This window comes from Psychrobacillus sp. MER TA 171 (assembly GCF_023713305.1).
In the GTDB taxonomy this organism is placed as follows: Bacteria; Bacillota; Bacilli; order Bacillales_A; family Planococcaceae; genus Psychrobacillus.
Window position 1 is genome coordinate 403701 of the sequence record NZ_JAMAWN010000001.1, and the last position, 57671, is coordinate 461371.

The following is a 57671-nucleotide window of genomic DNA, read 5'->3' on the forward strand; positions in this document are numbered from 1 at the left end:
ATACACATAAATGGGCATTATTTTACCAATCAAAAGGTATAGATGTGAAGGTTTTTACATTTAAGGACCATTATTCTGAAGACAATGCAAATCAAGTACCTACGGAAATATTACCAAAAGTGTTACCTGGTAAAGCATCTTATATTGCAGCAGCGCCTGCTTTAAAGAAAATGCTAAAAGAGTGGAATCCAGACATTTTGCATTCTCATTTTATCTCCAGCTATGGATTGCTAGGTGCGATTGTGGATTATAAAGTACATTTTGTTTCCGTATGGGGCAAGGATATCTTTGATTTTCCAAAGAAGAACAAGCTAAATGAGAAGCTTGTGAGATTTACGTTAAGTAAAGCAACGGCTATCTGTTCAACAAGTCATATCATGGCTAAGGAAACGAATCTTTATACGAATCGTCCTGTGTATGTGACACCGTTTGGAGTGGATTTGGAGAAATTTTATCCGATAGAAACGAATGAAAGTAATGACAAAATCATTGTTGGAACGGTAAAAGCATTAGAGGACAAGTATGGAATCGCTGATTTGGTAAAAGGCTTCGCTAAGTTTCATAAAGAGTATCCAAATTCAGAGCTACTCATTACTGGGGATGGCCCTCAAAGAAAAGAATATGAAGAGTTAGCAGTACAGCTAGGTGTTTCTAATGTCACTACATTTACCGGAAAGGTTCCGAATACTGAGGTTCCTGCTATTATTCGTAGCATGTCTATTTTTGCAGTTCCTTCCACGGAGGATAGCGAAAGCTTTGGAGTAGCTGCAGTAGAAGCGATGGCTTGTGGCGTGCCGGTTGTCGTGTCGAATATTGGAGGATTACCGGAAGTAGTTGTAAAGGACGTTACTGGGATTGTCACTGATAAGGAAAGCCCAGATCAGCTGGCAGCTGCGTTTATCAAACTAGCTCAAAACAATGATTTGCGAATGGGTATGGGAAAAGCAGGAGTAGCTCATGTGAAAGAGAATTACAGCTGGGTTGATAACGCCAACTACATGCTATCATTGTACGAAAAATATACAGAGGCTTAAAAGTTTAAATTGCCTCTAATAGAAGAAAAGGTGAATTATATGATTAAGAAAGCAGTCATTCCTGCAGCGGGCTTTGGTACACGGTTTTTACCAGCTACAAAAGCATTGCCAAAAGAAATGCTTCCTATTGTAGACAAACCAAATTTACAATATATAATCGAAGAGGCTATTGCTTCTGGTATTGAGGATATAATTATCGTCACTGGACGAAACAAAAAATCTATGGAAGACCATTTTGATAAATCTATTGAGTTGGAGCTATTGCTTAAAAATACAGGCAAGCTTGAGTTATTAGAACAAGTAGAAAACATCTCTAACTTAGTGGATATTCATTACATGAGACAAAAAGAGCCACTTGGACTAGGACATGCGATTCTTTGTACTAAAAAGTTTATTGGTAACGAGCCATTCGCAGTATTGCTTCCAGATGACATCATCGACTCAGAAGTTCCAGCGCTTCAACAAATGATTGCCAAGTATGAGGAAGTACATAGCAGTATTTTAGGCGTAAATGAAGTTCCAAGTGAAGATGTAAACAAATATGGAATTGTCGATTATAGTGCAGCGGAAAACAACTTATACTCAGTTAAACGACTAGTAGAGAAGCCTGCTGTTGAAGATGCTCCTTCCAATCAGGCTATAGTTGGTCGCTATATCTTAACTCCTGGCATATTTGAAGAACTTGAAAAAGTACAGCCGGATGCAAAAGGTGAAATTCAGCTTACAGATGCTATTGATGCCTTACTGAAAAAAGAATCCATCTATTCTTATATGTTCGAAGGCAAGCGTTACGATGTTGGAGACAAGTTTGGATTTTTGCAAGCAACATTTGACTTTGCATTAAAGCGTGACGATTTAAAAGAACCATTACTTGCTTACTTGAAGAATAAATTGAAAGATTAAACGGTGATTGCGATGCGTATTGTATATTTATGTCAACATTTTCCACCAGAAACAGGTGCACCTCAAATTCGTGTGTATGAAGTAAGTAAGGAATTACTTGCTCAAGGACATGATATTCAGGTAGTAACCGCGTTTCCTCATCATCCACATGGAATTATTCCAGATGAATACAAAGGGAAAAAATATGAATTTGAAAAGTGGGATGACATCCCGGTTCACCGAACTTGGATTTATCCATCTAAAAAGGGCTCGTTTTGGAAACGCCTTATTTCCTATTTTTCATTTACCTTTAGTTCGTTCTTTGGGTTAATGAAAACAGGTAAAGTGGACGTTATTATTGTCAATTCTCCTCCGATCTTTCTAGGATTGACTGGGTTAATTGGGGCAAAACTAAAAGGAGCCAAGTTCGTTTTCAACGTAGCGGATGTTTGGCCAGAGTCGGCTGTTAAGCTTGGGCTTGTAAAAAATAAAATGTTTATTAAGCTTGCAGAAATTCTTGAATCCTTTCTTTATAAGCATTCCTGGAAAATCGCAACTGCCACGGATGGTATTAAATCGTACATCATTAACCACTCTCAGCCAGAGGAAAAAGTATTTGTATTACCTAATGGGGTTAATACAAAATTTTTCTATCCTCAGGAAAAGAATGAAGAGTATGTAGAAAAGTTTGGCCTACAGGGTAAGTTTGTTTTTGCCTACGGAGGAAACCTTGGATACGCTCAAGGGCTTGAGTTTATTTTGTATGCAGCGAAAAAAATGCAGGAAACTGTTCCACATGCTCACTTTCTTATTGCAGGAGCAGGACCAGAAGAAGAAAAGCTTCATAAGCTAAAAGAGGAGCTTGGTTTACAAAACACTACATTTTTAGGACATCTTCCTTTGAAGGAAATGCCAAAACTATTTTCAGTAACAGATGTAAGTATAGTTCCACTTCGTGACATACAATTATTTGAGGGCGCACGTCCATCGAAAATTTTCCCTGCAGCAGCATCTGGAGTACCAGTGCTATATTGTGGTAAAGGGGAAAGTGCAAAAATCATTACTGAAAATAATATAGGATTAGTAGCTCAACCAGAAAATGTTGACTCAATGTCTGAAAAAATGTTTGAATTTGTAGAAATGAAGGTAAATGATAGAAAAGCTATGGAAGAAAACGGTAGACGATTAGCAGAAGACGAATATAGCTGGACTACAATTGTAAATGACTTGTTACAAAATATTACTCAAAAGTAATATTCTTTACGATATACACCATCCGTTAAATTATGTATAATTGGTAAGATAAAATTTAAAAGTAAAGTAGGGAATTATTATGACTACTTCACGTCAAAACAAGAGAAAAAACAAGACGAGAAGAAAAATTTTATATACTGTACTGATCGTTGCGATGGTGTTATTGTCTGGAGTTATCGTATTTGCTACTAATTTGTCGTTTCAGACAAAGAACGCTGTTAACAAAATCTATGAGCCACTAGATCGTGAAAAGGAAGAACAAAACGAGGCAATAGAGAAGTTCGACAATGCGAAGGCAGAAGATTCAGCGTTTACTATTTTATTGGCCGGTATTGAGAATGAAGAAAAAGCTAAATACGGCCGTTCAGATGTGCTTTTAGTTGCAACAGTAAATCCTAAGACAAATAAGATATCCATGGTAAGTATTCCACGTGATACAAGAGTTTATATTCCTGACCTAGGGTATAACGATAAGATTAACCATTCCTACGCGAATGGTGGTATTAACTATACGATCAATACAATTGAAGAAATGTTAGATATTCCGATAGATTACTATGTTTCCACAGACTTCCAAGGCTTTGAAGATATCGTTGATACGGTAGGCGGAATCGATGTAGAGGTACCGTTTACATTTAAAGCACAGTTAACAGGTAGCTTAAAGTGGAAAACATACACAGAAGGTCCTATGGAACTTAACGGTAACGAAGCTCTTGCTTATGTACGTATGAGAAAAAGTGATCCGCAAGGTGACATTGGTCGTAATAATAGACAAAAGCAAGTAATTAAAGAAATAATTGATAAAGGCACGAGCATATCAAACATTACTAAAATAGATGATATGATTGAAGATATAGGAAATAACGTGAAAACGAATATTCCTTCTTCCGAATATCTTGGTCTAATTAAGACATACCAAAAGATTAAGTCTTCACCAATCGAGCAGCTTCAGCTTAAAGGGGTAGATGATACACGTAGAGGCGTCTATTATTTCATTCCAGATGAAGAAGGTTTAGAGGAACTTAGTGAGCAACTAAAACTAAACTTAAAAGATTTCGGTAATAATGCCCAAACTGATTCCAAAAAATCAACTAAAGTAACTGATTTAACAATTGGAGAGTAAAATGAGGAGTCCATATGGACTCCTCATTTTACTCTTTTTTCTATTCCCAGAGGAAATTTCACATCTATTAATACATTTGTTGGATTGTTTTCTATCATTTTCTGGATTAAAATGTAGAAAATACACGTTTTCAGGGAGGAAAAAATGAAAAAAGTAATCGCATCATCTGTTTTAGCAACTTCTGTCCTTTTGCCCATTAATCTTCTGACAAGTGATACAGTTCATACGTATGCTGCCTCGAACACAGCAATTGCGTCTACTCAACAATCTACGAAAGCTTTAATTACAAACAACAACGTCAATATAAGAAAAGGTGCTACAACTAGCTACAATAGCATTGGAAAAGTCCAAAATGGACAGCTAGTTACTATAATTGACCGCTTTACAAATGCTAGCGGTGAATTATGGTATAAAGTGAAAGCCGATTCTATGACCGGTTGGGTTATTAGTGATTATGTAAAAGAGGTTTCAAGTGCAGTAGGGGGGAATTCGACTGTTAATGGAAATTCTTATGTCGGTTCTTCACAAAAAATAGGGAAATCCGCAGCTAATATGAGAAGTGGAGCCACTACTTCCTATAAACTATTATCTACTATTCCAACTGGTACTTCTTTGAAAATTTTGGGCAGCTTTACAAATGCTCAAAAAGAGGTTTGGTTTAACGTAGAATATCAAGGGAAAAAGGGCTGGGTTCTTTCGGAATTATTTTTACTTAGTGCCACTAACGGAGAAACTGGTACCTCTATGAAGGTAGTAAATCAATCGACAGTCCATAAAGGGGCAACTAAAAGCTATGCCACAGTTGCTACTGTCAAAGCAGGCACTACATTAACTGTTCATCAAGAGTTTACAAATGCCGCCAAAGAAAAATGGATGCAAGTAACTTATGCAACAGGGAAAAAAGGGTGGATCCAAGCTACTGCTTTTGAAGAAGCAACAAGTGACTCTAAGACAGTTGTGAAAGCTTCTACTGTACATTCAGGGGCAACTAAAAGTTATAAAGTTGTGGCAACTATTAACGTAGGAACAAAGCTAGCAGTCCATCAGGAATTTACAAATGCTGCAAAAGAAAAATGGTATCAAGTAACTTATGCAACGGGCAAAAAAGGCTGGATATCTGGGGCAGCATTCGATAGTGTTTCTACTTCACCAGAAGCACCACCAACTGAAACACCGGGCAATGGACAAGTTATAGAACAAAATACGAATCTAGTAGTTTCTGTTTCTGTAGCGAATATGCGTTCAGGCCCTAATATGTCTTATGACGTTGTTACTCAATCTAGATTAAACGACTCTTTTATCTCTACCCATTATGCATTAGATACAAACAATGAAAAGTGGTACAAGGTTGGCACAACTAGTGGGGAAGCTTGGCTTCATGAATCTGTAGTAAACGTTGTAGATAGCACGATAGAGCCCCCAGTAGTCACTCCTGGCAATGGAGAAACTGGAACTATTAAACGATTTAATGCTTTAGTTTATGCAGACAGTAAGTTCAATTCCGCCGTATTAAAGGGGCTCCCTATAAATACAGCTTTTACTGTGCTAAATAAAGTGAACGGTACAGATGGGACTAATTGGTTACATATTAAAGCAGGAGCAGTAGAGGGTTGGATTCCTGACTTTGAGGTAAGTGATAATATTCCTACAAAATACGCAACAAAAGCGTCTACTGTATTCAGCAGTGCAAGTGCAACGTCTAAAAAGGTAGAGTCTGTCACAGCAAGCTCGCCTTTAAGAATTTTACGTTCTTTAAATAGCTGGTTGAACGTTGAAACACAAAGTGGTAAACGTGGTTGGATTCAAGCATCTTTAGTATCCGATGCATCACCAGTATCCCTTATTAATGGAAGAACTGAAGTACGTAACGGACAAAATTATTTAGTATGGACTAAACCTACTAATTTTAAGATAACTTATACAATGCCATCTGCAAATGTATTAAAAATTAACGGTAATCTATCTAGTATTAATACAATTGCTTCCGGATTAAAGGGAGTAAAAAGTATGAAGGTAGATCAAGTATCTGGCGGTACCTCTGTATTAACTGTTACCTTTGATCCTAACTATACTTATACAATAAGAGATTACGATAAAGAGTTAACGATTAAGGTAGTTGCAAAGGGCTTAGCTGGGAAGAAAATAATTATTGATGCTGGTCACGGAGCGAAAGACCCGGGAGCAGTGGGTCCTAAAGGTACTCGCGAGAAGGATGTTAACCTTGGTACAGCTAAATTCTTGAAGGCAGAGCTAGAGGCTGCTGGAGCAATAGTAACTTTAACACGTAGTACGGATGTATTTTTAGAGCTAAAAGAAAGAACTGATATTGCTAATGCTTCAGATTATGATGCATTTATCAGTATCCATTCGGATTCATTCTCATCTACATCTAAAGGAACTACTACTTATTACAATACGTCAGTTAACTTTAACGGTCCAAAGAGTTTTACACTAGCGAAGAGCGTCCAAGCAAATCTAGTGAAAGAAGTTGGAACATATAATCGAGGCGTGAAGCAGCAAACATTCTATGTTAACCGAATGAATGAGATTCCTTCCGTGTTAGTGGAGCTAGCTTTTATCTCTAACCCTTCTGAAGAGGCATTATTAGCTTCCGATGCTTTCCGTAAAAAAGCAGCAGTAGGTATTCGTAAAGGATTACAAGACTTCTTTAATCAATAATTGTTAAGTAATAGGGAATTATGCCGATAAATATCCTAGGAGTGATTCCTAGGACATATCGGCCATTTTTTTGGATAAATTCTTTGTCGAAATATTGGGTCATTAGTCATTAGTCATTTCTAGCGATAAAACAATAAAAGATAGGAAGGAAGAAAAAAATGAAAAAGAAAATACTAACAACGATTGGTGTTGTATTAGGCTTAAGCTTTCTAATTGCAATTAATACACCAGCCTCTACAAAGGCAAATTCTAATCTACTATTAGCTTCGGTTGATTGGGTGCAATCTCAATTGAATCCGTTAAATTCAAAAGTAACAACTTTAGAAAAGAAGGTTGCTGAACAGGACGCTATGATTAAGCAACTGCAAAAAGCAGTTTCAGAGGGTGGCACAGTAATTCCGCCAATTCCATCAACGCCTGACACACCTACACCTGGGACATTACCTTCAGTTGTATATACAAATACTGGCAGCGTGAAGGTTCATAGCGGAGCTACACGTAACTACAAGGTGCTTGCAACATTTACAGCTAACAAATCATTAAATGTAATTGATCAGCATGGTACAGGCGCAAATCTTTGGTACCGAGTAGAAGTATCTTCAACTGTAAAAGGGTGGGTACATTCTGGAGACGTTACAACAACAAAGCCAAGTAATGTAACACCAAGCGCTGTCATTGCAAAAGAAGCAGTAAACATTCGTAAAGGCGCTACAACTAGCTATGCTTCTATCGAACTAGTAGTAAAAGGAACTTCTTTAAAATACATAAGTTCTTTTAAAAATGCAAAAGGTGAAACGTGGTACAATGTTCAATCCCCAAAAGGAAACAAAGGTTGGGTACTAAGTACGTTAACTGAGGTGAGATAATTGAATAAAAAATTTGTAGCAGTATTAGCGGCTGTTTCTTTGAGCTTTGCGTCAGCTAATACAGCACTTGCATACAAGCAAGAGACCTATTCGAAGCAAATCCAGGTCGAGGTACACAATACCTTTACAACTTCTTTGACTTTAAATGGTGTATATAAGTTAGAAAATCTTACAACTAAAGAAATGTTCTTTGCAATGCCCAATACACCTATAACATTTTCCCAAGTCAATGGAGAGGTTTCCATTTATCAAATGGGGGCAACTATGTACTCCTCCCAAGGCTATGCCTTACATGCTGTGACAGGAAATGAAAAAATAGTTGTTTTTAGAGCTCCTGTTGAAGGCAGAAAGGGTGCAACGGCTGATTATGCGGTTGTAAAATCCTATCAACCGTTCCAAGGGGCAAAATATGTAACGGAGTTTACTAATGGGAATGGAGAGCTTTGGTACTCCATTACGGACGAACAAGGGGTATCCTCTTGGGTCCCTGCTAAAGATGCAACTTTATCATCTGTTGTCTCTCAGCCACTTGGTAAGACACCAAACGGCACGCAATATAGAGGAAGCTTCAATGTAGTGAAATCCGGATCCAATGTACAAATTGTGAATAGACTGGATTTAGAAAACTACTTAAAGGGAGTTATTCCAAATGAGTCTCCTGCCTCGTGGCATTTAGAAGCGCTAAAAGCTCAAACGGTAGCAGCTCGTAGCTACACGCTAAGCAAAGCTGGTATCTTAAGTAGCACGACGAAGGATCAAATGTATAAAGGCTATTCATCCGAGCACAAAAACTCAAATGCAGCAGTAGATGCTACGAGTGATTTAGTAGTTAAATATAAAGGTAAACTTGTACAGGCTTACTATTATTCTACTAGTGGTGGAAGAACAGCGAATATTGGTGATGTCTGGAATTCTACACAGGTACCACAATTTGTATCAGTCGATGATTCGATTGAACAATCTCCTTACAAAAACTGGTCTGTACAAATTCCAGTATCTAATATTTTGACGAAGTTTGGTTTTAGACCGACTGATCAGCTATTGGATATTAAGCTGACAAAAGGTGGAGCAAATGGTGAAGTAACAGCCGTAACAGCTGTAACCTCGGCAGGAGAGAAAACTATTACAGGAAATGAAACAGTAATGCGTAATGTTTTCTTAGATGCAAGCAACAAATCCTTGAAGTCAAGCTGGTTTGACGTTGCATTTACAAAACCAACTGGTGGGGGAGTAAATGATATTACTGTTCAACAGGCTAATGGTACAGTTCCTGTGGATTCACTAACTGGTGTTTCGGTTCAAACAGCTAACGGTATTGTAACGATTCCAGAAGGATCAGTAAGCATCCAAACTAGCAGCGGTACTGTGAACACAGATACTGTACAAACGGGCATTCAATCGGTGACAGTCAACGGGAAAGGCTACGGACATCGTATCGGTATGAGTCAATATGGTGCCAAAGCACGAGCAGAGGCTGGCTGGACATACGATCGCATACTCAAGCATTACTATCAGGGCGTAACGATTGAAAAATATTAAAAACGAAAAAAGCAAGAACGTAGAGGAATCAACGTTCTTGCTTTTTTATTTCAAAATGAATAAGAATGAGACTATGCAACGCTTAGGGGTTGATTAAACTTCAATGTGGGGGACAATACTATGCTAATTTGCCATATTATATAGAGTTTACCCCTGATATGACAACTTTAGATTTTGTAATCTCTAACATAAAAGTATTATTATCTTTAAGAATTTACTTATTCTTCGATTGTAGCGGCAGGCGGCGACTCCAACGGGATGAGTGAGACAGATAAGACATCACAACCACGCGCGTTAGCGATGGGTGATGGCTTATCGCTCACCCCGTGGAAAGCGTCCGCCTAAAGCGAAAATCGGCTATTTCTAATTTGTGATTCTATAAATTATCCTACTGTTTCGGACAAGAAATATGATAAGAGTTCTACTAGTCTTCGCTTACATCCTTTTTATCCCACAAGCTAAACAATAAATATATTGCAGCTGTAGCAATAGCGAAAATTACAGCTCCCGTTACGGGCAAGTAGATGGAATCTAGGAAAAACGAAACGGCCATAATGAGTATAAATGATACAATCGTATAACTAAAAAATTTATGGAACTTCTGATGATTTTCAGATTTACCTTCAATCAAAGCATCCACAAACATAATTATGACGAACTCAATAACTCCATATATGATAATCAACCAAATTAGATTCGACCAATGATCATATTGAATGCCAACTAGCAATAGGACTCCAATTTCTGCTGCCATAGAGACAATAAGTGTGCCAAGAACACCAACTATTACTATTAATATACCAAATGCGGTTCCTAAATTTTTTTTCATATAATTTCCCTCGTTATTCGTGATGTCATTTAAAAAGAGTGTAGACAAAGCCAAAATACGAGACTTTGTCTACACTCTACTAGCTATTAAGGCTTTATAAAATTTTGAGTGTAATAAGGAATGGAGCCATGTGTCCATTTCACAAAGTAGACACCCACTCCTACATGGGTGTAGGCAGTGTTTATTACATTTTTTCGATGACCTAGTGAATTCATTAATGCTTCATGAGCAAAATATGGATCCGTGTATCCCATCGCAATATTTTCTCCGGCATTTCTAAATTGTACGCCGCCTTTTTCTAAACGGTCAAAAGGTGACTCACCTTTAAGATTATTATGATTAAAATAATCGTTCTTGCCCATATCCGCACTATGCTTGCGCGCTACATCTGCTGCCTTTGGAGCCGATTGTAAAACTTGAACGCCATGAGCTTTTCTTTCTGCATTGATTAAATCAAATAAAAGATTCTCGTAGCCTGTTTCTAGTGTTGTAGACTTTTTGGGATATAAATTTGGATTATTGTTTATTAGTTGGTAGTCTACTAAGTAAATAGCTGAGATTTTATTGTCGTTATGGACGTCTATGAAGAAGTTTGCTTCATATTTTGGTGTAGAGTAAGTAATAATCTCTACTGGGTACGTATTTCCACTTGTTTCATAGCTTTTACCAAATTTATTCTCGAGCTGACTGATTGTATTGGAAACGGAAATTCCGTTAACTTGAAAGCTTTTATCCTTTGTATATAAAGAAGATATTTTATTGCTAAGTGTACTGATCGCATAAAATTTGTCGTAATTGTTATGGTATATCCCAGTAATTGCTCCAAATTCGTTAGCGACAGTTTTCTTCGCAGCACCGAGCTTATTAGTGACTGTTGAAATGGAATCGCCAATCATAAAAGAAGTGGTCGGAGCAGGTGTGCAATTTAATTGACTAAGTTTAGATTTAGATGGTGTTTGATAAATAATCGATGCATCGTCCTTAATCACTAATCCGCCACCAAGGTGATAATATGTTGACTTGTTAGCATAGACTCGATAATTATCTCCAGGCTTTACTGTTCGGAATGGTTCAAAGTTGCCATTATTGTTTTTATAAATCGTTGTCGGCTGTTGGATAAGCACTCTACCAATCTGTCCTTTTTTCAGCTCAACGCCATCCCAAGTGACTTTATCTGGACAATCAGCTGCAAAAGTAATTGCAGGAGCAATACTTAAGCCGAATAGTAACACGAGTAAAATTGAAAATTTTTTCATCTTTTTCCATCACTCCTCTACCTAATTATAAATCAAACGACATCAAACTCCAAAAATACTTTTTCGACAATGTCGATTTTTGCTTGGCCGTTTGTTATTTCTGTTACCCACTCTAAAAATTTTAACTCATCTTCGGCTTTGGTGTATACATATATTTCCACTAAATCTGCGTAAGCAATATCCTTTAGAGGATAGGCTGAGTTTCTAATTTCATTTTCAACTTTTCCTAGCCATGTATAATCTATAGAAATTTTCATTAAATGATGGAGCTGACATTCTACTTCTCCCGCTGCCTCGATGCCTTCCGTAGTCGCTTTACTATATGCCCGAATTAGCCCGCCACCCCCAAGCTTAATGCCTCCAAAGTACCGTGTAACTACTACGACAGTATCTTTAAGTGCTCTTTTCTTAAGGACTTCAAGCATCGGAACCCCAGCAGTACCACTTGGTTCGCCATCATCATTCGCTTTTTGAATGTGATCATGCTCGCCAATTATGTATGCAGAACAGTTATGATTAGCATCTTTATGCTTTTGTTTGATACTATTAATAAAATCTTGTGCTTCTTCTTCTGTCTCAGCTCGTTGTATATAAGTTATAAATCGGGACTTTTGAATAATAATTTCACTTTGTGCGTATCCCTTAATTGTTTGATAATTGTTTCTCATAATAAATTTCCCTCCTAAATGCTTTGAAACATACTTGTAAACTAATTTTAATTTAATTTTAGTTAATTAGTGCTATAATAGAATTTGTCAGTAAAAATGAATGAAGACTCATGTTAAATGTCTAAAGGAGAAAAAACAGATGACGAACAAGAATCTTGAATTGCAATCGTTAGATGTTATTTTCGATCGAATGGTCGAAGTAATGGATCATTCGAAAAAGGATATATTTATTATAAGCGAACAAAGTCGTCAAAGCTTCGAGGAAATGAAAGTTGAGTTAGAAATAATTCGCGGAAGCATTGAGGCTGTCATTCTGGAAGGAGACTCGCTTGAGGCAAAGTCGAGACTTGCTCGTAATAGATTAGCAGAGGTTTCGAAGAATTTTAACTCATACGATGAACCGCAAGTACGTAGCGCTTACGAAAATGCAAATGAGCTTCAAATTAATCTTTTAATCAAACGTAATGAAGAAAAACAACTGAGACAGCGTAGAGATGAACTAGAAAGAAGGTTGCAAGGACTATTAGAAATGATAGAACGTGCAGACCAGCTTGTCAATCAAGTCAACATTGTCATCAACTATCTTACTTCAGATTTAAAGGAAGTGGGAGAAGCACTTGAAAACGCAAAAATTAAACAGGATTTTACACTGAAAATTATTGAAGCACAAGAAGAAGAAAGAAAACGCCTTTCACGAGAAATCCATGATGGTCCTGCCCAAATGCTAGCAAACGTGTTACTAAGAACTGATTTAATCAATCTTACGTATCAGCAGCGTGGTGGAGAAGAGGCCATGAAGGAAATTATCGAATTGAAGAGCACTGTGCGCGAAGCACTTTCGGAGGTACGTCGCATTATTTATGACTTACGCCCAATGGCCCTAGATGACCTAGGTTTAATCCCGACGCTCCGAAAATACATTGCCACTACGGGAGAATACAATCCCACAAAGAAAATACATTTTCAAACATATGGAGAAGAAATACGAATTCAGCCTAAATTTGAAGTAGCCATTTTCCGTTTAATCCAAGAATGTCTGACGAACGGACTAAAACACGGTCAGTTTTCCGAAGCATGGGTGAAGGTAGAATGGGTGAAACATAAGATGAACATTATCGTAAAGGATAATGGAATCGGTTTTGATCCAAAAGTGGTAAAAGAAAAATCATTCGGCTTGATCGGTATGCAAGAGAGAGTCGATTTACTAGAGGGTTCGATGAAAATTTTATCGACCCCAGGAAATGGAACTACTATTTTGTTTAGTATTCCAATAAATGAGGAATAGAAACTATAGCTGTTTTTTTAATAGGAGGAAATGACCAATGACAAAAATTATCATTATAGATGATCACCAACTTTTCCGTGAGGGAGTAAAGAGAATACTAGACTTTGAAGATTCATTTGAAGTAGTAGCAGAAGGTAGCGACGGCAACGACGTTCTACGCTTATATGAGCAAAACTTACCAGACGTAGTGTTAATGGACATCAACATGCCAACCAAAAACGGCGTAGACGCTACAGAAGAACTAATCGAAAAATTCCCTGAAGCAAAAGTAATCATGCTTTCTATCCATGATGATGAATCTTACGTATCTCACGCATTGAAAACTGGTGCATTAGGCTATATGTTAAAAGAAATGGATGCTGTGGCAATCGTTTCAGCGATTAAAGTAGTAGCTAAAGGCGGCTCTTACTTACATCCAAAAGTAACTCGTAATCTAGTATCAGAATTCCGTCGTCTAAGTGAACGCGAAAACAAAGGAAACTTCCACCAAACGGAAATCCGTCGCCCATTCCACTTATTAACGAAGCGCGAATGCGAAGTACTACAATTACTAACTGACGGACAAAGCAACCGTACAATTGGAGAAACACTATTCATCTCCGAAAAAACAGTTAAAAACCATGTATCCAGCATTCTTCAAAAAATGAACGTAAACGACCGTACCCAAGCCGTAGTAACCGGCATTAAAAACGGTTGGGTTGAAGTTCGATAATACTATAATAGATTAATATAGTGTGTAATATGTATGCCCCTCCAGTTATTTTTTGGAGGGGTTTTTGGTTTTGGGGAAACAGAATTTATAGGGCACAGGTAAGAACCTTGCGGAAACGGGAGACAACCTTGCAGAGATGAGTGAGAACCTTGCGGAGATGAGTGAGAACCTTGCAGAGATGGAGTCAAACCTTGCAGAGACGAGCACAAACCTTGCACAAACGAAAAAACCTTGCGAAGACGGGTTAGAACCTTGCGGAGATGAGTGGGAACCTTGCAGAGATGACGCCAAACCTTGCAGAGACAAGTACAAACCTTGCACAAACACAAAACCTAGGTGATGCCCTAATAATTGCTCGCTCCCCATCTTATTCTTTCCAAACAAAATATCTTTTCCGACCATTTTCATGGCCTTCTATATTTGTAAAACTATTTAATAACCTCGATGCTGTATAGGGAGAGTTTACTAAACAAAAATGTTGGAAATCTTTAACGGTCATTCTGGATTTCACTAGTAAAAAGTATTCTCTAATTGCAGCCTTATGAGCCCCTCGATCAGTCTTCCCACACTTCCCACATTTCCAGGTAGAGTATTGTCGCTGCATCCCCAAAACCCCACACCTTGGACACTCGACTCCACGCACCAAATCTCCCGGATCAATTCGATAATATTCGCATAACGGAGGCATGACATATGGTGATAGACTTCTCTCGATTAAAGAAACAATCTCATTAAACTTACCCAGTTTAATTGGCTCGCTCAAGCCGTTGCTATGCATTTGATAGATTCTCTCGATCATGCTTTCTAGTTTGAAAATTGGATAGTTGGAGGGCTTTTCGCGGATGCGACTGGACTTGGCGGTCATGATGATGGCGCCGGTCACTTTCATGGTGGGACACACATTTCGTAGAAATTCTTTTAGGAAGCGGATATTACGCGTTAATTGAAAATAGGGATTGGGGAAGGGAGTTTCAATTCCATCTACTTCTTTATAAAACTCTTCGTCTTTAAAATACAAATTGCCGTTCATGTTTTTGGATTCAATCACCATACAACAGCGGTCGCTCACTATTAAGCAATCAATCTGTATTTTCCATTCATCCAACAGTAAACCAACATTCGAAAATACATGATAGTTCCCGATTAATCTTAATTCCTCGAGCTTACCAAGTAACCGATCTTCACCGCGCTCACCGGCTTCACTTCGTCTTATATCTTCGGTGACGAACATAAATTGCTCATGCTCAAATGACAATCTTTTTAATAAAATCTTCTGTGTTGGGTACAATAAACTTATTCACCTCCATTCTACATATATCTTACTTCAAACGTCTGAAAATTTCATTATTTTGAATATCGAAACTTATTCGTTGAGTTTTCGTCCTAACTATGACAAAATAACCAACAGCAGGAGGGAAACAGATGAGACTTATAATACAAGGACTTACTCTTGCGGCACTTACACTAGTACTTGCTGCATGTAACGATAAAGAAGAAGTAAATTCAGAGGCGGGATCTGTAAATGATGGTGCTCCATCACAGTCAGAATCAGCACTAGATCATGGTGTTAAGGACAAATCAGACGTAGGCTTCGAAATGTCTTCTGACGGCAATGTGGAAGAAGCAACGAATGTCCCTGAAAAGGAAAAAACTGCAGTATTAAATGCATTCAACGAATATATAGAAGCATTTAACGAAGAGGATATCGACCGTTATTTGAGTGTAATCTCTAAAAAACCAGAGGGCTTCAACTATGAGGACGATAAAAAGATGGTAATCGAAACCTTCGAAAATTATGATACGGTGCGTACAGCCGAAGATGTGACGATTATCGAATATAATGATAAAGAAGCGCAGGTTTACTCTAATCTTCATATTGCCCTTCATGAGCCAGGGTCAGGCGCAAAGCTTGATCGAAATGGTCGCCAGGTGACTGTTTTTGCGAAGGAAGAAGGCAAATGGTTGGTAACAAGTGTCTATTTCATAGGCGAAACATCTGAATAATGAACTACTTCCCCAACGTATATGATAAATATCATGGTTGGGGTCTTTTTATGCTTTCTTTTCCTATCCAGATTAAGTAAACTAGAGTTAGGAGAGTGATTTCTTATATGACGAAAACGGTAGTAGTAACGGATAGCACAGCGTATATCCCTGAAGAAATACGAGCAAGCTTGAATATTCAAATGGTTCCTCTTAGTGTCGTAATTGGAAACGAGACTTATAGAGAAGAAATAGATATTAATACAACCGAATTTTACGATAAAATCAGAAATGAAAAAGCACTTCCAAAAACCTCACAACCGTCTCTAGGAAACTTCGTAACCACGTTCGAAAATTTGGAGAAAGATTATGACTCCATCATTTCGGTTCATCTATCTAGTGGTATCAGCGGGACATTAGCTGGAGCAGAACAAGCGGGTGGAATGGTAGAAGGAATCGATGTCCACACATTCGATACAGAGATTTCCTGTATGGTACAAGGCTTCTACGTAATACGTGCTGCCGAAATGGCACAGGCAGGAGAAACGCCTGAAGCAATTCTTCAAGAGCTGAACAAAATGAAGCAATCCATGCGTGCGTATTTCATGGTAGATAACCTGGATCATCTTCACCGCGGAGGTCGTCTAAATGGCTTTGAGCGTGTTATTGGTTCAGTTCTTCAAGTGAAACCAATCCTTCATTTTGAAAATAAAGTCATCGTTCCTTTTGAAAAAGTTCGTACGCGCAAAAAAGCGATGAAGCGAATTGCAGACATGCTAGAAGAAGACGCTAAAAAATACGATAAAATAAAGGCAACTATCATTCATGCAAACAACGAAGAAGAGGCTAATGCATGGAAGATACTTCTCGAGGCAATCATGCCAAACGTTGAATTTACGATTAGCTACTTTGGACCGGTTATCGGTACGCACCTTGGAGAAGGATCCATGGGGCTAGGCTGGTACCACATCGAGTCGTAATGATGAACGAGCAATTACAACAATTTCTCACTGGACGAATTTGGCTTCGCGCACACACACCATTTCCGCGCGAGGTCATTGACGACCATATCCGCGCCGGTCATATTCACCTCAAGCCAGGAATAGAAACAGTACAATCCCACTCAATTTTCCAATCAAACAAGCACATCTGCAATCGATGCCACAACACAAACCCATCCCTATTTTATTCATTTCCATGTTCCCGTTGTAATCAAATCTGTACCTATTGTCGCCATTGCATCCGCATGGGACGAGTTAGTAGCTGTTCTGAGCTAATGACGTGGGCAAAAGAGCCAGCAATCCGAACAACTAAAGACATTTTTAATTGGAATGGTCAGCTGACACCACTCCAGCAAAAGGCGAGCGAGGAACTTCTACGCAGTGTCCAAAACAACCAATCTCACCTATTGCACGCGGTATGCGGAGCAGGAAAAACAGAGCTACTCTTCCCATCGATCTATGCCTCTCTACAGGCTGGTAAACGCGTATGTGTTGCTGCGCCAAGAACAGATGTCATTTTAGAGCTGTTCCCCCGATTTCAAAAGGTATTCCCTAAAACAATTATTCATGCCCTTTATGGAGGAGCACCAGACCAGGAAGGCTTTGCCACATTAATTTTAGCAACAACTCATCAGCTATATCGCTTCGAGCGGGCCTTTGACGTAGTTTTTGTAGATGAAGCGGATGCCTTTCCTTACTACGCAGACAAAACGCTTCAGCAGGCCGTTGTTAAAGCAGCAAAGCCAGAAGCCACTATACATTATGTGACAGCCACACCCACAGATTCCCTACAAACAACCAATCAATCCATTCTTTCCAGACGATATCATGGTCATCCTTTACCAGTTCCGCGATTCGACAGCCTTTGGGGCTACACGAGACAATTAAAAAAAGGAATCGTACCAAAAAAACTGCAGCAATGGATGGATGATAAAATACAAAACAACATCCCATTTCTCGTATTCCTACCGACAATAGAAATGCTCGATCATTTCCCTGGCGATCTACCTCGCGTACATGCTGAGCATCCTGAGCGAAAGGAACGGGTCATGCAGCTTCGGGAAAAGAAAGTGCCGGGTCTATTAACAACGACGATTCTAGAAAGAGGAATCACGATAGAAAATGTTCATGTTGCGGTAGTGGGAGCAGAACAGACCATTTTCACTGCTAGCGCACTAATTCAAATAAGCGGAAGAGTAGGGCGTTCTAGCTCCTATCCTGACGGGGACATTGTCTTCTTTCATCACGGGATTAGTCACGCAATGGATGAGGCAAAAGAAGAGATTGAGAGGTGGAATGAGCTATCATTTGTTTAATTTGTGGCAGTAAGTTTACGGTTCCTACCACTTGGAGAAGGTTATTCCTCTATGAAACGGAGAGTGCTTGCTGTGATCGATGCCAGCGAAAATTTGAAAAAGCCGATACTGTATTTGATTTCTCCGATTTTATTGGAACGAAGTACGAGGGAGCCCTCGATCAAGTCAAATCACTTTACACGTACAATGAAGCGATGAAAGACTTTCTTCACCAGTATAAGTTTTTACAGGACGTTGCACTTGCGAACGTATTTGCGGGTGAATTAAAAACACTGCCATTACAGGGGGTAGTTGTCCCGATTCCAATGCACCCAGAGAAATTAAAAATCAGAACCTTTTCTCAAGTGGAGGAGTTATTAAATCATGCAGAAATACCATTCCAAAATCTCCTTACGAAAGTTAATTCCAGTGAGCAAGGAAAAAAATCTAAGAAGGAACGCTTGGAGGCTGAGACTTTATTCGAACTAATCCACGAGGTAGAAGCCACACACTATATTTTATTCGATGATATATACACGACTGGTGCAACGGTCCACCAGGCAGCCAAGTTATTGAAAGATGCTGGTGCAACGAGTGTGGAGGCTATCACTTTAATAAAAGGCTAATCTGCCGATATAATACATAACGAGCAGAAATAGTGGAGGTATGGTCATGGGAGAGCTAAAGAATTGCCCGACATGTGGCGAGTTTTTTAACTATACTGGGTTAAGAGAAGTATGTAATCCTTGTGCAATGAATGAAGAAAAGCAATACGAAATCGTCTATCGATTTTTAAGAAAACGAGAAAATCGTGCAGCTACCGTGGAACGAATCGTAGAAGCAACCGGAGTGGAGGAGTCGCTTTTACATAAATGGGTTCGTAAAGGGAGACTACAGCCAGCGATGTTCCCGAATCTTGGGTATCCATGTGATAGCTGTGGTAAATTGACTCAAGTAGGGAAGCTCTGTGGGAAATGCACAGAGGAGCTAAAGTCAGGTTTACGCCAGTTTGATGCTGCAAAAGAATTCCGAGATAAAGTAAATAACCAAGAAGCAGTCTATTATAAGGACCAGAAATAACTCTCACCTTGTGTGGGAGTTTTATGTTTAGGTCAAATTACTCAGTTAATAAATCTAAGTGTCTTATAATAAGGCACATTTACTATTCCAATCATTTCCTTCAAAAGAACTCTAAACACTCGCGAAAATAAACCGAAATAAACAATAGACAATTTTATGAACGAAAGGGGAATGTATATGAAAATCACCAACCATGGTGTTAATCAAATCAATCCATACCAACGTAATCAAATGCAAGTAGGGAAAACTCAAAATACGATCAAGCAAGCCGCTGACCAACTTGAAATCTCATCCGCAGCAAAAAGCATGCAGACGAAATCACCGATAGAGGTGAATCAAGCAGAGCGCGTTGCAGCTCTTAAAGCAGATATTGAAGCAGGCACTTACAAAGTGGATGCGAAGCAGCTAGCGACAAATATTTTAAAATATTATCAAATCTAAAGGAGACCGAGCATGTCCATCGAAAATATTCTGCACTCTCTAATGAACTTAAATATGCTTCACAAAAGTTTGTTAGAAATTGCATACAAAAAAACAGAAGCCATCAAAACGGGGGACATGGACAGTCTTAACCAACTGCTCAAGGACGAGCAGGCGCACGTAGCCGGTATTTCTCAGCTAGAGCAACAGCGTCAATTAGGGGTAACGGATTACCTTCGAGCAAAAGGAATTGCTCCGATCGACAACCCAACTGTAGCCCATGTCTTAGAAAACACCAACACCGAGAAAGAAAAGGAGCAGCTAAGCGCTGCACGCAACCAGCTTCTTCTCACATTAGGAACACTTAAAGACCAAAACGACCTAAACCAAAAGCTAACATTCCAATCACTGCAATTCGTCAACATAACATTAGATATGCTACGACCAAAACCAGACCAAATAAACTACTCGAAGAACGTTGTAAAAGGTCCCTCAAAAGACAAAACATACTTCGACTCACAAGCATAGGAGGCTGACCAATGGGCTCTACATTTATGGGACTAGAAACAAGCAAGCGCGGGCTACACACACAACAATCCGCTTTATATACAACAGGACATAATATCTCAAACGCCAACACGCTCGGCTATTCTCGCCAACGAGTGAATATGGAAGCTACTATAGGCTATCCAGGAACAGGCTTAAATGCACCAAAAATACCTGGTCACCTTGGGACAGGTGTTCAAGCGCAATCGGTTCAAAGAATAAGAGACGGCTTTATCGATACGCAATATCGCCAAGAAGCAAACAAATTAGGCTACTGGGAATCGAGATCATCGGCCATTACACAATTGGAAGATGTATTAAATGAACCTTCGGATTACGGTTTAGCAAAATCAATGGACGAGTTCTGGAGATCCCTACAAGATTTAAGCGTAAATCCAGAAAACGGTGGAGCACGTGCAGTGGTAGTTCAACGAGGAATAGCAGTAGCTGACTCCTTTAATTACATGCACAAATCAATCACACAAATTAAAGAAAATGCTGGTAAAGAAATAGGAATATCCCTAAAGGATGTAAACTCTATTTTGCAGCAAGTAGCAAGTCTAAATGAGCAAATCAAAGCTATTGAACCAAACGGTTATATGCCTAATGATTTGTATGACGCTCGGGACACTCTTTTAGATGAGTTGTCCACATATCTCCCTATTGAAACTAGTAATACTAAATCAGGTGGGAATGCCTTAGCGATAGCGGAAGGTTCAGTTAATGTTTTTTTGAAATTAAAAGACGGTACCTCCTTAAAATTGGTTGATGGAAAAGATTCTGCTGAACTGCGTACTTTTGGACCGAATAAAGAAACTGATGGAATTACTCCAACCGGTACCATAGAAGGCTTTTATATTGTTAAAGTGGATGCTAATGGGAATGATATTAATCTAGCAAATGAATGGACAGATCCAACACCAGTTAATCCGGTACAACAAACAATTACTAACTTCAGTGACCTTGGGAAACTGAAGTCGTTGGTCAACTCTTATGGATACGCTACAGGGGATGTGACTAAACCAGAAAAAGGTCTATATCCTGAAATGATTACAAAGTTAAATGATATGGCAAAAGCATTCGCAAAGGAGTTTAATAAGCTACATGCAGAAGGAACTGATTTAACAGGTGATCAAGGTGGTAACTTTTTCGTCCAAAAAGATATTTTAAATGGAACAGACATCACAGCCGAAAATATTTATGTTTCGAAAAATTTAATAGATGACCCTAATTTATTGGCTGCCTCAAATTCTGCAATAGGTGAAGGGGAACCTGGAAACGGGAAACAAGCCTTAGCCTTAGCAAACATGAAGTTCGCTAGCCTTGATGATCTAGGTAAAGTCAGTGCTCAAACCTACTTCGAAGGTCTTATCGGACAATTGGGTGTAGACGGTCAGCAAGCTGCACGTCTAGAGTTCAATTCAGCAACACTTCAGCAAGCAGTAACAGAACGTCGTGCATCCGTTAGTTCTGTATCACTTGATGAAGAAATGACAAACATGATTATTTTCCAACAAGCATACAATGCATCCGCACGTATGATTACAGTTGTAGACGAAACATTAGACAAAATTATCAACGGCATGGGCCGTGTAGGATTATAATAGGGGGTACTAAACATGCGCGTAACCCAGTCAATGCTATCAAACAATATGCTACGTAACTTATCGAATAGCTATAATAAAATGGGAAAAGTACAAAATCAAATAGAAACAGGCAAAAAAGTAACTCGTCCTTCTGATGATCCCGTAGTAGCAATGAAAGGAATTGGCTACCGAACTGCATTAGACAAGGTAGAGCAATTCCAGCGGAACATCGGAGAAGTAAACAACTGGTTAGATAGCTCAGATGATGCTTTTGATAAAGTTGGTTCAGCGTTACAAAGAGCTAACGAATTAGCAGTTAAGGCTGCAAATGGAACGACAACAGTAGACGACCAAGAAAAGATTAAAAGTGAACTAGATCAGCTAAGACAACATATTCAAAACATAGCGAACACAAAAGTAGGGGACAAATACATTTTTAGTGGCACGAAAACAACTACAGCGCCATTTGATACTTCTGCTAATCCACCTGCTTATGTAGAACTTAACGATGCTGCTGGAAATCCAATAAACCAAGGTTTTATAAAGGATGTTGAAATCGAAGTATTTGATGGGATAAATCTTAAAGTTAATACAAACGCAATAGATGTATTTAAAAATATTGATCAAATGTTCCAGGATATAAAAGATGGAACAGTTGAATTTTCAGAAGCAATTGGAAAAATTGATAAGCAAATGAATGATATTTTAACTACACGTGCAGACATTGGCGCAAGACAAAACCGCGTAGAACTCATGGATGATCGTTTACAATCCCAAGAAGTAATAGCTACTAAACAAATGTCGGAAAATGAAGACGTTGATATGGAAAAAGCGATTACTGAAATGATTACCCAAGAATCGATTCACCGAGCAGCACTATCTGTAGGCGCGCGAATTATTCAACCAAGCTTAGTAGACTTTTTACGATAATGTAAATTAAACAATAACAAAAGCGTTTGGACAACTTGTTCCAAGCGCTTTCTTTAGAGGGGGAGAATAAGTGAACATCCCAAAGCTTCAAGTACAGTCAACAAAAGCAATAATTGGCTTAACTACTCAAAAACCTGTACAACAAATTGAGCAGCCAGTAGCCAACCTAGATATCCAACAACCAAAAGCTATACAAACAATGAAAACAACCAAACCACAGCTTACAATTGACACGGAGCAAGCTCGTGCAGATATAGACTTAAAAAGTGTTAAAAGAAGAATAGAAGAGTTTGCTGCTGAAGGTAAACAAGGTGTTTCAGAAGGAATCGCCAGGCGTGCCCAACAAGGAAACGAGCTGATGAAGATTGAAAACGGTGGAAATCCAATACAAGCACAAGCTAAACAATCAGGCAGACAACCATATACTTCACTAGGTATTAAATTTGTACCGTCTTACGGTAGTGTAAAAGTAAATTTTGAGCCAGGTAGCGTAGACATACAAACTGAACCACAAAAAGTTATAAATAATACGACAATTAATAAACCAATTCATAACTACACACCAGGAAAAGTAAAAATAGAAATGTTTCAACATGCATCATTAACAATCGATTGGCTTGTATAATCGATAGAAGGAGTAAATAAATGAAAATAAACACTGCTTATATGGGTGAAATAGAAATTGAACAATCTAGTCTTATGACATTTGAACACGGTATCCCAGGTTTTGAAAACGAAAGAGAGTTTGCTTTAATTGCAATTGAAGACAATGATGCATTTCAAGTGTTGCAATCCATTCAGACCGAAGCATTAGCATTCATTGTAACTAATCCATATACAATTACCACTAACTATAACTTTGAACTAGACGAAGCAACCGTCAACGCTCTACAAATAAAAGACGAAAAAGATGTGGCAGTCTTTGCAATTGTTTCCTTAAAAGAAACACTTGCACAATCTACGCTTAATCTAAAAGCACCTATCGTTTTAAATACAACAAACAAAAAAGCTAAGCAAGTGATTTTAAACAACGAAGAATACGCTATTCGTCACCTTATTTCTTCAGAAAGTCAAAAGGGGTGAGCAAATGCTAGTATTATCTCGAAAAGTAGGAGAAACAATCTGGATTGGCGAAGATGTAGAACTTGTGATCTCGGAAATAAAAGGAGAGCAAGTGAAAATCGGTATACGAGCCCCTAGAAGTATTGAAGTCATACGAGGGGAGTTAAGACAAGATGTATCAGAGTCTAATACAGAGGCCGTAATCATTAATTTAGACCTTTTAAAAAGACTTAATGACTAATTAGAAATTTATTCAAAAAATAAATTTAAAAACTATTAAACATTATCTCTCGATTCCGATATTATCTATGTAAGCAAGAAAAACGGGGTCCGGCCGGCTCGGTTCTCTTGCCCACATACTAAAAACTGCTCACAAGGAAGTGAGCAACACATTCCAAGGAGGAACTTATAATGATTATCAATCACAATATCGCAGCACTTAACACACACCGTCAATTAGGTAGTGCAACAAATGCACAATCTAAATCAATGGAAAAATTAGCTTCAGGAATGCGTATTAATAAAGCTGGAGATGATGCAGCAGGTCTAGCGATTTCCGAAAAAATGCGTGGTCAAATCCGTGGATTAGATCAAGCTTCTCGTAACTCTCAAGACGCTATTTCTTTAATACAAACTGCTGAAGGTGCGTTAAATGAAACTCATGACATTCTTCAACGTATGCGTGAATTAGCTACTCAATCAGCTAATGATACTAATACAACAAGTGATCGTGGCGAAATACAAAAAGAAATCAACTCTTTAACTTCTGAAATTAACAGAATTGGTAATACAACAGAGTTTAATACTCAAAAACTTCTTAATGGCGGAAAAGACTCTAATAAAGCAGCTGTTGCTGCAGGACAAGTTACAGTTGGTGGATTAACATTTGATACTACTGGAGGAGCTCTTGAAGGATATACTTTTAAATTAGGTACTGTAGCAGCTGCAACTCCTGAAGCGGCAGTAATCGATACTGCAAATAAAACAGTCACTATTAATGGAGATTTTTCTGGAACCCCTGCAGTGACTAATGCTGATCTTGCAACTGCTATAAATGATGCGCTAGAAGCAGAAGGTATTACACAAACTGTTCAAGTAGCTGGTACTGCTGTAACTACAACAACTGGCGCTACTTCAGCAGCCGTTGCTGGTGGTGCTGATGCAGGTGCTGGTCTACAATTCCAAATTGGTGCTAATGAAAAGCAAAGCCTAACACTTGAAATTGGTGATATGCGTGCATCGAGCTTAGGAATTACAGGAACAGCTGATACTGCTGGTTTTACAAAAGCAGATTCAGTAACAAATGGTACTGATTCAGCTGTAACAGAAGCGGCTCTTGACGTTTCAACACATGAAAATGCAGCTTCAGCAGTGACTAAGATTCAAACGGCAATTGATAAAGTTTCTGCCGAACGTTCTAAACTTGGTGCAAACCAAAACCGTTTAGAGCATACAATTAACAATTTGAGCACATCTTCTGAAAACTTAACTGCTGCGGAATCTCGTATCCGTGACGTAGACATGGCGAAAGAAATGATGGAGCAAACTAAAAATTCTATTTTATCTCAAGCAGCACAAGCTATGTTGGCTCAAGCTAACCAACAACCACAAGGCGTACTTCAATTACTTCGTTAATCTTCGCCCCACGGCTTAGATTAGCTAAAAAGAAAGAGACTCTAGGGATATTCGATATTCCTAGGGTCTCTATTTATTATGCACACTCATTCTTTAATAGAGGCTGTCTGTATGGAGTTTTATCCTTCAGAATACTAAATACTACGTTTACTAACCTTCTTTCTACTTAGACAAGGTTTGTTTCTTCTTCCTTCTCTCCGCTCCCTCTTTGATTTTACTATGATAGTATTCATATATGATCGTGTTCTTATTTTTTCTTATTTGTTAAAGGAAAGAGAGTAGGTGGCTTGTTACCTAATTTATTTGAGTACTTTCTTTGCGTACCGAACTTTGTTCAAGTAGAGCTATTTCCCCCAATTTAGCTATTTTATTTACATTAGGAAACCTATTAACATTTCCTTTAAAACATTTATATTTATGGTCAGTTTTCAAGAGCTCCAGGTGCACAAAATCAATAGAGATACCAGTTGCCCTAAAGACGTTGAAAAAGTTCTATTAAGCACTAGAAAAGCTAGTAAAGTTTCCCCTTTAATTTAATGAGTCCCCTTTATATAAAATCTCCCAGACCGATATAATATATAAGAGATATAAATATATACAGAGGGGGCAAGAACCAAGTGGTCAATCGAATTTCTGATTCTGTTATAAATGTTCCTTATTCGTCCAATAAAACAACTGAGGTAGAACCAGTTGTAGCCGTGTCTACTAATGACGTTCCTCTTTCAATAGGGATGGGTAATTTAGAACAATTACCGGCGGAAAAAGCAAAAAAAATGACAGATAGTATGAATAAATTTTTAGAATCAACCAATACCGAACTACGGTTCAAATATCACGATGAGTTGGAAATGTATTATGTGACATTAGTAAATTCCAAGACAGATGAAGTTGTGAGAGAGATTCCTTCTAAGAAATTGATGGATATGTATGCGGCTATGTGTGAATTTGTTGGAATTTTCGTGGACAAGAAAATATAAAAGGTTGGTGGTTTCATGCGTATTACAGGATTAGCAAGCGGTATGGATACTGAGTCGATCATTAAAGATTTAATGAAGGCGCAACGTATTCCTTTAGATAAAATTATGCAAAAGAAACAATACATGGAATGGCAACGAGATGATTATCGTTCAGCTAATAAAAAATTATTTGATTTTCGTACATTAACAAGTGACACGATGATACGTCAATCTACGTATATTCAAAAAACGGTAACTAGTTCGGCACCAGACGATATAAGTGTTAAAAATGTAAATTCGACTAGTGACTTTACAGGAAAGATTAACGTAAAACAATTAGCTGAAGCTGCTACAATGCAAAGTACAGAACGAGTTTTAGCATCTGATGCTGACTTGACAAAAAAACTAAAAGATTTAAATGTTACCGTGCCTACTTCTTTTACTATTAAAACAATCAAAGCAGATGGAACCTTAGATAAAGATGGTTACATTGTAAAATTAGATGAAAATTCAACAATGCAGAGTGTATTGGATGATATTAATAAAAACTCAGGAGTCAACGCTTTCTATGATTCTTTTACAGGAAAGATGGCATTTACAGCAAAGAATAGTGGGGAACTAGCTAAAACGATTGCTGCTGATGGAACCATTACAAATAATAATCCATCCGAGATTATTATCGAAGGAGATACTAATAACTTCTTAAAACTTGAAGATGCAGTAGCAACAGATGGTAAGAATGCTATTTTTATATATAACGGTCTAGAAACACAACGCCAATCAAACACATTCCAAATCAACGGATTTGAAGTTTCTCTAAAAAAAGCCAGTAATACAGACATCACATTCAGTTCTGCACCAGACACCGACAAAATTCTAGCATCGGTAACTAAATTTGTAGATGAATATAACAAACTGATCGAAAACTTAAACAGTGAGATTCGTGAGAAAAAATATAGAGATTTCCACCCGCTGTCTACAGAACAAAAAGCGGATATGAAGGAAAAAGAAATAGAACTATGGGAAGAAAAAGCGAAAAGTGGTACACTTCGAAATGATAGTGTCTTATCCAATGCTTTAGGCCAACTGCGCTCCGCTTTAAACTCAGCAGTTAGTGGAGTCGCTGGTGCTGACCGTTTGAGCGAAATTGGTATCTCCACATCTAGCAATTACATGGAAAATGGTAAACTGGTCATTGATGAAACGAAATTACGTAAAGCAATTTCAGATGATCCTAACCAAGTATATGAACTTTTTGCTGCTGATGGCGCTACAGATTCAGAAAAAGGGTTAGCTAGAAGGTTAGTAGCAACTTTAGACGAAACCCGTAAGAAAGTAATCGAAAAAGCTGGTACGGATAGTGCTGTTAATACCACTTTCTCACTTGGACGTACATTAAAGGGCTATGATGACCAGATTAGTCGATTTGAACTTCGTTTGCAAAATATTGAAACTCGTTACTTTAAACAATTCTCAGCCATGGAATCAGTAATACTCCGCGCAAATAACCAATCTTCATACTTAATGAATGCATTTGGTGGCGGACAATAATAAATCTGTTAAAAGCTTTACGGAAAAAGGAGTGTTAGTATGGCTGTGAATAATCCATATCAAGCCTATCAGCAAAATAGTGTTACCCAATCGTCACCCGGTGAATTGACGCTTATGCTATATAATGGCTGTATAAAGTTTTTAAATCAAGCGAAAAAAGGTATTGAAAATAAAGATATCGAATTAAAGAATACAAATATCCAAAAGGCTCAGAATATTTTACGTGAGCTTATGGTTACGTTAGATATGTCTGTACCAGTCTCAAAATCTATGCTTTCCTTATATGAATATATGATTAATTGTTTAGTGGAAGCCAATATCCATAATGATGCTTCTAAGGTAGACGAAGTCGTTGGGTATACGACGGAGTTCCGTGATACTTGGAAGCAGGTTATTCAAATGAACCGCCAAAAACAATATGGATCTACTGGTGAAATATGATTCGTGAAAGCTTAAAGGTTTGGAGAACTAAAACAGAGCTTTTGGTTCGTTTATTAGATGTTCGGGAAGAAGAAAAAAGAGATAAAGTCATCGAACAAGTGGACAAGCTTATTATGGAGCGGGAAGGTTTACAAAATTCGATACAGGCTCCCTATACGGATGAGGAAATGGAATTTGGAAAAGAGCTTCTGCCTCTAGAGGAAGAACTACGAAGTAAGCTTAGCGTCTATATGAAGGATATTAGAATTGCTATATCTGATCAGCAGAAGAAAAAAGTCTCTGTGCATGCGTATATGGATCCCTATAGCAATGTTTACCGTGATGGTACCTTTTACGATAAGAAAAAATAAGAAACCGGCATGAAGCAACTATGCTTATGCCGGTTTTTACATAGAATTGGAGATTATACAATGGAACATTTAACAGAAGAACAAGTACATTTAATCCGGGAGTACCTGGACCTACTATCCTCGATAAAGGAAGGGTTTGAGTACGTTATTGCAAGCTATGAGGACTATTCAAAGACTGAGGCAGATCTTATTCTAAGTGACATTTTCAGTGCTTTTGTGCAAATTATATCGTCAAATGAGGATTTAGAAAAGGTGTTTGCTGAACAAAGGGAAATTATTCTAGCTCTTCAGGAATTCCAACAGGTAGTTGTGGCTTCTGAAAAATTGGCTGGTTTATTTGATAAAACAAATGCGAAGCAAACAATAGTAAATGAAGATATTTTTCCTGCTTACCAAGCATGGCATTCTAAAATAGAGCCACTACTCAGAGGCTATCAGCTAGCTTAACAAAAAAAGATTTAAAAAGGATGTTCTCCGAGGAACATCCTTATTTATTTACGCTTGAAAACTATACTCCTTCAACAACCCCTCAAGCTTCAAAGCAAGACCAATACTCCCATCCACATTCAGCTTCCCGAACATAAAGGCAGAAGTACTGTTCAAATCTCCATTAATCAGCTTTACAAAATCCTTTGAGCTTAATTTTAATGTGCAATCAGCCTTAGTAGAAGTATCGTCTGTTACAAATGCTCTACCGTCTGCGATGACTAATTGTTTAACGGATGGCTCGTCGCCGGATAGGTGGAATTCGTAGCGGACATTTTGGTTTTGGATTGGTGCTGGTTTGTTGTTCATTGTGTTTTCGATTTGTGCCCATGTTTCATTCATAGTCATATCCCCTTTGTCTAAATGAATGGTTATTCATTTATGATTATGACATATTTTCTGATAACTTACGAGCGTTTATTTCCCAGGTAATATTTTGTTGAAAGTTGTGGATGTTACGAAAGTTTTACCGATATAAACAGAAAGGGGGTTTAAAGTATGAGAAAGAAAGTGCTGATTATAGCTTTTATGCTGTTTTTTATTACAGAAAATGCAAGTGCAAGTACGCTTTATGAGGTGAAAAAGGGAGATAGCCTTACAAAGATTGCTAAATTACATAAAGTAACGGTAGCTGATTTACGTACTTGGAACAAGCTGACAAAGGATAATATTTATATTAAGCAAAAGCTTGTAGTACAAAAACCAGCCACAGTTAAAAGTGTCACAAAGGTTGTCCCAGCTAAGGCGGCACCTGTTGTGACAAAGCCTGTTCAAACGGTAGCTGCTCCAGTAGCGACACCAGCTCCAGCACCTATTATTTCAGGTGAAGGACATGCCTATTACCCACTAATCATTGATTTTGCTAAACGTTTGGAAGGTATTCCTTATTTGTATGCGGGAAATACGATGGCTGGGTTTGATTGCAGTGGGTTTATTTACTTCCTACATAATCAGGCTGGTGTAAAAATGGAACGTAAGAGCAGTGAGTCTTATTATTTGGATAGTGTTGTGGTGACTAATCCGGTCCCTGGGGATTTAGTGTTTTTTCAAAATACATATAAAGAAGGAATCTCTCATATGGGAATCTTTTTAGGGGACAATCAATTCATCCATGCAGGATCTAAGGGAGTAGAGATTACTATGCTCGATAATGTGTACTGGAATGAGCACTTTGTATCCTTTAATCGATTTGTTCAAAAGTAATTAAGACAGGAGAATGATTATGAAGTGGACCATTACAAAAAAAATGTGGTTGGGCTTCTCTGCAATTATCCTATTGATGATGATTGTTTCCTATGTTACTACTCTAGCATCAAAAGGGATCAATAGTCAGTACAGGGAAATTTTAGAGGTGGATAGTAAGAATGTGAGTCTGATTCAAGAGATTCAAATGGCTCAAAATGAAACTACCGAAAACCTGTATGATTTTTTACTGACGAAAATGGATGCTTCTAGAAAAGCTGTTAGAACTAACATAGATTCCACTGGAACACTAATGGAGGAACTAAAAAAAGGGATAAATTCAGAGGAGTCTCTGCCGTTCATTGAAGATTATGAAAGAAAATATGTGATGTTTGTAGAAGCTAATGAGAAGCTTATATCCAATCAAATTCTTGTTGATCCAACTCAAATAAATACATTAACAAAAGATGTTAAAACGGTTAATGATAATATGGTGTCTTTGCTAGACAAGATAGAGGAGCAGCTTCAAAAAGATATGGCATCTACAGTAGAAGAGCTGCGAAATTACGAGCGTAATACTACCCTACTTGTAATGGGCATTACGATTGCAGGGGCAATACTCGGAGCAGTGATTGCATTTTATATAGGTAGAAGTATAGCACGTCCGATTAAACGTGTGACTTCTGGTCTTACACAAATTGCAGGGGGCAATCTGCTTGTAGAGCCAATTCTGATTAAGAACAAAGACGAGGCTGGGGAAATGGCCTCAGCATTTAACAAAATGTCAGCCGACCTCCGTATGATTGTTTCGAATGTACAGGAAACGTCTATGCAGCTTGCAGCTAATGCGGAAGAATTATCAGCCAGTTCGGAGGAAAGTTTAGCGAGCTCACAAATGGTAGCAAGCTCAGCTCATGAGCAAATGGCTAGCAGTGAACAGCAGGTACTCCATATGACTACTTCTATGGAAGGGATGTCGGAGCTTTCACAAGGAGTGAATGAAATTGCCTCTAGTAATGGTGAGATGCTTAATTCTGCTAATAATGTCGGAAAGCTTGTTAAACAGGGCTCAGATGTCATCGAGGCGGTGGCACAACAGATGAGCACTATTCATGAGACGTTTAATGAAACAGCAACCAATATGAGAGATATGGAGAAGCATTCTAGTGATATTCAAGGCATTACTACTCTTATTACACAAATCTCAGAGCAAACGAATCTGCTTGCATTAAACGCTGCCATTGAAGCAGCTCGAGCTGGAGAATATGGAAAAGGATTCGCGGTCGTTGCAGATGAGGTACGAAAGCTTGCAGAGCAATCCAAAAATGCTGCTTCTGAAATAGCGGACATGGTAAAAGTGATCCAAGGGGCTACCGAGAATGCGGTGGGTGCAATTACAGTAGGAGAAGGCAAGGTTAAAGAAGGATTAGCGAAAACAAAAGAATCCTTAGATGTATTTGAGCATATTGAAACCGCAGTAGTAGAAGTAGGCTTTAAAGTAGAATCTGTTTCTAGTGCAATTAAGCAAATTCAGATGATTGCCCAAACTGTCACGGAAGGCTCAAGGGATGTTCAAAGACTCGCAGAGATTGTAGCACAAGGGGCTACTGATACTAGCGCAGCAACAGAACAACAGCTTGCTTCCAATAGTGAAATTACGTCTAATGCTCAATCTCTAGCAAATTTAGCAGAAAAATTACAAGATAATATAAGTCATTTTAAAATGTAGGTATAAAGGTTCTATACTTAATTTAAAAAGTGTAGAACTTTTTTATGCCATTAGGAATAAATATGTACATTTATCTATGTCAAAATACCTTATAAAGAGTATAATTATAGAGGCGCATTTTACTCATGTATGAAAATAATTACGGAAAAGGAGTTCCAAAATGAAATTATCAATTTCCAAAAAAATGTGGTTCGGGTTTTCATTTGTTTTACTTTTATTAGTTTTTATAAGTGTTACTTCTATTTTTACTTCCTATGACCTTGCAAATAAGTATAAAGATATTATTGATAAGGATATTGAAAAGATTAATCTAGTATCAGAAATTGAAGTAATTCAAAAGGATATGGCGACTGCTATACTAGAGTTCGTTATGTTTGGTTCAGATGATGCTATCCAAAAATTTGATCAAGAAATAGAAAAGGGATCAGTTGCAGCTCGTGCTTTAATAGAATCGGTAAAGGATGAAGAGTCACAAAAGTTATTAAAGGACCTTCAAACAGAGACTGTACAGCTTTTTGAATCAAATGATAAAATAATCACGTTGAAAAAAAGCAATCAACCCTTTGAACAATATGCAGCAAAGTCAAGCGAGCTTAACGGCAATGCTTTGGCGATTTTAGGTGAGTTAAAACAAATTCAAGAAAAAAATATGCTACAGACTAGAGAAGAATTAGATACATATAATGATAAAGTTAACCTATTTATAATCATATTAGTAATCTCAAGTATTATTATAGGTATACTCGTTTCTCATTTCATCAGTAAAGGTATTTCTGCTCCAATACGCAAGGTGACAGAGGGACTAGAGGAAATTGCAAAAGGTAACCTGAAAGTAGAACCAATCGTTATTAAAAATAAAGACGAAGTTGGGGCAATGGCAACTACGTTTAATAAAATGACAAGTGATTTACAACGTATCGTCTCTAACGTTCGCGATTCCTCTATGCAGCTTGCCGCTAATGCAGAAGAACTGTCTGCAAGCTCAGAGGAAAGCCTAGCATCCTCTCAAATGGTGGCAAAATCTGCAGAGGATCAAATGGCAGCAAGTGAAGAGCAAGTGAAGCATGTTGAAAACTCTGTGCAATCTATGGCTGAAATGCAACAAGGCGTATCAGACATTTCACAAAACAACAAAGAAATGCTGGAAGCAACAGATGGCGTGAAAAAGCTCGTTACCAAAGGCTCTACAGTAGTATCTGGAGTAGCAAGTCAAATGAACACCATTCATGAAACATTCAAAGAAACAACAGAAATTATGAATAACATGGCTAAGCATTCCAATGAAATACAGTCCATTACAGCTTTAATCACGGATATTTCAGAGCAAACGAATCTACTTGCGCTGAATGCTGCGATTGAAGCAGCGCGTGCAGGCGAATATGGAAAAGGCTTCGCAGTAGTTGCAGAAGAAGTACGCAAGCTTGCTGAGCAATCCAAAAACTCTGCTTCTGAAATTGAATCCATGGTAAAACTAATCCAGTCCGCATCTTCTGAGGCAGTCAAAGCTATTACAACAGGTGGAGACAAGGTTGAGGATGGTCTTTCTAAGACAACCGAATCATTAGACGTGTTCAATGAAATTGAGTCCAGTGTAGAAGAAGTTGCAGTGAAAGTTGCAACAGTTACTACAGCAATTGAACATATTAAGGAAATGACTAACTCTGTGACTGAAAGTGCTCAAGAAGTAGAAAACTTGGCAAACCACGCAGCAGAGGGAGCAAGTGATACGAGTGCAGCTACCGAGCAGCAATTAGCAGCAACCGAAGAAATTTCAACAAATGCACAAACCTTGGCGACACTTGCAGAAAAACTGCAAAGTGAAGTAAGCCACTTTAAAATCTAATATTTGGGGTAACCCTTAAAAAGGCATTGTCACATATTGTGACGATGTCTTTTTTTGTAGGAGTGATATAGAGAAGTGGCAAAGTGTAGGGGTCTATGGCGGAAGTTCTACAGTTATCAGATGAAGTGTTGTGGGAAACAAGGGAAGTGTTGCAGAGACGTGGCAAAGTGTTGCGCTAACGGGAGAAAGAATTGCGGGAAATAAAAGAGTTGCGGGAAATAGAGAAAGTGTTGCGCAAATCAGTGAAGTATTGCAGAAATTGGTCAAAGTGTTGCGCTAAAGGGAGGAAGTATTGCGAGAAATAAAAGAGCCACTGGCAAGTAGGAGGAGTGTTCCCTAGAAGTAAAGTAATTGCAGTGTTACTTAATAGGAAAAATATTTTTTTGAATCCCCTCTTCTTTTACCAAATCCCCACACATATGCCTCTCACAATCATGTTATGTATAAACAAATTTTAAAATAATTTTTCCTTATACAAAATGCGATATATCGCTATTGTAAGCGATTACAATATAAATGAATATTCGAAACTAACAGAAAATTTAAAGAAATACGGTTGACTCTAAGGTTTATAGGGGTTATGATATCTTCAATATATTAAATATTGCAAGAAAATTCACAAAGTAAGTTAAACAGGTATTTACGAATTTTGCATAGGCAAACGCGTTGAAGCGGTAAAGTATAGGGGCGATAAATATGAGAAGTGACATGATTAAAAAGGGTGTAGATCGAGCCCCACATCGTAGCTTACTTTACGCTACTGGGGTAAAAACAAGAGACTTGGATAAGCCGTTTATCGGTGTCTGTAACTCGTATATCGATATTATTCCTGGCCATATGCATCTAAATAAGTTTGCAGAGGTTGTAAAGGATGCCATTAGAGAAGCAGGAGGTATACCATTCGAATTCAACACAATTGGTGTAGATGATGGAATCGCAATGGGGCATATTGGAATGCGATATTCGCTTCCAAGTCGAGAGCTAATTGCAGATTCAGCAGAAACGGTTATCAATGCACACTGGTTTGACGGAGTCTTTTATATTCCGAACTGTGACAAGATAACTCCAGGAATGCTAATGGCCGCTGTAAGAACGAATGTCCCATCGGTTTTCGTATCAGGCGGACCAATGGAGGCGGGAGTTTCTGCAGATGGTAAGCAGCTTTCCCTTACTTCCGTTTTTGAAGGGGTCGGATCGTATAAGTCGGGCTCGATGACTGCAGAACAGCTTTTAGACATCGAACAAAACGCCTGTCCGACCTGTGGCTCATGCTCCGGGATGTTCACGGCAAACTCCATGAACTCTTTAATGGAAATGCTAGGTGTTACGTTACCTGGTAATGGTACGATCGTTGCTACATCGGATGAGAGACACCAACTGATTCGAGAGGCGGCAAAGCATCTTGTCCGAATGGTCAAGGAGGATGTGAAGCCTCGAGATTTGATTACGAAGGAAACAATCGATGATGCATTTGCACTTGATATGGCAATGGGCGGATCGACCAATACAGTGTTACATACGTTAGCAATCGCTCACGAGGCAGAAATTGAGTATAACGTCAGTGAAATAAATGAAGTAGCTAAGCGAATTCCTTATTTATCTAAAATTATGCCAGCATCTGATTACTCCATGCATGATGTTCACTTAGCTGGAGGAGTCAGCGCCATTATAAAAGAGCTTTGTGAAATACCTGGAGCGGTTCACCCGGATCGACTAACGATTACTGGTAAGTCACTCTATGAAAATGTGAAAGACTGCGAGATTAAAAATGAGCAGGTGATTAGAAGAAAAGAAAATCCTTATAGTCCAGTAGGTGGGTTATCCGTCTTATTCGGAAACATTGCACCAGAGGGCGGAGTCATCAAGGTTGGTGCGGTCGATCCTTCTATTAAGGAATTCACTGGTGAGGCAATCGTCTTTGATTCGCAGGAGGCTTCACAAGAAGCTATTGATAATGGAACGGTCAGAGAAGGTCACGTAGTCGTTATTCGCTACGAGGGTCCAAGAGGTGGTCCAGGAATGCCAGAAATGCTGGCACCGACATCGGCGATTCAAGGTCGTGGATTAGGAACAAAGGTGGCACTGATTACAGATGGAAGGTTCTCAGGTGCTTCCCGAGGAATTTCTATCGGGCATATCTCTCCAGAGGCTGCTGACGGAGGACCGATTGCTTTAGTAGAAAATGGCGACATAATCGCGATTGATCTTATTAATAGAACGATAGAGTTACAGGTGAGTGAGGAAGAGCTCGTTAGAAGAAGAGCAGATTTACAACCATTTGAACCAAAGATTAAAAAAGGATATTTAGCAAGGTATTCCAAGCTCGTTACATCTGCAAGTACAGGTGGCGTGATGAAAATATAAATATTGCTGTAAATCTATGATGAGGCAAAAGTTAAAGGAATTTTGTATTCACAGAGAGCCGGTAGTGCTGGGAGCCGGCAATACAACCTTTAGCGACATCCCCTCGGAGTGAGGTGTTGAACGGGATTATCCCTTTTAGATACTTCCGGGTGTAGTAATAAGCTACTCTCGTTAAAAATGGACGTTCGATGCTATGTCGTTTGTCTGCGAGGTAGCGGTTGCGCTACGAATTAGGGTGGTACCATGAAAAGAATTTCATCCCTATACAAAAGAACGATGGTTTCTTTGTGTGGGAGGAAATTCTTTTCTTTTTTATTAGATAAAAACTGGACGATTTGAGGAAGAGGAGGAATGATGATGAAGTTAACTGTAGAAGCGGAGCAATTGTTAGAGGAGCCGGCGACCAGTATAGCTGTCCCGGAAAAGAATGGTGCAGACGTGTTTATCGAGACGCTAAAAAGGCACCAGGTGGAAGTAGTATTTGGATATCCAGGTGGTGCAGTCTTACCGATTTATGATGCACTGCATAAAAACCCGATTAAGCATATTCTTGCCCGTCATGAGCAAGGAGCAATACATGCAGCAGAAGGATATGCACGAGTGTCTGGGAAAGTCGGAGTGGTGATTGCAACATCGGGCCCTGGTGCTACAAATGTGGTGACGGGGATTGCAGATGCAATGATGGATTCGATTCCATTAGTCGTATTTACTGGCCAGGTCGCCACAACCGTTATCGGAACAGATGCCTTCCAGGAGGCAGACATCATTGGAATCACACAGCCAATTACGAAGCACAATTACCAAGTAAAGGATGTAGCAGATTTCCCAAGAATTATGAACGAAGCATTTCACATTGCTTCCACAGGTCGTCCAGGACCAGTAGTCGTCGATATACCTAAAAATATAGCAACAGGTATTTTCACCCCAAGGGAAGGGGAAACGGAAGCAGTTAATTTACCAGGCTATCAGCCAACTACTACGCCGAACTTCCTGCAAATTCAGAAGGCGGCTCAGGCAATCTCTACAGCAAAGCAACCATTAATATTAGCGGGAGCAGGAGTTTTGTTTGCAAACGCCTCAGAACAACTAAAGGAGCTAGCAGAAAAATACCAAATACCGATTACAAATACGCTACTAGGGCTAGGTAGTATCGAGGGAACACATCCTTTGTTTCTAGGAATGGCCGGTATGCACGGGACATACACAGCGAATATGGCCATCCAAACATGCGACCTACTCATTAACATAGGAGCAAGATTCGATGACCGTTTAACAGGGAATTTAAATTACTTTGCTCCAAACGCGAAAGTGATTCATATCGATATAGATCCAGCTGAAATCGGTAAAAACGTACCAACCGAAATACCGATTGTTGCGGACGCAAAAGAGGCATTAGAGGCCCTACTCCATCAAAATGCACCAAATGGCAACACAGCAGCTTGGCTAGAGAGCTTAAAGGTCAATCAAGAGCAATACCCATTACACTATGATGCAAGTGGAGATAGGGGACTACTTCCTCAGCAGGTTTTAGAACTAGTGCAGGAATACACAAATGGAGAGGCTGTTGTGACAACCGATGTCGGACAGCATCAAATGTGGACAGCGCAGTATTACAAGTTCCGTAAGCCACACAATTGGGTGACCTCAGGTGGTCTAGGGACGATGGGATTTGGCTTCCCAGCAGCAATTGGAGCTCAAATAGCTAAGCCAGATGAGAGGGTGGTTTCCATCGTTGGAGATGCTGGATTTCAGATGACACTTCAGGAGCTCTCCTTACTCCAAGAAATGCGTATACCGGTAAAGGTCATTATTTTAAACAATCAGGCACTCGGTATGGTTCGTCAGTGGCAGGAAACCTTCCACGGAGAACGTTATTCTCAATCCTTAATACCGGTACAGCCAGATTTTATCAAGCTGGCAGCTGCTTACGATATTAAGGGATATAAAATCGAGACATATGAAGAGGCAAAGGTGCAATTAAAAGAAGCACTCGAGTCGGATGAGCCAGTGCTGATCGATTGCCGAGTAGTCCAAAAGGAAAGTGTCCTTCCAATGGTTGTCCCAGGCACAGCATTACACGAAATGATTGGGGTGAAGCCAGAATGAAACGAATCATTACTGTCACGGTCATCAATCAAAGTGGAGTGCTTAATCGCGTGACTGGTCTCCTGATGAAGCGTCAATTCAATATTGAGAGCATCACAGTAGGTCACACCGAGCAGCCTCAAATTTCTAAAATGACCTTTGTCGTTAACGTAGAGGATGAACAGAAGCTTGAACAGCTGTTAAAGCAGCTCCAAAAACAAGTAGACGTGCTGAAGGTAAATGATATTACAGAAAAATCAATAGTAGTTAGGGAGCTCGCATTAGTAAAAGTAGTGTCTCCACCTTCTGTAAGAGTGGAGATCAATAGTTTAGTAGAGCCTTTCCGAGCTTCAACGATTGATACAGGAAAAAATGTTGTTACATTCCAGGTCACTGGAAACCCAGAAAAAATAGATGCGTTTATCGAGCTCGTCAAGCCTTATGGCATTAAAGAATTAACAAGAACTGGTGTTACTGCCTTTGTAAGAGAAACGCAAAAGGCCGCAAATGCACCTTATCTTTCTATATTGCAATAACAAAACAAACAATCTGAGGAGGAAATGAAAATGGCGAAAATGTATTATAACGGGGATATCAATGAAGGATCTTTAAAGGAAAAAACAATTGCAATCATCGGATACGGATCACAAGGTCATGCACATGCACAAAACTTAAAGGATTCAGGCTTTAACGTGATTGTAGGAATTCGTGCTGGAAAATCATTTGACCAGGCAAAAGAAGATGGGCAAGACGTTTACTCGGTGCAAGAGGCTGCTGAAAAAGCAGACGTAATTATGATTTTATTGCCTGATGAACGACAAAAAGCTGTATATGAGGCAGAAATCGAAGCTGCTTTAACAGCGGGCAAGGCGTTAGTATTCGCTCACGGCTTTAATATTCACTTCGACCAAATCGTTCCTCCATCAGACGTGGATGTATTTTTAGTAGCTCCAAAGGGACCAGGGCATTTAGTACGCCGTACATTTGAATCTGGAGCAGGCGTACCTGGCTTGTTCGCGGTATACCAAGATGCAACGGGTCAAGCAAAGGAATTGGCATTGGCCTATGCAAAAGGGATTGGGGCGGCTCGTGCTGGAGTGTTAGAAACAACGTTTAAGGAAGAAACAGAAACAGATCTTTTCGGAGAGCAAGCAGTGCTTTGCGGTAGTACAACAGCAATCGTAAAAGCAGGCTTCGAAACATTAGTAGAAGCAGGCTATCAGCCAGAACTTGCATACTTTGAAACGTTACATGAGTTAAAGCTAATCGTGGACCTGATGTATGAGGGAGGAATGGCGACGATGCGTTCTTCCATTTCAGACACAGCGGAGTGGGGAGATTTCGTTTCCGGCCCACGCATCATTGATTCATCGGTAAAGGATCGCATGAAGGATGTATTAACGGATATCCAAAACGGTAAGTTCGCGAAGGAATGGATTCAGGAGAACGAAACAGGACGTCCGAAATACAATGCTATCAAACAAGCAGAAGCAGAGCATCCAATCGAAACGGTAGGTGCACAGCTGCGAGAAATGATGCCATTTATCAATGAAGGAAAAAAAGCGAAGAAGGAAGTGGTGACGAGTGGCCAAAATTGATATTTTCGACACGACACTAAGAGATGGGGAGCAGTCCGCTGGGATTAACTTAAACACCCAGGAAAAGCTAGAAATCGCTCGCCAGCTAGAAAAGTTTGGAGTATCGATTATTGAGGCGGGTTTTCCTGCTTCGTCACCTGGTGATTTCAACGCAGTTCAGCAAATAGCGAACACCGTTAAAAATTCAGTCGTAACTGGTCTCGCTCGTTCGATTAAAAGCGATATCGAAACGTCCTGGGAGGCATTAAGAGGAGGGGTTCAGCCTCACCTTCATACATTTATCGCTACATCGCCGATCCATATGCAATACAAGCTCAACAAAACACCGGAGCAGGTTATAGAAATCGCAGTAGAATCGGTGAAGCTAGCACGTAAATACTTTCCATTAGTGCAATGGTCTGCGGAGGATGCAACACGATCTGACAAGGATTTTCTAGTTCGTATTATCAATGAAGTCATTAAAGCCGGAGCTACAACGATTAATATTCCAGATACAGTGGGCTATGCAACACCGATTGAATATGGTGCTTTGTTTAGATATTTGTCCGAGAATGTTACTGGTATTGAGAAGGTTAAGCTTTCTGCACATTGTCATGATGATCTAGGTCTTGCTGTTTCGAACACACTTGCAGCTATTGAAAATGGAGCGACACAGGTTGAGGGCACGATCAATGGAATCGGTGAACGTGCAGGAAACGCAGCACTAGAGGAAGTTGCGGTCGCGTTGCATATTCGAAGCGATTATTACCAAGCGGAATCCGGCATCGTTCTAAAGGAAACTAAGCGTACGAGTCAGCTAGTAAGTAAGCTTACAGGAGTCGTCATTCAGCCGAACAAAGCAGTCGTCGGAAAAAATGCCTTTGCACATGAATCCGGCATTCATCAGGACGGGATGCTCAAAAACCCTGAAACGTATGAAATCATTACTCCAGAGCTAATTGGAGATGTCGCAACCGAGCTAGTGCTTGGTAAGCATTCCGGTCGTCACGCATTCTTTAGTCGTGCAGTGCAAATGGGCTTCCAGTTAAGCGATGAAAAGTTAAATGCAGCCTTTACAGCATTTAAGAAGCTTGCGGATCGTAAAAAGGAAATATCCGATGAGGATTTATTTGTTTTATTGACAGATCAGCAAGTAAGCAGTGGAGAAGTTGAGGTTTACGAATTAGAGGAACTAATCATTAACTACGAAAACAATGTACCGACTGCATCCATCACAGTGAAGATGCCAACTGGTGAGAGTACTACCGCCAAAGGTAACGGTTCTGGTGCGGTAGAGGCGATCTTTAACACATTAGAAAAGCTAGTCAATGGAGAGGTAAGAATTTTGGATTATCGGGTTTCCTCTGTTTCCAAAGGGCGAGATGCTCTAGGCGAGGCAGTGATCAATCTATCGTACAACGGAGCAACCTCTTCTGGAAGAAATGCATCGCAGGATGTACTTAAGGCATCTGCGAGAGCGTACATCAATGCAGTCAATCGACAACTAATGAATGCACATTTTAAAGAGCGTGTAGCAGTCATTCAATAAATAAAACAATGGGAGTGAATGGGATGGAAAAAACAATAACGGTATTACCTGGTGATGGAATCGGTCCTGAAGTAACGGAGGCAGCGGTAAAGGTGCTTCAAACAATTGCAAAGCGATATAATCATACATTTAATCTGCAATTTGCGTTAATCGGCGGAGCAGCAATTGATGCTTGTCAAAATCCACTGCCAGAAGAAACGATCAGCTTGTGCAGTGATAGTGATGCCATCCTATTAGGTGCGGTAGGTGGACCTAAATGGGATCAAAACCCATCTCATTTACGCCCTGAAAAAGGTTTATTGGCAATTCGCAAGCACTTCGGACTTTATGCGAATATTCGTCCAGTGAAGGCTATTCCAGCTCTACTAGAATCTTCTCCACTTAAAAAGGAAATCGCAGAAAATGTTGACATGGTAATAGTTCGAGAGCTGACAGGCGGCTTGTATTTTGCAGAGCCTCGCAAGAAAACAAATGATTACGCATTGGACACTCTAGTCTATACTCGCTCTGAGATCGAGCGAATTGTAGACACGGCATTCCAGCTTGCCCGGAGCCGAAGAGGTAAGCTAGCCTCTGTAGACAAAGCAAATGTACTGGATTCCAGCAAGCTGTGGAGAGAAATAGTAGAAGAGAAAAAACAAGGCTATCCGGACGTAGAAGTAGAGCATATGCTAGTCGATTCAACAGCGATGAAGCTAATCACTAAGCCAGGTGCTTTTGATGTCATTGTAACGGAAAACATGTTTGGAGATATTTTAAGCGATGAAGCGTCTGTGATCACGGGCTCACTAGGAATGCTACCATCTGCTAGTACCCGGGGTGACGGCTTCGGACTTTATGAACCGGTCCATGGCTCTGCGCCAGACATTGCAGGTCAAAATAAAGCGAACCCTGCTGCATGCATTCTATCTGCTGCCATGATGATTCGCGAGGCTTTCCAAATGGAAACAGAGGCTGCAGCCATCGAAGAAGCGGTATTTAATGTACTAAACGATGGTTACTTTACAGGAGACTTGCAGACGAACGGGAAGCGAGTTTTATCCACAAGTGAATGGACTGACAAGGTGTTAGATGAATTAGATTCAGAATTTGTTTCAGAAAGCATTATGTATTCATACGTATAAAAGGAGAGGGACTACATGGCAAAAACGATTATCGAGAAAATTTGGGATGAACATATTGTATACGAGGAAGAGGGGAAACCAGACCTTCTCTATATCGACCTTCATTTGCTTCACGAGGTAACGTCTCCCCAGGCGTTTGAGGGCTTACGCTTAAATAATCGTAAAGTACGCCGCCCAGACCTTTGCTTCGCAACGATGGATCATAATGTGCCAACAAGAAATCAAAAAGAAATTAAAGATGAAATTGCTCGTAAACAAATTAACACGTTACAGCAAAACTGTGATGAGTTCGGAGTTCCTTTAGCAAATATCGGACATCCAGACCAAGGAATTGTTCACATTATTGGGCCAGAGCTAGGCTTAACGCAGCCCGGTAAAACAATTGTGTGTGGAGATAGTCATACCTCCACACACGGTGCCTTTGGTGCCATCGCATTTGGTATCGGTACAAGTGAGGTAGAGCATGTTTTATCGACTCAAACTCTCTGGCAGGCTAAACCAAAAACGATGCAAATTAAAGTGAATGGTGAGCTCGGTATAGGAGTAACAGCGAAGGATATTATCCTAGCGATCATCGCTAAGTTCGGAATTGATATGGGAACTGGCTACATTGTGGAATATACCGGAGAAGCTATTCGGAAGCTTACGATGGAGGAGCGCATGACCATCTGTAATATGTCGATTGAAGCAGGAGCGAGAGCAGGTTTGATTAGCCCAGACGAGACAACAGTCGAGTTTTTACGAGGCAGAGAATACGTCCCAACAGGTGAAGCATTTGAACAGGAAGCTTCACGCTGGCTAGCCTTGGCTTCTGATCCAGAAGCTACTTACGACAAAACAGTGGAAATCAATGCAGAGGAAATCGAGCCGTTTGTCACTTGGGGAACAAACCCTTCGATGGGCTCTGGAGTGTCCCAAAGCATTCCGTATAAAACAGATTTCCAAGAGGCTTCCGATCAGCAGGCACATGAAAAAGCACTTACGTACATGGGACTGCAGGAAGGTATGCCATTGACGGACATTCAAATTAGTATTGTCTTTATCGGTTCTTGTACGAACGCTCGCTTAAGCGATCTGCGCAACGCAGCTAAAATAATTGAGGGGCGCACGGTTCATCCAAACGTCACAGCTATTGTAGTACCAGGCTCGCAAACCGTGAAGAAACAAGCAGAAGAGGAAGGCATTGACCAAATCTTCAAGGCAGCAGGCTTCGAATGGCGTGAATCTGGCTGCAGTATGTGTCTAGCGATGAATGATGACATTGTTCCCGCTGGAGAGCATTGTGCATCCACATCTAATCGTAACTTTGAAGGCCGACAAGGAGCAGGAGCGCGAACTCATCTCATGAGTCCAGCTATGGCAGCTGCTGCAGCTATCGAGGGTCATATCGTAGACGTTCGAAAATTTCAACTAGTGCCTGCATAAGGAGGAAAAAACATGGAGCCCATCAATGAAATCAAAAGTATCGTTACACCTTTAAATAGAAAAAACGTTGACACAGACCAAATTATTTCCAAAGAGTTTCTTAAAAGAATCGAGCGCACAGGATTTGGAAAATATCTTTTCTACCATTGGCGCTTCGATGCAGAAGGAAACAAACGTGCAGATTTTATCCTAAATGACGAGCGTTATAAGGAATCCGCTATTCTAGTGGCACATGAAAACTTTGGCTGCGGCTCCTCACGTGAGCATGCCCCATGGGCGATCCTGGACTATGGCTTCCGTGTCGTCATCGCACCAAGCTTTGCGGATATCTTCTACAACAACTGCATGAAAAACGGCATTCTTCCGATTAAATTATCGGTAGAGGAAGTAGAAGCCATTTTAAGTAAAGAAAATTATTCAATAGAAGTAAATTTAGAGGAGCAAACAATAGTGGGTGAGGATGGTGTCTCGTATTCATTCCCAATCGACCCTTACCAAAAGAAGATGCTTTTAAACGGTTGGGATGAAATCTCGCTAACTTTCCAATACGAAGACCAAATTAAAGCGTATGAGGAAAAGAAGTTTGCCACTGTATAAATAGTGAGCCACTAATCTAAAGAGATTAGTGGCTCTTATAATGTCGATGGGCTATGTACATAATAAAAAGAGTGAGATCATGGCATCATTTTTATTTATCACCGCTTGTTGGGGTTTTATCACCGTTCGGAGAGATTTATCACCGTTCGCGGAGGATTTATAACCGTTCGGAGAAAAATATCACCGTTCACGAAGATTTTATCACCGCTTACAGAAATATATGACCGGTAAGGAAGATAAGAGCAGTATAACGTGGAGGTCAATCTCCAAAACTAATATCAGTGCAATGTTTTCCTACAATAAAGAGTAGTTGACTTTAGTAGGTAATTAAAATATAATTACTTACGAAAAGTAACTTAAAAAAGAGGAGCAAATAAATTATGAAATTTCACCAAAAACCTTCTACATATGTCGAGCTTGTCGAGTTAAAGGTAACTGACCTAGAGCAATCACTTAAATTTTACGAGGAAGTAATCGGCTTTAAAGTATTAGATAGACAAGCAAGCAAAATTTGGCTAACAGCTGACGGGAAAACTGCTCTTTTATCCATTGAACAACCAGAAAACGTAGTGCCAAAAGAGCCTAAAACAACAGGGCTTTATCATTTCGCACTACTATTACCAAGACGTGAGGATTTAGGAGCTGTTTTAAGATTCTTTGCTGAAAATGGTATTCGTATTGGAGCGGGGGATCACCTTGTTAGTGAAGCGCTGTATTTAAATGATCCAGATGGAAATGGGATTGAGATTTATAGTGATCGACCAGAAACAGAGTGGAAATGGGAAAAAGGTGCTGTTGCTATGGACACTTTAGGAATCGATGCACCAGCTATTCTAGCAGCAGGTGCCAACACGGAATGGAACGGATTGCCCGAAGGAACTGTAATGGGACATATACATTTACAGGTAGTTGATCTAGAAGATGCAAAACAATTTTATGAGTTATTGGGGTTTGAAGTAGTTACTCCTTATCCTGGCGCTTTATTTATGTCTACTGGAAAGTACCATCACCATATCGGCTTGAACACTTGGGCGGGAGCAGGTGCACATCCAGCCTCAGAAAGCATGACTGGATTAGAGGCATTTAATATTGTTTATCCTTCTATAGAAGAAAGAGAGACAGCGGTAAAAAATTTGCGTGAACAAAATATTTCTGTTCTTGAAGAAAACGAAATTTTTTATACGAAAGATCCATCAGAAAACAAAATTAAAATGGTAGTAAAATAAAGAAAATGCCTCCAATTAGTAGTTGGGGCATTTTTCTTTATGTCCCAAATGCAATAAAAAAAGACTGGAACAACATCCAGTCTTCTTCCTCATTTTATAATGCCTTCAACATTCCACCATCAATTACTAGGCTTTGACCTGTCATATAAGTATTTGCCTCAGAGCATAAAAAGGTAATGACCTTGGCAAATTCAGCAGGCTCTCCATATCTGCCCATTGGAATGATTTGTTTAAACCCTTCTCGCACATCTTCTACGGTTATATCACGCTTTTTAGCTGCAATTTCATCTAGCTCTGTTACGCGATCTGTTTGAATGCGCCCTGGTCCAACGGTATTAATCAAGATATTATCCTTGCCATATTCTCTTGCAATACTTTTCGACAAACCAACCATACCCAATCGGAAGGTATTCGACAAAATTAGACCATCTAATACTTCTTTAGTAGAAGACGAAGAAATGTTTACTATTCTGCCGAATTTTTGTGTTTGCATGAATGGAATAGCTTGTCGAATGGTACGTATATAGCTAAGCAGATTTTTTTCAAATGCTTCCATCCAGTCTTGATCGGTTACTTGTCCGAATCCTCCTGGAGATGGGCCACCAGCATTATTGACTAAAATGTCTACTCCACCAAGCTTAGTTTCTGCTTCTTTAAATAATTGAGCAATATCCTCTTCCTTCGTAACGTCACAAACGGTGTAGAAGATATCTGGATTGGAGCTATGTTGTTTAATGTCCTCCATGGTTACCTTTAATTCTTCTTCATTGCGACTAGAGATAAGCACCTTTGCTCCTTCTTGTGCAAACTGTAAAGCGGTTGCTTTTCCTAAGCCCTTACTTGATGCCGTTACTATAACACGTTTATTTTGGAGTCCTAAGTCCATTTAAGCGCTCAACCCTTTCTTTTCTTATTTATAAGAATATCTTACATTTAATATTCAGATTTGTCAGTGTAAATGATTATCTTCGATTTGATCGTCAATATTTGATGAAACAGCAGCCCTCCAAAGAGCGATGTATACGCTGTTTTTAGTTTGTTAAATATTTTATTTTCATTACTTTATAACTACCTATTTTTTTAGTATGCAGAGATAGATAAAATTATTCGTTTTGTCCTAAAAACAGATTAAGAGAAGATTTCACAGATTTTACATCTATATTTAGCGTAGAAACCATCGACAATTGTCGATGGTTTTTTGTTGAAAACCTTATGTATCAAGGGTTGTCCCAAATTTAACAGGAAATTTCCTTGATTACATTAGACGTCTTTTGTAATGAAAATGTTACATAACTGTAAAATAAAAAAGGTTTAAAGAGTGATAAGATGAATATAGTTAAGTTTTCAGAAAATTTATGACGTCGGAGGAACTACATGAACTTGAAGTCTATATCGCAAAAAGTCATTGGTATAATTATTTTATCTATGCTTTTAGTCACAATTCCATATGCAGCTAATACTGAAGCTTCTAGCTCAATAGATTCATCTGAATTAGTATCCACTGCTAAAAACTTAATAGGCATTAAATATCGCGGAGGCGGCACTACTACTGCTGGATTTGATTGTTCAGGGTTTGTAGGCTACGTATTTGATGATTTAGGAGTTAATCTTCCAAGATCATCCGCAGGTATGTATGCAAAAGGATCAAAAGTAGAAAAGGACGATCTTTCATCAGGGGATTTAGTTTTCTTTAATACATCTGGTAAAGGCGTATCGCATGTTGGCATTTACATTGGAGACGGGAAATTTATTCACTCTTCAAGCTCAAAAGGTGTAAAGGTAGATAAGCTAAGCGATCCATACTATTGGGGCAAACGTTTTGTCGGAGCTAAACGAGTAGCAGATGTAACGATGACTGCAAATAAATAAACATATAACAAGGTACCTTATCGGATTAGTCGATAAGGTATTTTTTTATAGTTTCAATCACACTAGGATGGGTTGCATTTAATATATCAGTGGTTTTCCTTTTCTAAGCCTTATAATTTTTATAGGATTATGGAAATTATACCCACATTAAAGGTTCACTTACTTATGATTACCAACTAAAACTCCAATAAAAGCGGAATTATATTATGAAATATCAAAGTGTTTAAAATCCATAAATAGGGTATAAAAGTAGTAGAAACATTATTTTCATATACCTCTGGCAGTTGAATAACTTCTTGTAAATAAATTCTTTATTAGGCATAATGAAGAAAAATAGAAGGTTATTATTGGTTCCTGTGGGAGGACATGTTATGCAATATAAGAGAAATGAATATTTTCGTTACACATTTGGTGAACCTACTGAAGCAACTTTTCGTCTAATAAAAGACTCGGGAGGTGACCAGCCTGCTGAATTCTCTAATAAGGGGAACTGTCAAATCGTAGATATAAGCCCAAATGGCTTGCGAATGGTCACAGAGCTATCCATTGCTATCGAGCTAATAAAGCGAATCGAGATAAGTTTTATTATTGATGAGACTTCGCTGGATATGATAGGTGAGCTTGTTTGGTGTAAGAAGAGTGTGCATGGTTTCTTCGAATACGGAGTACGATTAGATGGGGATCATGACAAGGAGCAAAGAATTGTTAATGAACTGAAAGCTCGCCGGCGAAAAGAAGTGGAAAACAAACCCAAAGTTGTGACAAGATTCGACAAAAAATAATTATTTTATTTCTTAAAAAGAAGGATATTAAATAGGGATTGTAGAAATATTATATAGAGTTAAATTAAAGGAGGAGTTTACATGCTAAACTTTAACATTCGTGGAGAAAACCTTGAGGTGACTCCTGCAATTCGTGATTACGTTGAGGGTAAGATCGAAAAAGTTGGTCGATACTTCAACGAAGAAATTCAAGCGACTGCAAATGTCAACTTAAAGGTATACAATGACAAACAAACTAAGGTCGAAGTGACAATCCCGATGAAGAATTTAACTTTAAGAGCGGAAGAACGTCATACTGATATGTATGCCGCTATTGATTTAATAGTAGATAAATTAGAACGTCAAATTCGTAAATATAAAACAAAAGTAAATCGTAAAAGCCGTGAGCGTGAAGGTGTTGGAGCTTACTTCGCTGCAATCGATCCACCAGATGCTCCAGTTTCAAATTTAGAAGAAGACGAATACAATATCGTCCGTACTAAACAATTTGATTTAAAACCAATGGATCAGGAAGAAGCAGTTTTACAAATGAACATGCTTGGTCACAACTTCTTCATCTTTACTGATGCTGACTCAATGGGTACTCATATTGTGTATAAGCGTAGAGATGGAAAATACGGTTTAATCGAAACAAACTAAATACATCAATGAAGCTTTCTGTGCCACATATTAATGTCTATAGGGCATCGACAAAAAGCGACAAAGCTCTTCTCGTTACTTGAGAAGAGCTTTTAATATTGGGTAGGAAGTGTACCTGGGGATAAATTGATGTCTAGCTGCTCCGCCTTGCCCCTCGGGGTCAAATGGGTAAAAGCTCCGGTGGCTGAAGAGCTGCCTCCTCGCTTTTCTCCATTTGCCTGTCGGGGCAGAGATAGGCGATTGTGCTTTTCTTGATGTCTAGCTCTACCGTCTTGCCCCTCGGGGTCAAATGGGTAAAAGCTCCAGTGGCTGAAGAACTGCCTCCTCGCTTTTTCCCATTTGCCTGTCGGGGCAACATAGGCGGTTACGCTTTTCTTGTGTTACTCATTTGCGTGAGTATGTAACGAATGGTAAAATGGAGAGTAAGACTAAATGGGAAGTGAATATAATATGCTTAACGTTCTGAATAAAGTATTCGATTTAAATAAACGCGAGTTAAAACGATTAGAAAAAATCGCAGATAAAGTAGAAGCATTAGCAGGAGAGATGGAAGCTCTTTCTGATGAAGCATTAAGTGCAAAAACAGTTGAATTCCGTGAAAGACTTGCCGGTGGAGAGAAACTAGACCAGCTTCTACCAGAAGCATTTGCTGTTGCGCGAGAAGGCGCTAGACGAGTACTTGGACTGTATCCTTTCCGAGTACAAATTATGGGTGCTGCTGCATTAAACGAGGGTAATATTGCAGAGATGAAAACTGGGGAAGGTAAAACACTTACCTCCACGATGTCTGTTTATTTAAATGCGTTAAGTGGACAAGGCGTACACGTAGTAACTGTCAATGAATATCTTTCTAGTCGTGATGCTGAAGAGATGGGTAAATTATATAATTTCTTAGGTTTAACGGTAGGATTAAATTTAAATTCTCTGTCTAAAGATGAAAAACGTGAAGCTTACGCTGCTGATGTAACTTATTCAACCAATAATGAGCTCGGCTTCGATTATCTTCGTGACAACATGGTGCTTTATAAAGAAGAAAAAGTACAACGTCCGCTTCATTATGCGGTAATTGATGAGGTCGATTCAATTTTGATTGATGAAGCAAGAACTCCTTTAATTATCTCAGGACAGGCTAACAAAGCTGCAGCTTTATATATGCAAGCCAATGCTTTTGTTCGTACGTTAACGAAGGAAGAAGATTACACGTACGAAGAATCAACAAAAGGTGTTACTTTGACTGATGTAGGTGTGGAAAAAGTTGAAAAGGCGTTCCGTATAGATAACTTGTTTGATTTAACCCATGTTCGCTTAAACCATGCGATTAATCAATCCTTAAAGGCGCATGTTTCTATGCATCTAGATGTAGATTATGTGGTGCAAGATGGGGACGTAGTAATCGTTGACTCCTTCACTGGACGTTTGATGAAAGGTCGTCGCTATAGTGATGGCTTGCACCAAGCTATTGAAGCAAAAGAAGGGTTAGAGGTTCAAAATGAATCCATGACCATGGCTACTATTACATTCCAAAACTTTTTCCGTATGTATGACAAGCTGTCAGGGATGACTGGTACAGCTAAAACGGAGGAAGAGGAATTCCGTAACATCTATAATATGAATGTTATAGCGATACCAACGAATAAGCCAATTGCTAGAGATGATCGTGCCGATTTAATCTATGCATCTATGAATGGGAAATTTGAAGCGGTTGCTGCAGATATTGCTGAACGAAATAAAAAAGGTCAGCCAGTACTGATTGGTACGGTTGCAATTGAAACTTCTGAAATCATTTCCAAGCTGTTAACAAAGCATGGCATTAAGCATAATGTATTAAATGCAAAAAACCATGAGCATGAGGCAGAAATAATTGCAACAGCTGGACATCTTGGTTCTGTAACGATTGCCACTAACATGGCTGGACGTGGTACAGATATCAAACTTGGAGATGGGGTACTAGAAGTTGGCGGGTTAGCTGTTATTGGTACAGAGCGTCATGAATCTAGACGTATTGATAATCAGCTACGTGGTCGTTCAGGACGACAAGGAGATCCAGGGGTAACACAATTCTATCTTTCTATGGAAGATGAACTAATGCGTCGATTTGGTTCAGATAATATGCGTAATATGATGTCTAAGATGGGTATGGATGATTCACAACCAATCCAATCTAAAATGGTGTCACGTGCGGTAGAATCTGCCCAAAAACGAGTAGAGGGTAACAACTTTGACTCTCGTAAGCGATTGCTGCAATATGACGATGTATTACGTCAGCAACGTGAAATCATCTACAAAGAGCGTAATGAAGTTCTGGAAACAGAAAACATGCGTGACTTAGTGGAAACCATGATTTTCGCTGTTATTGAACGTCTTGTAACTACGCATACTAACGCGGAAAATAAAGCAGAGTGGAATTACAAAGCGATAGAGGATTATATTCAAGCGAATATGCTTCCAGAGGGTGTTATTACGCAAGAAACTTTAGAAAATCTTTCTCAAGAAGAAGTTATTGAGAAGATTAAAGAAGAAGTAATCTCCTTCTATGATGCAAAAGAAGAAGAAATGACAGCTGAACGTATGCGCGAATTTGAAAAAGTTGTACTGCTTCGTTCAATTGACTCAAAATGGATCGATCATATTGATGCGATGGATCAGCTTCGCCAAGGGATTCACTTACGTGCATATGGTCAAACAGATCCGCTTCGCGAATATCAAAGTGAAGGCTTTGCAATGTTCGAGGCAATGGTTGAGTCAGTCCAAGAAGATGTTGCTAAATATGCGATGAAAGCAGAAATTCGTAACAACCTAGAGCGTGAAGAGGTAGCAAAAGGGCAAGCTGTAAATCCAAAAGAAGAAGGCGGTCCTGTAAAGAAAAAACCTGTTCGCAAGCAAGCAACAGTGGGACGTAACGAACCATGCCCATGTGGTAGTGGAGAAAAGTTTAAAAATTGCCATGGAGCAATTAGATAATAGAGATATTCGGAGGAAATAAAAAATGATAGAAATTTCAGTTGTAAGAAATGAATTAGACCGTACGGCGGGCAAGTTAAATGACTTTAGGGGGTCTCTTTGACTTAGAAAACAAAGAGGTTCGTATACAAGAGCTAGAGGAATTAATGACTTTCCCTGACTTTTGGGATGATTCCCAAGGAGCTCAAAAGGTCATCAATGAGTTAAACGCTTTAAAAGGCATTGTGGAGCAATACAACAACCTGATGTCTACACAAGAAAACTTAGAAATGACGTTAGAGTTATTAAAAGAAGTTCCGGATGAAGAATTACAAGAAGAGCTTGGCAGTGAGTTGAAAGAATTTACTGCAGCGCTTGGTGAGTTTGAGCTTCAACTTCTTTTAAGTGAGGAATATGACAAGCACAATGCTATTTTAGAATTACATCCAGGTGCTGGGGGAACCGAGTCTCAGGACTGGGGTTCAATTCTTTTACGTATGTATCAGCGTTGGGCTGACAAACGTGGCTTTAAAGTAGAAACAATCGATTACTTGCCAGGAGACGAAGCAGGTATTAAATCGGTAACGCTACTGATCAAAGGACACAATGCCTATGGTTACTTAAAAGCAGAAAAAGGTGTACATCGTCTTGTACGTATCTCACCGTTTGATTCGTCTGGTCGTCGTCATACGTCCTTCGTGTCGTGTGAGGTAATGCCTGAATTTACGGATGAGATTGAAATTGAAATCCGTACAGAAGATTTGAAAATTGATACGTATCGTGCAACTGGTGCAGGTGGTCAGCATATCAATACAACGGACTCAGCTGTCCGTATCACTCACTTACCAACTAACTCGGTTGTAACATGCCAATCTGAGCGCTCACAGATCAAAAACCGTGAGCACGCAATGAAGCTTTTAAAATCAAAGCTGTACCAATTAAAAATCGAAGAACAGGAAGCTCAGCTTGCTGAAATTCGTGGAGAACAAAAAGAAATCGGATGGGGAAGTCAAATTCGTTCCTACGTATTCCACCCTTACTCTATGGTTAAGGATCACCGTACCAATGAGGAAAGTGGAAATGTCCATGCAGTAGTGGATGGGGAAATTGACCCATTTATTCATGCCTACTTACGTTCCAAAATAAATTAATAGACGGTAAAAAATCCCATGCTATAATAAAATAGTATGGGATTTTTACTATTTTATATGGGGATTGGGGAAAAGTATGAACATTGATGATTTAAAGCAGAAGGATTTATTAAAGAAAAATAATATTCTTTATTTGGCATTTGCATTAGCAGCTGGGCTGGGGCTATTAGTCCAAATCATTATTCAAGCAAAATCTGAAATTATTGTTTCAATAGGTGTACCATTTGTTGCTTCTATCGTTTTTTATTTTTTAGCAAAGAAATCTATGAAAGTAGCTAAATTATTTCCTTATATTATTATTTTAGCTACCACCATGGTTGCATTAAGTACGGCATACTTCAATAAAATAAGTATAGCCACTATTATTTTGGCGTTTTTTGTGCTCGTTTTAAGTAGTATACATAATGACCGTTTTGTTTTTATTTATGGATATGTCTTATCTGTGATTGCACTGTATTTAAATGTTTCAAAGGACGAATTAAACATATTTGATGGACAGACAATTAATGTATTCTTTATACAATTTATAATGGCTTTAGGCGTTTATTTACAAGTGATTCAAAGTAAGTCTTTGTTTGGGAAGATGCAGCAGTTAATGGAGGAAGCCGCCATTAAAGCTCAAGAAGACAATCTCTTAAATGACAAATTACAAAATGCAGTGCATGTCATTTCAACCAATTTAGAACAGATTCGCACAAGCACACAATCAGCTAATGTTGCACAGCAGGAAATGCTTTATGCAGTAGGGGAAGTGAGTGTCGGCGCTCAACGTCAGGCAGATCATGTGTCTGATATAGTACGAAATACTGAAGCAACTAGCAGCTCGGTAAAAGAAATGGCAAATAACTTAGAGTTAATCGTTCAAAAGGCAGAATCTGCTGGACAAGATGCTTCAGAGGGCTCAAAAGTGATGGCAGAAATGACAAAAGATATCACCCAATTTACAATCTTTTTTGAAGAGTTGAATGAAACATTTCAAAACTTATTCGAAAAAATTAATGAAACCAATCAGTTTGCTAAAGATATTCGACAAATTACAGAGCAAACAAATCTATTGGCATTGAATGCCTCTATCGAAGCTGCCAGAGCCGGAGAGCATGGCAAAGGATTTTCTGTAGTAGCTGAAGAGATTCGAAAACTTGCAGGGGTAACCAATCAAACAGTAGAGAAAATAGATGACAATCTTAACAATGTCAATAAATTTAATGAGGCTGCTCTTCAAAAGCTGAAATTAGGGTTAGCACAAACTCACTCACAAGCCGAAACAGCGGAACAATCCAATGAGTCCTTCAAAGGTCTGTTTGAAACGATGAAGACGCTTCAGTCATCATTAACAAGCTATTTAAATGAGATTGAAACAATTGCAGAAAACAGCGAATCCATCAATGTAAGTACAACAGAGTTTGCTGCAATCATTGAAGAAAGCACGGCTACTGTCGAGGAAATCAATGCAACTTTAGTCAATATCACAGAGGATCAGCTTGCTATTTCGGACTACATCGACGAAACCTATAAGGAAGCACAATCTATTAGTAAATAATTGCTGGTAATTAAAGTGTATCTAATTTATTTTAGATGCGCTTTTTTATTGTTTAGGAAATTATAAACTTCTGAACCTGTGGATAAATTGATGTCTAGCTCCACCGCCTTGCCCCTCGGGGTCAAATGGATAAAAGCTGTGGTGGCTGAAGAGCTGCCTCCTCGCTTTTCCCCATTTGCCTGTCGGGGCAGACATAGGCGCTTGCGCTTTTCTTGTTTTGTGCAAGTAGCCTGTTAATACACCATCTTGCTAAAGTTCACAAAAATCCCTTCTGTTGTTATACTATTTCAGGTTGAATAAAAGAATTTACATGAAAGAGGAATAGTAATGACTACTACGACAAATAATAGAATTCATAAAGAAATTTCTCCTTGGATGGCGAATGTTAGAGATTATTTATATGTAATCATTGGTGCTGCGATTATAGCGCTTGGCTTTAATGTGTTTTTATTGCCAAACCAGGTTGCATCAGGTGGAGTTAGTGGGATAAGTACCATCTTAAAAGGAGTTTTTGGTTGGGAGCCTGGGCTTGTTCAATATGCTTTTAACATTCCTTTATTTATCGCAGGCTTAATATTTCTTGGTGCAAAATTTGGGATTAAATCTTTTGTAGGAACCTTAGTTTTACCTGCAGTAGTTTTGCTAACTGCAAGCTGGGAGCCATGGACATATAATCCTTTGTTAGGTGCATTATTCGGTGGTATTACGGTTGGCCTAGGTTTAGGAATTGTTTTTAGAGGCGGCGCGTCAACAGGCGGAACAGACTTAGCAGCTCAAATCATAACCAAGTATACTGGCTTTTCTTTGGGGCGAAGTGTATTACTAATCGATGGCCTAATTGTGTTGAGTGCTGCCGTAGTATTTGATATTGAACAAGCTTTATACGCTTTAATAGGTTTATTTGTAACTACTAAAACAATCGATATTGTGCAGCTAGGATTTAGCCAATCAAAAATGATTTATATCATTACGAATAAACAGGACGAAATTAGAGATGCTATCTATAAGGAGATTGATCGAGGGGTAACTAAACTACCTGCATATGGTGGATATACCAATGAAGAGAAATCTATCCTTATGGTGGTGGCGTATCAGACTGAGTTCACAAAGATGAAACAAGTGGTTCAAACCATTGACCCCACTGCATTTGTAATAGTTTCTGATGCCTATGAGGTATTAGGAGAAGGTTTCAAAAGGTACTAAATTTGGTATAATATGAGTGCATTCATAATGTTGAGGGAGGTTAACTAAATGAATAAAAAATTATTAGCTGTTATCTTTGGAGCAGGTCTTATGCTTGCTGCTTGTGGCGGTGGAGACGACGAAGCAAAAGATACTGGCACAACTGACACTGGTACTACTGGTTCATCTGAAACCGCGTCTGTAGATGCTGAAAAAATTGTGAATTCTAAATGTATTAGCTGTCATGGCGGAAACTTAGAAGGACAAGGTAATTACCCAGCTCTTGCTGATGTAGGTTCTCGCTTATCAGAAGATGAGATCTTAAATGTTATTTTAAATGGTAGAGGCGCAATGCCAGGTAAAATCATTGAAGGCGCAGATGCAGAAGCAGTTGCTGCATGGTTAGCGGAGAAAAAATAAAATCGTGAGACAAGCAGCTACTTTTATAAGTAGCTGTTTTTTTGTTGGAATGAGACAGTGCCCATAGAGTGGAAGTGTCCCATAAGTAAGAGGAAAGCGCCCATAAAGTAAGTGAAGGTGTCCCATAAATGCGAGATATCCGCCCATAAAGATGAAAAGCGCCCATAGGGTTGAGGGAAGTGTCTCATAAGTAAGAGGAAAGTGCCCATAAAGAAAGCGAAGGTGTCCCATAAATGTGAGATATCCGCCCGTAAAGTTGAAAAGCGCCCATAGAGTTGAGGGAAGTGCCCCATAACTGAGTGGAAAGCGCCCATAAAGTATGTAGAAGTGTCCCATAAATCACAGGTATGCGCCCGTAAAGTTGAAAAGTGCCCATAGAGTTGAGGGAAGTGCCCCATAAGTGAGTAGAAAGCGCCCATAAAGTAAGAGAAGGTGTCCCATAAATGCGAGGTATTCGCCATTAAGGTTGAATTACTCTAACTAGTTTCTAGAGGTGTAACTAAATCCCAGCAAATCGCCCGTAAAGAGAGCAAAGTGTCTCCTAAAACTCAGGAATCCGCACTCAACCTCACAACCCGCCCCTCTCATTATCCCATAAATCTCCAATATGCACCCAACTCAATCAATCCCACCCATAATATTACAATACCCTTCACACGACACCCTAAATTCGCACTAAGAAACTCCCCCAAACTCATAGCTTTATTTGTCGATTTTCACAGAATGTTAACTATATTGGAGAAATAAACCTGTAGTTATTAATATTTTCACTGGCAACAAAATATAGCAGGAATTATGAAAGAAAGTGTAGAAATAAAGGGTATAGTCCTTTTGTAACTGAGTAAAAAACACTAAAAAAACTGAAAAATCGCTAATATTTTAGTTTTTCTGACTAAATTTACCTACAAAATGAAATCTATTTGTAACATTAAGAAAGACATCAAGTGTTATAATAAGCATTGTTGTATTTAATAAAAGAAAGTAATTAGGTGGTATAA

At 39.1% G+C, this 57671-nt stretch carries 55 protein-coding genes (1 of these 55 only partly in view); 48 read left to right on the forward strand and 7 right to left on the reverse strand.

What is annotated here, in order from left to right; translation table 11 throughout:
• The 7 genes from M3627_RS01780 to M3627_RS01810 all read left to right on the forward strand — a co-directional run.
• On the forward strand, positions 1-1034 hold the 3' portion of the coding sequence (locus M3627_RS01780) for a glycosyltransferase (protein ID WP_251552754.1). 37 nt of this gene lie to the left of the window's left edge; 1034 of the gene's 1071 nt are visible here — the last part of the coding sequence; the start codon falls outside the window, past its left edge; its stop codon occupies positions 1032-1034.
• A 39-nt stretch (positions 1035-1073) separates the two neighbouring features.
• On the forward strand, positions 1074-1937 hold the full coding sequence (gene galU / locus M3627_RS01785; protein WP_169358801.1) for a UTP--glucose-1-phosphate uridylyltransferase GalU: 864 nt from the start codon (positions 1074-1076) through the stop codon (positions 1935-1937).
• A 12-nt stretch (positions 1938-1949) separates the two neighbouring features.
• Complete coding sequence (locus M3627_RS01790; RefSeq protein WP_251552756.1) at positions 1950-3170, forward strand: glycosyltransferase family 4 protein; 1221 nt, start codon at positions 1950-1952, stop codon at positions 3168-3170.
• Between the two features lie 79 nt (positions 3171-3249).
• Complete coding sequence (locus tag M3627_RS01795) at positions 3250-4293, forward strand: LCP family protein (protein ID WP_251552758.1); 1044 nt, start codon at positions 3250-3252, stop codon at positions 4291-4293.
• Between the two features lie 144 nt (positions 4294-4437).
• The gene (locus tag M3627_RS01800; protein WP_251552759.1) at positions 4438-6972 is read left to right on the forward strand and encodes an N-acetylmuramoyl-L-alanine amidase; all 2535 of its coding nucleotides are present in this window, start codon (positions 4438-4440) and stop codon (positions 6970-6972) included.
• 158 nt (positions 6973-7130) lie between these two features.
• Complete coding sequence (locus M3627_RS01805) at positions 7131-7838, forward strand: SH3 domain-containing protein (protein WP_251552760.1); 708 nt, start codon at positions 7131-7133, stop codon at positions 7836-7838.
• Positions 7839-9377, forward strand: a complete 1539-nt coding sequence (locus M3627_RS01810) for a SpoIID/LytB domain-containing protein (protein WP_251552761.1) — start codon at positions 7839-7841, stop codon at positions 9375-9377.
• Positions 9378-9801: 424 nt separating this feature from the next.
• On the opposite strand, the gene M3627_RS01815 is transcribed toward M3627_RS01810, so the two are convergent.
• From M3627_RS01815 to M3627_RS01825, 3 genes are all read right to left on the reverse strand, one after another.
• On the reverse strand, positions 9802-10206 hold the full coding sequence (locus tag M3627_RS01815; RefSeq protein ID WP_251552762.1) for a histidine kinase: 405 nt from the start codon (positions 10204-10206) through the stop codon (positions 9802-9804).
• 86 nt (positions 10207-10292) lie between these two features.
• A complete protein-coding gene (locus M3627_RS01820; RefSeq protein ID WP_251552763.1) occupies positions 10293-11462 on the reverse strand; it encodes a CAP domain-containing protein in 1170 nt (389 codons plus the stop codon).
• Between the two features lie 32 nt (positions 11463-11494).
• Positions 11495-12130, reverse strand: a complete 636-nt coding sequence (locus M3627_RS01825; protein WP_251552764.1) for a YigZ family protein — start codon at positions 12128-12130, stop codon at positions 11495-11497.
• A 139-nt stretch (positions 12131-12269) separates the two neighbouring features.
• Here M3627_RS01825 and M3627_RS01830 point away from each other — a divergent pair, with 139 nt between their 5' ends.
• The 3 genes from M3627_RS01830 to M3627_RS01840 all read left to right on the forward strand — a co-directional run bounded on the left by M3627_RS01830 (position 12270) and on the right by M3627_RS01840 (position 14467).
• Entirely contained in the window at positions 12270-13415 is a 1146-nt protein-coding gene (locus tag M3627_RS01830; RefSeq protein ID WP_169358809.1) for a sensor histidine kinase, read from the forward strand.
• Between the two features lie 37 nt (positions 13416-13452).
• On the forward strand, positions 13453-14127 hold the full coding sequence (locus M3627_RS01835) for a response regulator (RefSeq protein ID WP_251552765.1): 675 nt from the start codon (positions 13453-13455) through the stop codon (positions 14125-14127).
• A gap of 136 nt (positions 14128-14263) precedes the next feature.
• A complete protein-coding gene (locus M3627_RS01840; RefSeq protein ID WP_251552766.1) occupies positions 14264-14467 on the forward strand; it encodes a hypothetical protein in 204 nt (67 codons plus the stop codon).
• Positions 14468-14494: 27 nt separating this feature from the next.
• Here the strand turns inward: M3627_RS01840 and M3627_RS01845 are convergent, their stop codons facing one another.
• Complete coding sequence (locus M3627_RS01845) at positions 14495-15415, reverse strand: NERD domain-containing protein (RefSeq protein WP_251552767.1); 921 nt, start codon at positions 15413-15415, stop codon at positions 14495-14497.
• A gap of 134 nt (positions 15416-15549) precedes the next feature.
• On the opposite strand from M3627_RS01845, the gene M3627_RS01850 reads away from it, so the two are divergent.
• From M3627_RS01850 to M3627_RS01935, 18 genes are all read left to right on the forward strand, one after another.
• On the forward strand, positions 15550-16131 hold the full coding sequence (locus M3627_RS01850) for a nuclear transport factor 2 family protein (RefSeq protein ID WP_251552768.1): 582 nt from the start codon (positions 15550-15552) through the stop codon (positions 16129-16131).
• 107 nt (positions 16132-16238) lie between these two features.
• On the forward strand, positions 16239-17090 hold the full coding sequence (locus tag M3627_RS01855) for a DegV family protein (RefSeq protein WP_251552769.1): 852 nt from the start codon (positions 16239-16241) through the stop codon (positions 17088-17090).
• A gap of 266 nt (positions 17091-17356) precedes the next feature.
• A complete protein-coding gene (locus tag M3627_RS01860; protein WP_353056446.1) occupies positions 17357-18427 on the forward strand; it encodes an ATP-dependent helicase ComFA in 1071 nt (356 codons plus the stop codon).
• 194 nt (positions 18428-18621) lie between these two features.
• Positions 18622-19032, forward strand: a complete 411-nt coding sequence (locus M3627_RS01865) for a ComF family protein (RefSeq protein ID WP_251552771.1) — start codon at positions 18622-18624, stop codon at positions 19030-19032.
• Between the two features lie 46 nt (positions 19033-19078).
• Complete coding sequence (locus tag M3627_RS01870) at positions 19079-19486, forward strand: TIGR03826 family flagellar region protein (RefSeq protein ID WP_251552772.1); 408 nt, start codon at positions 19079-19081, stop codon at positions 19484-19486.
• 177 nt (positions 19487-19663) lie between these two features.
• The gene (gene flgM / locus M3627_RS01875) at positions 19664-19927 is read left to right on the forward strand and encodes a flagellar biosynthesis anti-sigma factor FlgM (protein WP_251552773.1); all 264 of its coding nucleotides are present in this window, start codon (positions 19664-19666) and stop codon (positions 19925-19927) included.
• A gap of 12 nt (positions 19928-19939) precedes the next feature.
• Entirely contained in the window at positions 19940-20434 is a 495-nt protein-coding gene (locus M3627_RS01880) for a flagellar protein FlgN (protein ID WP_251552774.1), read from the forward strand.
• An 11-nt stretch (positions 20435-20445) separates the two neighbouring features.
• The gene (gene flgK / locus M3627_RS01885; RefSeq protein ID WP_251552775.1) at positions 20446-22056 is read left to right on the forward strand and encodes a flagellar hook-associated protein FlgK; all 1611 of its coding nucleotides are present in this window, start codon (positions 20446-20448) and stop codon (positions 22054-22056) included.
• A gap of 15 nt (positions 22057-22071) precedes the next feature.
• A complete protein-coding gene (gene flgL, locus M3627_RS01890; protein WP_251552776.1) occupies positions 22072-22968 on the forward strand; it encodes a flagellar hook-associated protein FlgL in 897 nt (298 codons plus the stop codon).
• Positions 22969-23038: 70 nt separating this feature from the next.
• On the forward strand, positions 23039-23593 hold the full coding sequence (locus M3627_RS01895; RefSeq protein ID WP_251552777.1) for a DUF6470 family protein: 555 nt from the start codon (positions 23039-23041) through the stop codon (positions 23591-23593).
• Between the two features lie 20 nt (positions 23594-23613).
• A complete protein-coding gene (gene fliW, locus M3627_RS01900; protein WP_251552778.1) occupies positions 23614-24051 on the forward strand; it encodes a flagellar assembly protein FliW in 438 nt (145 codons plus the stop codon).
• A 4-nt stretch (positions 24052-24055) separates the two neighbouring features.
• A complete protein-coding gene (csrA, locus tag M3627_RS01905) occupies positions 24056-24271 on the forward strand; it encodes a carbon storage regulator CsrA (protein WP_251552779.1) in 216 nt (71 codons plus the stop codon).
• A 170-nt stretch (positions 24272-24441) separates the two neighbouring features.
• Complete coding sequence (locus M3627_RS01910; RefSeq protein ID WP_251552780.1) at positions 24442-25665, forward strand: flagellin N-terminal helical domain-containing protein; 1224 nt, start codon at positions 24442-24444, stop codon at positions 25663-25665.
• A gap of 617 nt (positions 25666-26282) precedes the next feature.
• Positions 26283-26642 (forward strand): flagellar protein FlaG, encoded by a 360-nt coding sequence (gene flaG / locus M3627_RS01915; protein ID WP_251552781.1) that lies wholly within the window; start codon positions 26283-26285, stop codon positions 26640-26642.
• A gap of 15 nt (positions 26643-26657) precedes the next feature.
• Positions 26658-28172, forward strand: a complete 1515-nt coding sequence (locus M3627_RS01920) for a flagellar hook-associated protein 2 (RefSeq protein ID WP_251552782.1) — start codon at positions 26658-26660, stop codon at positions 28170-28172.
• A gap of 39 nt (positions 28173-28211) precedes the next feature.
• Entirely contained in the window at positions 28212-28613 is a 402-nt protein-coding gene (gene fliS / locus M3627_RS01925) for a flagellar export chaperone FliS (protein ID WP_251552784.1), read from the forward strand.
• Positions 28610-28963, forward strand: coding sequence for a flagellar protein FliT (gene fliT / locus M3627_RS01930; RefSeq protein WP_251552786.1), 354 nt, complete (start codon positions 28610-28612; stop codon positions 28961-28963). The genes fliS and fliT overlap by 4 nt, the downstream gene beginning before the upstream one ends.
• A 60-nt stretch (positions 28964-29023) precedes the next feature.
• Positions 29024-29410 (forward strand): DUF8042 domain-containing protein, encoded by a 387-nt coding sequence (locus tag M3627_RS01935; RefSeq protein WP_251552788.1) that lies wholly within the window; start codon positions 29024-29026, stop codon positions 29408-29410.
• A gap of 48 nt (positions 29411-29458) precedes the next feature.
• Here the strand turns inward: M3627_RS01935 and M3627_RS01940 are convergent, their stop codons facing one another.
• Complete coding sequence (locus tag M3627_RS01940) at positions 29459-29791, reverse strand: SCP2 sterol-binding domain-containing protein (RefSeq protein ID WP_251552789.1); 333 nt, start codon at positions 29789-29791, stop codon at positions 29459-29461.
• Between the two features lie 156 nt (positions 29792-29947).
• Here M3627_RS01940 and M3627_RS01945 point away from each other — a divergent pair, with 156 nt between their 5' ends.
• From M3627_RS01945 to M3627_RS02000, 12 genes are all read left to right on the forward strand, one after another.
• Complete coding sequence (locus tag M3627_RS01945) at positions 29948-30652, forward strand: C40 family peptidase (RefSeq protein WP_251552790.1); 705 nt, start codon at positions 29948-29950, stop codon at positions 30650-30652.
• A 19-nt stretch (positions 30653-30671) separates the two neighbouring features.
• Positions 30672-32360: a methyl-accepting chemotaxis protein gene (locus M3627_RS01950; protein WP_251552791.1), complete on the forward strand. Its 1689-nt coding sequence runs from the start codon at positions 30672-30674 to the stop codon at positions 32358-32360.
• Between the two features lie 160 nt (positions 32361-32520).
• Positions 32521-34203, forward strand: a complete 1683-nt coding sequence (locus tag M3627_RS01955; protein ID WP_251552792.1) for a methyl-accepting chemotaxis protein — start codon at positions 32521-32523, stop codon at positions 34201-34203.
• 696 nt (positions 34204-34899) lie between these two features.
• Positions 34900-36567: a dihydroxy-acid dehydratase gene (gene ilvD, locus M3627_RS01960; RefSeq protein WP_169358833.1), complete on the forward strand. Its 1668-nt coding sequence runs from the start codon at positions 34900-34902 to the stop codon at positions 36565-36567.
• Between the two features lie 357 nt (positions 36568-36924).
• On the forward strand, positions 36925-38673 hold the full coding sequence (gene ilvB / locus M3627_RS01965; RefSeq protein ID WP_251552793.1) for a biosynthetic-type acetolactate synthase large subunit: 1749 nt from the start codon (positions 36925-36927) through the stop codon (positions 38671-38673).
• On the forward strand, positions 38670-39188 hold the full coding sequence (gene ilvN, locus M3627_RS01970) for an acetolactate synthase small subunit (RefSeq protein ID WP_251552794.1): 519 nt from the start codon (positions 38670-38672) through the stop codon (positions 39186-39188). The genes ilvB and ilvN overlap by 4 nt, the downstream gene beginning before the upstream one ends.
• A gap of 24 nt (positions 39189-39212) precedes the next feature.
• Positions 39213-40250 (forward strand): ketol-acid reductoisomerase, encoded by a 1038-nt coding sequence (gene ilvC, locus M3627_RS01975; protein ID WP_483315270.1) that lies wholly within the window; start codon positions 39213-39215, stop codon positions 40248-40250.
• Positions 40237-41778 (forward strand): 2-isopropylmalate synthase, encoded by a 1542-nt coding sequence (locus tag M3627_RS01980; protein WP_251552796.1) that lies wholly within the window; start codon positions 40237-40239, stop codon positions 41776-41778. The genes ilvC and M3627_RS01980 overlap by 14 nt, the downstream gene beginning before the upstream one ends.
• Positions 41779-41801: 23 nt before the next feature.
• Entirely contained in the window at positions 41802-42902 is a 1101-nt protein-coding gene (gene leuB / locus M3627_RS01985; protein ID WP_169358838.1) for a 3-isopropylmalate dehydrogenase, read from the forward strand.
• Positions 42903-42917: 15 nt separating this feature from the next.
• A complete protein-coding gene (gene leuC / locus M3627_RS01990; RefSeq protein WP_251552797.1) occupies positions 42918-44327 on the forward strand; it encodes a 3-isopropylmalate dehydratase large subunit in 1410 nt (469 codons plus the stop codon).
• A 12-nt stretch (positions 44328-44339) separates the two neighbouring features.
• The gene (gene leuD / locus M3627_RS01995) at positions 44340-44924 is read left to right on the forward strand and encodes a 3-isopropylmalate dehydratase small subunit (RefSeq protein WP_251552798.1); all 585 of its coding nucleotides are present in this window, start codon (positions 44340-44342) and stop codon (positions 44922-44924) included.
• Positions 44925-45304: 380 nt separating this feature from the next.
• A complete protein-coding gene (locus tag M3627_RS02000; protein ID WP_251552799.1) occupies positions 45305-46150 on the forward strand; it encodes a VOC family protein in 846 nt (281 codons plus the stop codon).
• 94 nt (positions 46151-46244) lie between these two features.
• On the opposite strand, the gene M3627_RS02005 is transcribed toward M3627_RS02000, so the two are convergent.
• Positions 46245-47036, reverse strand: a complete 792-nt coding sequence (locus M3627_RS02005; protein WP_251552800.1) for an SDR family oxidoreductase — start codon at positions 47034-47036, stop codon at positions 46245-46247.
• 488 nt (positions 47037-47524) lie between these two features.
• On the opposite strand from M3627_RS02005, the gene M3627_RS02010 reads away from it, so the two are divergent.
• The 3 genes from M3627_RS02010 to hpf all read left to right on the forward strand — a co-directional run bounded on the left by M3627_RS02010 (position 47525) and on the right by hpf (position 49440).
• Positions 47525-48019 (forward strand): C40 family peptidase, encoded by a 495-nt coding sequence (locus M3627_RS02010; RefSeq protein WP_169358843.1) that lies wholly within the window; start codon positions 47525-47527, stop codon positions 48017-48019.
• Between the two features lie 371 nt (positions 48020-48390).
• Positions 48391-48801, forward strand: a complete 411-nt coding sequence (locus M3627_RS02015; RefSeq protein WP_251552801.1) for a PilZ domain-containing protein — start codon at positions 48391-48393, stop codon at positions 48799-48801.
• Positions 48802-48882: 81 nt separating this feature from the next.
• Complete coding sequence (gene hpf, locus M3627_RS02020) at positions 48883-49440, forward strand: ribosome hibernation-promoting factor, HPF/YfiA family (protein WP_251552802.1); 558 nt, start codon at positions 48883-48885, stop codon at positions 49438-49440.
• Positions 49441-49600: 160 nt separating this feature from the next.
• On the opposite strand, the gene M3627_RS20735 is transcribed toward hpf, so the two are convergent.
• Entirely contained in the window at positions 49601-49729 is a 129-nt protein-coding gene (locus M3627_RS20735; RefSeq protein ID WP_285841611.1) for a hypothetical protein, read from the reverse strand.
• Between the two features lie 161 nt (positions 49730-49890).
• Between M3627_RS20735 and secA the strand changes: the two genes are divergently transcribed.
• The 5 genes from secA to cccB all read left to right on the forward strand — a co-directional run bounded on the left by secA (position 49891) and on the right by cccB (position 56673).
• On the forward strand, positions 49891-52401 hold the full coding sequence (gene secA, locus M3627_RS02025) for a preprotein translocase subunit SecA (RefSeq protein ID WP_251552821.1): 2511 nt from the start codon (positions 49891-49893) through the stop codon (positions 52399-52401).
• Positions 52402-52429: 28 nt separating this feature from the next.
• Positions 52430-53531 (forward strand): peptide chain release factor 2 gene (prfB, locus tag M3627_RS02030; RefSeq protein WP_169358855.1). Its coding sequence is split into 2 segments (ribosomal slippage): positions 52430-52501 and positions 52503-53531, totalling 1101 coding nucleotides; the frame shifts between segments, so codons are not numbered across the junction.
• 76 nt (positions 53532-53607) lie between these two features.
• Complete coding sequence (locus tag M3627_RS02035) at positions 53608-55071, forward strand: methyl-accepting chemotaxis protein (protein ID WP_251552803.1); 1464 nt, start codon at positions 53608-53610, stop codon at positions 55069-55071.
• 375 nt (positions 55072-55446) lie between these two features.
• Positions 55447-56274 (forward strand): YitT family protein, encoded by an 828-nt coding sequence (locus M3627_RS02040; protein ID WP_251552822.1) that lies wholly within the window; start codon positions 55447-55449, stop codon positions 56272-56274.
• A gap of 48 nt (positions 56275-56322) precedes the next feature.
• Positions 56323-56673, forward strand: coding sequence for a cytochrome c551 (cccB, locus tag M3627_RS02045; protein ID WP_251552804.1), 351 nt, complete (start codon positions 56323-56325; stop codon positions 56671-56673).
• The last annotated feature ends 998 nt before the right edge of the window (positions 56674-57671 follow it).

Bases quoted from the DNA above. Each gene is read 5' to 3' on its own strand.
- M3627_RS01935 (WP_251552788.1), top strand. From the start codon at position 29,024: ATGGAACATTTAACAGAAGAACAAGTACATTTAATCCGGGAGTACCTG.
- M3627_RS01945 (WP_251552790.1), top strand. From the start codon at position 29,948: ATGAGAAAGAAAGTGCTGATTATAGCTTTTATGCTGTTTTTTATTACA.
- M3627_RS01910 (WP_251552780.1), top strand. From the start codon at position 24,442: ATGATTATCAATCACAATATCGCAGCACTTAACACACACCGTCAATTA.
- M3627_RS01840 (WP_251552766.1), top strand. From the start codon at position 14,264: ATGAGTGAGAACCTTGCGGAGATGAGTGAGAACCTTGCAGAGATGGAG.
- cccB (WP_251552804.1), top strand. From the start codon at position 56,323: ATGAATAAAAAATTATTAGCTGTTATCTTTGGAGCAGGTCTTATGCTT.
- M3627_RS01800 (WP_251552759.1), top strand. From the start codon at position 4,438: ATGAAAAAAGTAATCGCATCATCTGTTTTAGCAACTTCTGTCCTTTTG.
- M3627_RS01790 (WP_251552756.1), top strand. From the start codon at position 1,950: ATGCGTATTGTATATTTATGTCAACATTTTCCACCAGAAACAGGTGCA.
- M3627_RS02005 (WP_251552800.1), bottom strand. From the start codon at position 47,036: ATGGACTTAGGACTCCAAAATAAACGTGTTATAGTAACGGCATCAAGT.
- M3627_RS01825 (WP_251552764.1), bottom strand. From the start codon at position 12,130: ATGAGAAACAATTATCAAACAATTAAGGGATACGCACAAAGTGAAATT.
- ilvB (WP_251552793.1), top strand. From the start codon at position 36,925: ATGAAGTTAACTGTAGAAGCGGAGCAATTGTTAGAGGAGCCGGCGACC.
- flgM (WP_251552773.1), top strand. From the start codon at position 19,664: ATGAAAATCACCAACCATGGTGTTAATCAAATCAATCCATACCAACGT.
- M3627_RS01880 (WP_251552774.1), top strand. From the start codon at position 19,940: ATGTCCATCGAAAATATTCTGCACTCTCTAATGAACTTAAATATGCTT.
- M3627_RS01805 (WP_251552760.1), top strand. From the start codon at position 7,131: ATGAAAAAGAAAATACTAACAACGATTGGTGTTGTATTAGGCTTAAGC.
- leuC (WP_251552797.1), top strand. From the start codon at position 42,918: ATGGCAAAAACGATTATCGAGAAAATTTGGGATGAACATATTGTATAC.
- M3627_RS01815 (WP_251552762.1), bottom strand. From the start codon at position 10,206: ATGAAAAAAAATTTAGGAACCGCATTTGGTATATTAATAGTAATAGTT.
- M3627_RS01855 (WP_251552769.1), top strand. From the start codon at position 16,239: ATGACGAAAACGGTAGTAGTAACGGATAGCACAGCGTATATCCCTGAA.
- M3627_RS02035 (WP_251552803.1), top strand. From the start codon at position 53,608: ATGAACATTGATGATTTAAAGCAGAAGGATTTATTAAAGAAAAATAAT.
- galU (WP_169358801.1), top strand. From the start codon at position 1,074: ATGATTAAGAAAGCAGTCATTCCTGCAGCGGGCTTTGGTACACGGTTT.
- M3627_RS01860 (WP_353056446.1), top strand. From the start codon at position 17,357: ATGGGACGAGTTAGTAGCTGTTCTGAGCTAATGACGTGGGCAAAAGAG.
- fliS (WP_251552784.1), top strand. From the start codon at position 28,212: ATGGCTGTGAATAATCCATATCAAGCCTATCAGCAAAATAGTGTTACC.
- hpf (WP_251552802.1), top strand. From the start codon at position 48,883: ATGCTAAACTTTAACATTCGTGGAGAAAACCTTGAGGTGACTCCTGCA.
- M3627_RS01870 (WP_251552772.1), top strand. From the start codon at position 19,079: ATGGGAGAGCTAAAGAATTGCCCGACATGTGGCGAGTTTTTTAACTAT.
- M3627_RS01950 (WP_251552791.1), top strand. From the start codon at position 30,672: ATGAAGTGGACCATTACAAAAAAAATGTGGTTGGGCTTCTCTGCAATT.
- leuD (WP_251552798.1), top strand. From the start codon at position 44,340: ATGGAGCCCATCAATGAAATCAAAAGTATCGTTACACCTTTAAATAGA.
- csrA (WP_251552779.1), top strand. From the start codon at position 24,056: ATGCTAGTATTATCTCGAAAAGTAGGAGAAACAATCTGGATTGGCGAA.
- M3627_RS01955 (WP_251552792.1), top strand. From the start codon at position 32,521: ATGAAATTATCAATTTCCAAAAAAATGTGGTTCGGGTTTTCATTTGTT.
- fliT (WP_251552786.1), top strand. From the start codon at position 28,610: ATGATTCGTGAAAGCTTAAAGGTTTGGAGAACTAAAACAGAGCTTTTG.
- ilvN (WP_251552794.1), top strand. From the start codon at position 38,670: ATGAAACGAATCATTACTGTCACGGTCATCAATCAAAGTGGAGTGCTT.
- fliW (WP_251552778.1), top strand. From the start codon at position 23,614: ATGAAAATAAACACTGCTTATATGGGTGAAATAGAAATTGAACAATCT.
- M3627_RS01820 (WP_251552763.1), bottom strand. From the start codon at position 11,462: ATGAAAAAATTTTCAATTTTACTCGTGTTACTATTCGGCTTAAGTATT.
- leuB (WP_169358838.1), top strand. From the start codon at position 41,802: ATGGAAAAAACAATAACGGTATTACCTGGTGATGGAATCGGTCCTGAA.
- M3627_RS02040 (WP_251552822.1), top strand. From the start codon at position 55,447: ATGGCGAATGTTAGAGATTATTTATATGTAATCATTGGTGCTGCGATT.
- M3627_RS01830 (WP_169358809.1), top strand. From the start codon at position 12,270: ATGACGAACAAGAATCTTGAATTGCAATCGTTAGATGTTATTTTCGAT.
- M3627_RS02015 (WP_251552801.1), top strand. From the start codon at position 48,391: ATGCAATATAAGAGAAATGAATATTTTCGTTACACATTTGGTGAACCT.
- secA (WP_251552821.1), top strand. From the start codon at position 49,891: ATGCTTAACGTTCTGAATAAAGTATTCGATTTAAATAAACGCGAGTTA.
- M3627_RS02010 (WP_169358843.1), top strand. From the start codon at position 47,525: ATGAACTTGAAGTCTATATCGCAAAAAGTCATTGGTATAATTATTTTA.
- M3627_RS01835 (WP_251552765.1), top strand. From the start codon at position 13,453: ATGACAAAAATTATCATTATAGATGATCACCAACTTTTCCGTGAGGGA.
- M3627_RS01865 (WP_251552771.1), top strand. From the start codon at position 18,622: ATGAAAGACTTTCTTCACCAGTATAAGTTTTTACAGGACGTTGCACTT.
- M3627_RS01795 (WP_251552758.1), top strand. From the start codon at position 3,250: ATGACTACTTCACGTCAAAACAAGAGAAAAAACAAGACGAGAAGAAAA.
- M3627_RS01940 (WP_251552789.1), bottom strand. From the start codon at position 29,791: ATGAATGAAACATGGGCACAAATCGAAAACACAATGAACAACAAACCA.
- ilvD (WP_169358833.1), top strand. From the start codon at position 34,900: ATGAGAAGTGACATGATTAAAAAGGGTGTAGATCGAGCCCCACATCGT.
- M3627_RS02000 (WP_251552799.1), top strand. From the start codon at position 45,305: ATGAAATTTCACCAAAAACCTTCTACATATGTCGAGCTTGTCGAGTTA.
- ilvC (WP_483315270.1), top strand. From the start codon at position 39,213: ATGAAAATGGCGAAAATGTATTATAACGGGGATATCAATGAAGGATCT.
- flgK (WP_251552775.1), top strand. From the start codon at position 20,446: ATGGGCTCTACATTTATGGGACTAGAAACAAGCAAGCGCGGGCTACAC.
- M3627_RS01850 (WP_251552768.1), top strand. From the start codon at position 15,550: ATGAGACTTATAATACAAGGACTTACTCTTGCGGCACTTACACTAGTA.
- M3627_RS01920 (WP_251552782.1), top strand. From the start codon at position 26,658: ATGCGTATTACAGGATTAGCAAGCGGTATGGATACTGAGTCGATCATT.
- flgL (WP_251552776.1), top strand. From the start codon at position 22,072: ATGCGCGTAACCCAGTCAATGCTATCAAACAATATGCTACGTAACTTA.